This window comes from Nocardioides terrigena, assembly GCF_003047265.1.
In the GTDB taxonomy this organism is placed as follows: Bacteria; Actinomycetota; Actinomycetes; order Propionibacteriales; family Nocardioidaceae; genus Nocardioides; species Nocardioides terrigena.
Genome location: NZ_PZYY01000006.1, coordinates 113,499 through 168,280 on the forward strand (window position 1 = coordinate 113,499; position 54,782 = coordinate 168,280).

Here is a 54,782-nt window from a genome sequence, read left to right on the forward strand (position 1 = left end):
CGTGACGCCCCCGCCGCTGCGCCATGCCCTCGCCACCCTGGCGCGCTCGGTGGACCAGCTGCCGAGCGTGGCCGCACAGGTGGACGTGCTGCAGCAGGAGGTGCACGCCCAACGGCTCGGCCTCCAGGCGGTCCGGGCCGAGCTCGCCGCCCTGGACAGCCAGCTGGCCCTCCTGGAGCGCTCCCTGGCGCCGGTCGCGGCGTGGAACCACCAGACGACGCGCCTCCGCCTGTCCCTGGCCGACGCCCTCGAGCACCTGCCGGACGGCCACGACGACGACCGCGACCGGGACTACGACCAGCACTGAGCGGCCCCGGCCGGGACCGACACGATCGCGAGGAGACCGTCGATGAGCACCTACCGAGTCCTGTGGCGCGTGGTGGCCACCATCACCGTCCTGCTGGCCGCGGTGGCGACCGCGTTCACGATGGACCTCGGGGTGATCCTCGCCGTCGCGTTCGCACTGGCCGTCTTCGGCGCCCTCATCGCCCTCACCCTGCGGGACGACCTCGAGCACGTGCGGTACCCGGTCCTCAAGGGTGCGGCCCTGGCCGTCGTGCCGACCCTGGTCCCGGGACTCTCGCAGGTGGCGGGCCCGGCGGGCACCGCGACGGCCGTGGTCGTCGCGCTCGCCTCGCCCTGGGTGGTGTCGCGGGTCCTGCGCAGCGTGCAGCCCTGGTTGCTCCCGTCGCGCCTCGTGCAGGCCGGGATGGCCGACGAGGACGAGGCGCTGCGGCGCCAGTGGGCGGAGTCGACGCGTCAGCTGCGGCGGGCCGGGACCGTCGCGGACCGGCTCGTCGTCGTGCAGGTGCGCCAGCAGATCCTGGACGACATCACCGCGCGCAGCGGCTGTCCGCTCCCGTCCTTCGTCTGGGAGAGCTCCCACGGGCAGCCCGGCCAGACCCACCTGCCGCAGCGCCGCCGCCCGCCGGGGCCGTTCCCGATGTGGTGACCCGCGCGCCCTCCCGGGACCTTCGGCACTGGCGCGAGCACCCGCCGGCCGACCACCGTGGACCCATGTCGATCAACCTGCCCGCCGTCCTCGTCGCGTCGGCCTGCCTGGTCGCCCCGAGCCTCGTGAGCCCCGTGGGCGTTGCCGCTGCCGTCCCGCCGACGACCCCGACCCTGGTGGACGTCCGTGCGTCCCACCACCCCGGCTTCGACCGGATCGTCTTCGAGTTCGACGGCGACCTGCCCGCGAGCCACGGGGTGCGGTACGTCGACCGGCTGGTCGCCGACGGCTCCGGTCTGCCGGTCCGGGTGGCCGGTCGCGCGATCCTGCGAGTGGTCCTCGACCCCGCTCAGGCCCACGACGACGGGGGCCGCCCGACGGTGCCGCGGCGCACGGCGTACGCGCTGCCCAACGTGATGACGACCGTGCGGGCCGGAGACTTCGAGGCGGTGACGACGTACGGCATCGGGCTGGCGAAGCGGACGCCCTTCGAGGTGACCACGCTCGAGGACCCGAGCCGCCTGGTCATCGACGTGCGGGCCGGCTTCCGCACGGTGCAGCGTCGTGTCTTCCTCCTCGACCGGGACCGATTCGTCGACAACGTCGAGCCGTTCTTCGTCCCGGTGATGCGTCCGGTGCGGCCCGGCACCCCGGCGACGGACCTGATGGACCGGCTCTTCGCGGGGCCGCTGCCCGGCGAGCGGCGTGACGGTCTGCGGCTGGTGAGGTCCCGGGCGACCGGCATCACCGACGTGTCCGTCGCGGGCGGGATCGCGCGGGTGCGACTGACCGGTCGGTGCAGCAGCGGAGGATCCACGGTGACGGTCGCGGGCTCGATCATGCCGACGCTGCGCCGGCTCCCGTCGGTCGACTGGGTCAAGATCTACGACCCTGCGGGACGCACGGCCAGCCCGACCGGCCCGACGGACTCGATCCCGGCCTGCCTGGAGCCGTGAGGCCCCTCAGTCCTTGAGGTGGAGCGGTACGACGGCGACGGTGCAGCTCGCGTGCTCCAGGACGGTGGTCGCCACCGAGCCGAAGAGCATCTCGCCGGCTGCGCTGCCGTGGTGGGTGCCGAGCACGACGAGCTCCTTGTCCGCGGCCGCGTCCATGACGGCCAGGTCGACCAGGCCGGTGGCGAGCGCGCGGTGGACGACCACGTCGGGGTACTTCTCCGCCATGCCGGCCAGGATCTCGGCGAGCAGCAGCAGCTCGTCCTCGTCGGCGTGCACGCCCTCCTGGTCGCCGTGGGCGTGCACGGCCGCGTGCCGGACGTCCCAGTAGGCGTGCAGGACGGTGAGGGGCAGGCCGTGCGCCGAGGCGTGCTGGAAGGCGAACTCGAGCGGCGCCATGGAGCGCTCCGTGGCGTCGACGGCGACGAGGACGCCGGAGCGCTCGGCCCCGTCGGTCGGACGCATCACGACCAGCGGGCAGGTCACGTGGTGCGAGACCCCCACCGCCACCGAGCCGAGCAGGAGGGACCGCACCGGGCCGCGACCCCGGGAGCCCATGACGACCATCGACGCGCGCGTCGCGACGTCCAGCAGCACCTGGCGGGGGTCGCCGAAACCGAGCAGCACGTGCACCTCGAGCTCGGGCGCGCGGGCGGCGACGTCGGCCCGCACCTCGGCGAGCAGCTCCTTGGCCTGGGTCTCCAGCGCTTCGAGGCCGATCCCGGTGCCCATGCTGGGTGACATGCCCACCGGCGCGATCCAGACGGTGTCCATGGGGGACAGGGCGTGCACCAGCGTCAGCGGGCGCCGGGTGAGCCGGGCCTGGTGGACGGCGAAGTCCACCGCGAGGTCCGACGACGGGGAGCCGTCGACGGCGGCCACGATCGTGCCCAGGGGTGCTTCGGCGGTGTTCATCTCTGCATCTCCTCTGCCCGCGGCAGCGACGATCGCTGCCGGTACCTCCAGACTTGTCGACGGCGGTGGCTGCCGGGAGGGCATGTCGGTCCGGATGCCCGGGACGTTGGACCCCGGCCCGGGCCCGGTCTCAGCGAGCCGCGGAGCGCGACGCCGGGTCGCCGGTGAGGACGCGGACCGCGAGCGAGGTCGTGGCCTCGACACCGAGGAAGCCCACGACCCGGCTCACCCGGTCGATGTCGAGGGGGAGCAGACCGGGGGTGCCGGGCACGTCCGGGGTGAGCCCGAGGTCGAGGTCGTCACGGCCGGACATCATCCGCACGTTGAAGTCGTAGCGCTCGCGGGCGCCGGGTGCGGCGAGACGGCGTACGACGCCCGCACCGGTGCGGCGACCCCCGGTCTCGGCGGCCAGCGCGTCCAGCGCCGCGACGAGCGAGCGCCCGTCGTCGTGGTCGACGTCGGCCCAGACCGCATCCATCGAGCCCGCAGTGAGGAGCAGCGCGGCGGCGGCCTTCTCGCCGATGCCGGTCACGCCGGGCAGGTTGTCGCTGGCGTCGCCGCGCAGGGCGGCGTACTCGAGGTAGTTGGCGGCGGGCACGCCGTACATCGCGTGCAGGCGCGTCGGGTTGAGCAGCGGCGAGCCGTTGATGCCGCCGTTGATGAGGCGCAGCACCTGCGTGTGGTCGCTGATGTGGGCGAAGGCGTCCCGGTCGGAGGTGATGATGACGCAGTTCCAGTCGTGCCGCTCGGCCCACGTGGCGCCGGAGGCGTTGACGTCGTCGGCCTCGAGACCGGGCGGTGTGAGGGTGGCCAGGCCGAGGGCGTCGAGCAGGGCACCGGCGCGCTCGAGCTGCTCGACGAGCTCGGCGTCCTTCTCCGCCCGCCCCGCCTTGTAGTCGGGGTAGAAGTCGCGCCGCTCGGAGCCGGTGCGGTCGTCGAGGCCGAAGATCACTGCGTCCGGCGCGAACTGGTCGATGGACTCCAGGATCTGGCGCAGCATCCCGTGCAACGCCCACACCGGGCGGCCCGCCCGGTCCTTGATGCGCGTGTGGGCCCGCGCGTGGTGGTTGCGGTGCAGCAGCGACGGCGCGTCGACGACCAGCAGCAGCTTGCGGGCGCCGGGGTCGGTGGGCGCGGTGCGCTCGGTGGGCTCGGTGGGGGAGGGGCTCATGGGGGATCGGCGACCACCCTAGGCGGATGTCGAAGTCGGTGCGGCTCGCGCGTCTGCGTTGCAAGGAGAACGATGGGCGTGGCCCCACGCCGCAGGTACGTTCACGAGACGACCGGGAGGTCACCATGCAGTACCTCATCCTCGCTGCCGAGGACGACGCCGCCTTCGCGGCACGTGACGACATCGAGCGCAGCGCCGGCTACTGGGAGTCGTGGCAGGGCTACATCGCGGCGCTCACCGAGAGCGGCCTGCTGGCCGGAGCAGGTGGCCTGCAACCACCGTGGACGGCGTCGACGGTCAGGGTGCGCGACGGGCGTCGCACGGTCCAGGACGGGCCGTACGCCGAGACCAAGGAGCAGCTCGGTGGCTACTTCGTCATCGACGCCCCCGACCTCGACACGGCGCTGCACTGGGCGGAGCGCTGCCCGGCTGCGGCGTACGGCTCGGTCGAGGTGCGTCCGCTCCTACCACCCCCGGGTGCGTGACCGACACGACGGCAGCCGTCGTCGACGAGGTCGCCCGGACGTCGTACGGCCGCCTGGTCGCCTATCTCGCCTCCGTCACCGGGGACCTGGCCGCCGCGGAGGACGCCCTCGGCGACGCGCTGGTCGCGGCGCTGACCACCTGGCCGGAGCGAGGAGTGCCCGAGCGACCCGAGTCGTGGCTGCTCACGGCCGCGCGGCGCACGCTCATCGACGCGGGACGTCGGCGCGACGTCGCCCGCGCGGCCCTGCCGGCGCTCGCCCGGGCGATGGAGGAGAGGTCGGAGCAGCTCTCGGGCGGCGTCATCAGCGACGACCGGCTCCGGCTCATGTTCGCCTGCGCGCACCCGGCGATCGCGCCGGCGATGCGGAGCCCGCTGATCCTGCAGGCGGTGCTCGGCCTCGACGCGGCGCGGTTGGCACCGGCCTTCCTCGTGGCGCCGACGACGATGGGGCAGCGCCTGGTGCGCGCCAAGGCCAAGATCAGGGATGCCCGGGTCCCGTTCCGAGTGCCCGAGCGGCACGAGCTCCCCGAGCGGTTGGACGCGGTGCTGGACGCGGTCTACGCGGCGTACGGCACCGGCTGGGACGACGTCGACGGCCTCGACGAGGCCCGCCGTGGCCTGGTGCCGGAGGCGATCCGTCTGGCCCGGTTGCTCGCCGAGCTGCTGCCTGACGAGCCGGAGGCCCACGGGCTGCTCGCACTGGTGCTGCACTCGCACGCCAGGCACGATGCGCGGCGGGACGCGTCAGGTGACTACGTCCCGCTGGCCGAGCAGGACGTCTCGCTCTGGTCGCGCGAGCTGATCGCCGAGGCCGAGGCGCACCTGGCCCGGGCGATGACCGGTGGCCGCATCGGGCCCTACCAGCTGCAGGCGGCCATCCAGTCGCTGCACAACCGTCGCAGCGCCACCGGGAAGACGCACTGGCCGGCGATCGCGCAGCTGTACGACGGCCTGGTCCGGCTGGCGCCCACGACCGGTACGGCGGTCGCTCGGGCCGCGGCCCACCGGGAGGTGGAGGGCGCCGCGGCCGCGCTCCTGCTGCTCGACGAGCTCACGGGCGAGATCGGCGACGACGCTGTCGCCGGCTACCAGCCCTACTGGGTGCTGCGGGCGCTGTGCGAGCACGAGCTAGGCCGGACCACGGCGCCCGAGGCCGCCAGCCGCGCCGTCGCCCTCACGACCTCGCCCCGGGTGGCCGCGCACCTGCGCCGGACGCTCGGTCCGGGTCAGGGGACATGACTGCCGACGCGAGGACGAGCTGGACGGGTGGGACGTAGATCTCGACGCCGTCGGGTGCGGTGAGGATGACGTCGGCCTGGTTGTCGTCGAGTCGGCGGGTGCCGGTGTGGTCGACGAGGTAGCTGAGTCCGTGGGGGGTTTGCCAGAGGTGTCTGCCGGGTCCGATGGTGCGGCAGCGGTAGCGGCCGTGGGTCTTCCAGCGGTGGTGTCGTCGGCGGAGTGGGCCGCTGTTGTGGGGTCCGGTCTGGCCGGGTGGTCCGGTGGGGTCATAGGCGGTGCTGTGGTCGAAGTCGACGTCGCGGCGGGTCGCGGTGCGGGGGCTGTAGGGGAAGACGTCGCCGCCGGTCTGGGTCCAGACGTGGTCCTTGGTGGTTTCGGGGTGTTCGTAGGCGTCGGTGCGGCGTCGGTCGCGGAGGTCGAGGACGGGTTGGACGGTGACGTCGGCGTGGCCGAGGAGGTCGGCGAGCTGGGTGATGTCAACGGGTCCGAGGCCCTCGACGCGGGCGATGCCGGTGCGGGTGCGGAGGGCCTGGTCGGTGACGTGGACGTAGAGGACTCCGCGGCCGCGCAGGGAGGCGAGCGTGCGGGCGGACAGCGCGCAGATCCGGTCCACGGTGTGAGCCAGGTCCTCGGGTGCCCACGCGGGCCGGTCGTCCTCGGGGCTGCCTTCGTTGGTTTCCTCATCAGGGTCCGGGTCGGTGTGTTCGAGGAGGAGCTTGAGGAGGTCGACGGGTCGGGCGAGCCAACCGAGGGCCAGGGCGCGGAGCTCGTCGTGGTTGTGGTCGTGGCCGTGGGTGCGGACCAGGATGTCCGCGACGCGGTCGACCATGGCGTCGATCCAGGCGGCGTCGCCGGCGGTGACGCGGGCGATGAGGTGGCGGTAGCCGAACTCGTCGGCGCGGGAGAGGCGGACGTAGCGTTCGTGTCGGATGCGTTCGCGTTCGGCGGCGTGAGTCTCGGGGTCGGCCTCGATGATCTTGGCCCGCGCGATGGCGAACACCGTCGACGGGGCGTGGCCGGCGATCGCGCGGGCGACGGCGGTGTCGACGAGCCCGACGGTCTCGGCGAGCAGGGGGCGGGTCATGACCGCGACGCGGCGTGCGACCCACGGTTCGCAGTCGCCGGCCTGGACGATGGCCCAGGTGCGGGGGAGGCGGTGGATGAGGTCGAGGGTGTCGGCGATCAACGACCGCGTGGTCAGGGCGTGGGTCTCCTGGGCCATGGCGAGCTCGGCCAGGCAGTACTCCCGCACCTCCGGGGTGCCGTCACCACCGGGGTGGGTCATCGGGTCCTTGGCGTCCTGCGGCTGGCCGTGGAGGGCGGCCCACTGGGCGGCGAGGAGCATCTCGTCGACCTCCGCGAGGCGACGTACGCGGCGTCGGGCGGTCGCGACGTCCAGCAGGTCGCGGGCCGACAGCTCGTCGATCCCAGGGGGTGCCTGGGGATCGGTGGGGGCTGTCGGGGTGGCCATGCCCCCATTCTCTCTCGAACGCATGTTCGAGATCAAGAGGCGCGGAGTGATCTGTGGACGAGTCAATGGGCGTCGCGGTAGAGCGGCGCAGCATCCCCGTAGCCGACCCGTCGGACCGCACCCGGGATCGCGGCCGCGAGGGCCTGCGCCGTCTGCTCGTCGCACCCGACCGTGAACTCGATCTCCTCGTCGACCTCGCAGGCAACGCACCAGGCGTGGTCGTCGGGCCACACGAGGTGGGGCTCCTGGTTCACCCGCCCGGCGCCTTGCCACGCGAGGGCCGGCGCGTCCCTCATCGAGTCGACTGGCCCGGTGAAGAGCAGCATCGTCCTGTTCGGGACGGGCACCCGAGGTGCCGTGAGGGACGGGAGTCCGCTCGACCAGCCCTCCCAGATCGCCGCGTACGCCGTCGTCGGCGTGCCGGTGTGTCGAGCCAGCACCTCGAGCGCCAGCCGGAGACGGTCCTCATCGGGATCCTCGTCCCGAGCGTCTGCCGCGAGCGGCTCGGGGTTGAACGCGACGCGTACGTAGGCGTCGAAGCCCGGTGCGCCGTACCGGACGAGGTCCCACCACCTGACGCCTGCACGAAGTAGCCACTGAGCCGGTTCGGCACTTGTCGCCGGTCTCACCTCAGCCATCGGGGCAGTCTGGTCCACCACCCACGGTCACGGCATCCCCTTTCCGCTGCGGTACGCGCAACGAGCCGATGAGCGGACTTCGGGTGGACTCGGCACGGGCTCGCTGTTCACCTAGCGTGTGTGAATGCCCGACACCGCAACCCCGAATCTCCCCTCGCGCGACTTCGCGGCGACGTCAGCCTTCTACGGTCGGCTGGGCTTCGCGGAGACGTACCGGGACGAGGGCTGGATGATCCTAGGTCGCGGCGAGGCAGTGCTGGAGTTCTTTCCCTTCCCTGACCTCGACCCCGCCGAGAGCTCCTTCGGGTGCTGCCTGCGACTCGATGACGTCGACGCCTTCTACCGGGTGTGTCTCGACACAGGGCTGCCGGAGTCCACCAGGGGGTTCCCCCGACTCCATCCGCCCCGTCAGGAGGAGTCCGGGCTCCGCATCGGCGCCCTCCTGGACCCTGATGGCACCCTGCTGCGGCTCATCGGAAGGCCCTAGTCCGGTCTGCTCGCCACTCGGGTCGACCCTCCCGACTTTGGGGTACGCGCCCCGGCGCGCGGGACGGCGGTGCTCCGACGGGTCTACCGTGCCACGATGGCGACGACCGTGGCTCCGCCGCCGCCGCCGATGCTCCGGGTCGGTGGTGCCGAGTACCCCGTCCGGTTGCCGTCGCTGCGCGACCCGCGGCTCCACCTGGCCGCCACGATCACGTCGATCCAGGTGATGGGACAGGTCTTCCTCGCCTGGGAGCTCTCCATCGCCCAGATCCTGGTGAGTCTCGCGACCTGCGCGGTGATCGAGATGTCGCTGCTGTTCCACGAGCGGCGCGAGATCGTCTGGCCGGCCAGCGCCCTGCTCACCGGCAACGGCGTCGCCCTCGTCCTTCGCGTCAACGGGACCGAGCACGGCGACTGGTGGAGCATGCAGGGCTGGTACATCTTCGCCGCCACGGCCGGGCTCGCCCTGCTGTCCAAGCACCTCGTGCGGTTCCGGGGCCGGCCGGTGATCAACCCGTCCAACTTCGGCCTGGTGGTGTGCTTCCTGCTGCTCGGGACCGACGTGGTCAACCCGCTGGACTTCTGGTGGGGGCCGATGTCGTTGGAGATGCTTGCGGTCTACGCGATCCTGCTCGCCGGCGCGCTCACCGTGACCCGGAGGCTGGGGCTGTTGCCCATGTCGCTCGCCTTCTGGGCCGTCTTCGCCGCTTCCCTGGGTGTCGTCAGCGCCACGGGCCACTGCATCTCGGCGCGCTGGAGCGTGACCCCGGTCTGTGGTGCGGACTTCTGGTGGGTCGTGGTGACCTCACCCGAGGTCGTCATCTTCATGCTGTTCATGATCACCGACCCGATGACCACACCGCGGGGTGCGCGCCCGCGCGTCGTGTTCGGTGCGTCGGTGGGACTCGCGAGCGCCCTGCTCGTCGCGCCGATGCAGACGGAGTTCGGCGCCAAGGTGGCCGTCCTGTCCGGACTGGTGCTGGTGTGCATGGTCCGCCCGGTGCTGACCGTGGCGGCCGAGCGGGGCTTGCCCGTCCCGGCGCGGCTGTCCCCGGTGGTGCTGGGAGCCGTCGTCCCTGTCGCCGTCGTCGCGCTGGTGGTCGCCGGGCTGCCCGCACGGGAGCCGGCCGTCGGGGCCGTGATCGAGGCAGGGGTGCTGGAGGGGCGACCAGCGGTCGAGGTCCCGGACGGTGCCGTGCCCGCGGTGACGGTGTCCGACGACGTCAGGACGGTCGTGGGCGACGAAGCCGCCGCCCAGGCCGACCGGATGGCCCACGACCTCGTCGCGGACCTGATGATCGAGGCCGACGCAGCCAGCACCGAGGACCGCGGGCTGGCCGCCTCGGCCGTCGGTGGTCCGCGGCTCGAGTCCTTCCCCGACGAGGCGGCCACGGACGGCGTGGAGTTCGACGCCATGGAGGTGGTGCTGGTGCGCGACCCGGCCGATCCCCAGGCCGTGCCGCGCTTCGGCATCCACGGCCGGGGGCGCAGCGGCCCCGAGGTCCTGGACCACGTCTTCGTCCTGGAGGACGTCGACGGCACCTGGCTGCTCATGGAGCAGCAGGAGCCGGGCTCAGCCTGAGGTGGTGTAGCCGGACTCGACGATCCGCTCGGCCATCGGCAGGTAGTCGGCACGGTCGTGCGGCGCCCACGTGCCCAGCCCGTCGACGTACCGGTTGAACATGCAGAACGCCGCCGCGATGAGGACGGCGTCGTGGATCTCGACGTCGCTGGCGCCGGACTCCCGGGCCGCGGCCACGGTGGCCGGCGTGACCGCCGTCCCGCCGCGCTGCACCTCGGCCGCGAGAGCGAGGAGGGACCTGAGCTTGTCGCCGATCGGTGCCGACTCCGGGTCGTGGAGGACCCCGTCGACCACCGACCACCCGTCGGGCAGCTGGAGGGCGGCGAACGCCGAGTGGGAGCTCATGCAGAAGTGGCAGTCGTTCAACGAGGACACGTACGCCGCGATCAGCTCACGCTCGCCCCGCCCGAGGGAGCTGTCGCCTCGTAGCAGGACCTCCGCGAGCTGCCCGAGCGGCCGCGCGGTCTCGGGACGGAACTCGAAGAGGCCCCGGATGCCGGGCGACTGGGTGGGAAGGTCGATGTGTGCCACGGGAGTTCCCCCTTCGGATGGTTCGCCGACAGTAGCGCGTCAGCGACGCCGGGTGACGGTGACGAGTCGGTCGGTAGCGGGGTCGCTGACGACCTGCGGCCGCTCCTCGCCGGGCCACCAGACCCGGACCCGTGCGGCCGTCGCCGACCCCAGTCCGACGTGGGTCTCCGCGGGGTGCTGCGACTCGTAGGAGCCGGAGGTGTGGACCCACTGCGTCGTCACCGCGCCGGTGGAGGACGTGACCTCGACCCGCGCCCCGAGCCCCTGGGCGTTGCCCGGGGTCGCGGGGTCGCGCAGCCGGACGCCGATCCAGTGGCCACGGGGAGCGCTCACGTTGCGGTAGAGGTACGGCGCGGCGCCGGCGTTGGCGACGAGCAGGTCGAGGCGGCCGTCGCGGTCGTGGTCGAACACCACGAGGGCGTGCGAGACCTCCTCGTCACGGATCCCGACGCGGTCGGCCGCGTCCGTGAACACCTCGTCGGGGCCGCGGACGAAGAACCGGGTCGGGTCGCCCGTGAAGGCCGCGTAGTAGACCTCCGTCTGGTCCGAGGGGTCGACGGTCTCGCCACCGAGGCGACCGTTGGTGACGGCGACCTGGAGACGGCCGTCGTTGCCGAAGTCCGCGGCCGCGGCCCCCCAGCCCCATCCGCTGTTGCGCAGGCCCAGCTCGTCGGTCCCGTCCTCGAACTGCAGGCGACCGCGGTTGAGGTAGACCCGGTTGCCGGTGCATCCCGCGAAGTGCCCGGCGGCGGGGCAGGTGCCGTCCCGGGTCGGGTAGGCGATCGAGGTCACCAGCCAGTCCGGACGTCCGTCGCCGTCGAGGTCGCGGATCACCGAGCCCATGCCGTTCTCGTCCGTGCCGACCCCCGCTCGACGGGTCACGTCGACGAACCGGTCGCCGCGCCGGTTGCGGAACAGCCGCGACGTGCAGGCGTCGCCCGTGACCGCGAGGTCGAGCCACCCGTCTCCGTCGAGGTCGACCAGCTGCGGTGTGAACGCGAGCGAGATGCCGAGGTCGGCCAGGCCCCAGGGCCGGGTGACGTCGGTGAACCGTCCGCCGTCGTTGCGGAACAGGCGCGTGTCGCCGGTGAGCTGGACCAGGCCCGCCGCGAGGTCACGCCGGGTAGTGGCGGCCCGGTTGCACTGCCCGCTGTTGCGGTCCGACGCCTCGCCCCGCGCGACGTCGGCAGCGATCACGGCACCGGGGTTCCAGTCGGTGACCACCAGGTCCAGGTCCCCGTCACGATCCACGTCGCCGAAGTCGACGCCGCGGATGCTGCGGCCGACCGCTTCGTCGTCGGGGCGCCCCACCACCCCCCGCGCGGTCGACTCGTCGGTGAACCGTCCGGCGCCGTCGTTGACGAGGAGGCGCCCGAAGCGATTGCCCGGACCACCCAGGAACAGGTCGAGGTCACCGTCGGCGTCGATGTCCGCGAAGGCGGGAGCCGTCGCCGAGTCGAGCCCCGTCAGGCCTGCGTCGGCCGTGATGTCGGTGAACGAACCACCCTCGTTGAGGTGGAGACCGCTCGCACCGCCCGACGAGGTCAGCAGCAGGTCGAGGTCGCCGTCGTCGTCGAGGTCGACGACGGCCGCGCCGGCATCCACCTGCGCTGCCGTCGGCCCTGCGTCCCCCTCGCCCGCGCCGTCGCCCAGCCCCGCACGGGCGGCGACCTCGACGAAGCGGATGCCGTCGACCGCCTCGTCCGGCAGCGCGGGTCGCGGCGACTCGTAGGGCGACACCACCTCTCCGGCCGGGGACGCCGTGGTCGACGGTCGGGTTGCCGGGCCGGTCGAGGACGCCTGGGGCTCACCGTCGGAGAAGAGGCGGACCGCGGCCAGGACGGTCACGAGGACAAGGGCCAGCCCGAGCACCGCCGCCCGCGGTGGCGTCCTCGTCGCGGACTCTTCCACCTCGCGATGCTCGCACGTGGAGCGGGCGCGCGACCCCTCACGCAGGCGGCGTACGCCATCCGGGGGAGAGGCCCTCAGGATCCGCACCGGCGGCCCGGCGTCCTCCTACGGTGCGGCCATGCGAGGTCCGAGGCCGGTCACCCGCCGGAGGCCCGCGTCGCGGGGACGGTCCGGCCTGGTGGCGCTGGGCGTGGTGGTCGGGGTCGTCCTCACCTCGACGGTGGTGTCCTCGGTCGTGCGCCATCCCGCGTCGTCGGCGTCCGGTCCGACGTCCCTGCTCGACGGCTACCCGCAGCGCATCGGCTTCGACCGGCCGTCACCGCAGCTGCCCGAGCGGCCCGGACCCCTGGCCGCGACGCTCCGCGACAACGACTTCGGCAACATGCGCCCGCTCGGGGTGACCTCGCAGGGTGACGTCTACGAGCTGCCCTACGGCCCCAACGTGCTGTCGCCCGACGGGGCCCTCCTGCTGACGGGACCGGGGGACTGGGACGACAGCAGGATCGCGGTGCACGACCTCGTGACCGGGGACGTCCGGGTCTTCGACGACCTCGGGCAGACGATCCACAGCACCGAGCCCGGGGAGGTCAGCCTCAAGATCGACACGAACAGCGCCGTCCACTGGTCGCCCGACGGGCACACGGTCCTGGCGAGGTTCGGCGACGGCGGGCATGGTCTCCGGTTGCTGCCGCGCCTGCTGGACGTCTCCTCCGGCGAGCTCACCGCCGTGGGTGCCGGGGCGCCCGCCGGCTTCCTCGCCTCCGGGGAGGCCGTGACGGTCCGATGGGAGGACGAACCCTCCGACGGCACGGTCCTCGTGACCACGACCGACGTGGCCACGGGGGAGGCGAGCAGCCGGTCCCTCGACCTCGACGGACCGTGGGTCGGCGACCCGGACATGCGCCTGGAGGCCAGCGTCTCCCCGGACGGGACGCTCGCGCTGCTGGAGGGGACACGCGACGACGTGACGGTGCGGCTCCTCGCGCCGGACGGCACCGAGCTGGCCCCGCACAGCGTGCGCGACTGGGATGGCTGCCCGCCGGCCTGGCTCGACGACGACCCCGTGGTCCCGACCGCCACCCGGGGGTACGGGGGTTCCCTCGCGGCCGGTGCCGAGCTGGCCACGCAAGAGGGGTCGCGGTCCCTGATCGCCGTGCACCACCGGATGCAGTCGTCGTGCCTGCAGCTGGCGGCCGACGCGCTCCGGGCCGGTCCGGACCTGGCGCTGTTCGGCGCCTCGACCGCGCTGTGGACCTGGTACTGGTGGCAGCTGCTCGTCGTCGCCGCGCTGGGACTCCTCATGCTCGCTCTGCTGGTGCGGCGGGTCCGGCGCGGTCGCACCCGGTCCGGTGGTTAGCCCCCGCGGCCGAGCACATGGTGTCGCTCAGTCCATCGGCGACCCGTCGGTCCGGTGGACGAAGCAGACGCCGAAGTACCGGCCGGACTGGAACTGCTCCTTGGCGTCCCACGAGGCCACCGTCTCGAAGTCGGGTGACGACTGCTCGGGCGGGAGGCCCTCGCGGCACTGCCGCTCGGCGCGTCGGAGCTGGCCGGCCGAGGGGAAGGCGCTGAGCCCGGTGAGGGCGGCCACGCGACCGGTGGACTCGTAGGCATGTGGAGCAGCACAGTCGACCAGCGACTGGTCGGTCACGGTGGGCGGCCGGTCGAGGCAGGCCTGGAGCTGCTCGGCGTGGTCCTGGGCGGCGTTCTTGTGGGTGAAGTCGACGCGTTGCATGTCGGTGGAGGCGAAGTTGGTGGGGAACCCCGAGTCGCACCTGAGCCACGAGGCGCCGTCGGCCACCTGTTCCTTGCTGGGCAGGTAGAGCAGTGCGCTGAACGGGACCCAGTGCTCGGTGCGGATGTTGACGTAGGCACTGACCTGGTCGACGCACCAGTCGCCCCAGCGATCGGCGTTGCGCGGGGTGGGGCTGTCCAGCTCGAGCACGGAGACCGTCTGGGTGGTGTGCGGCTCGTCGCACGGCACCTCCTGGGAGAGGTCGTCGAAGTAGAAGTCGAAGGCGAAGGCCTCCTCCGGGGCCGTCCAGCAGGTGCCGGACACCGGGGCGTCGGAGACCACCCCGGACTCCTGGTCCTCCGGACCGGCGGGCTCCTCCGAGGGGCTGGCGGCGTCCTGGCTGCATCCGTAGAGGACCGCCAACGTGGTCAGGAGTGCGACCGTCCGGCCGCGGACGTTCTCGGGCATCGGCCCCACCTCGTTCGCTTCCATGATGGGCGCACTCGGAGGGGCGTGCTCGCTGGTCTGGACCGGTCTGCACGGATGTGGTGCCGTGTCAGGGTGGCGGCATGCACGTCGTACGGATCGGCTTCACCCCGCTGAAGGGCGCGAGGCATCGGACCCACCAGGCCGTCTCCCTGACGGAGGCCGGCCCGGTGGGGGACCGGGCGTTCTGCCTGGTCGACGCAGCAGCCGACCGCTGCCTGCGCACGGTCGAGAACCCGACCCTGCTCCTGACCTCCGCCTCGTGGGACGGCACGCTCCTGACCACGGAGCTGCCGTCGGGCACGGTGTCCGGCGCTCCGCGGCCGACGGGGGAGGTGCGCCAGGTCGACTACTGGGGTCGGACCGCCGCGCTGGAGGTCGTGGACGGGCCGTGGGCGGCGGCGTACTCGGACCACCTCGGCCGCGACGTCGTGCTCGCCCGCGCAGCACCCGGCGAGGTCGTCTACGGGGCGGCGGTCACGCTGGTGACGAGCGCGTCCCTCGACCGGCTGTCCGACGTGCTCGGCACCGCAGTGGACGCGGCACGGTTCCGGGCGACCTTCGAGCTGGACGTGGGCGACGAACCGGCCCGCGTCGAGGACGGATGGGTCGGCCGCCGGCTGTCGATCGGTACGGCGGAGGTGCGGGTGCGTGGGCTCGTCCCGCGCTGCGTCGTGGTCGACCTCGACCCCGCGAGCGGGGTCCGTGACCTGCGGGTCCTCCGGGCGCTGGCGACGCACCGCCGTGACGACGGCGAGGTGGCGTTCGGGGTCGACGCCGAGGTCACCCGGCCCGGTCGGGTCACTACCGGCGCGAGGGCAACCTGTAGGCCACTCCGTCCATCGGGAAGGTCGGCTCGATCCCCATTGCCCTGAGAACCGTGGGCATGATGTCGACGGAGCGGACCTCCGCCCGGAGGTCCTTCGCGGACAGGCCTGCGCCGGCGAAGACGATGGGGACCTGCTGCGCGGCACGCTGGATGCCACCGTGGTCACCCGCGACGGAGTAGGTCGTGTTGTCCGGCAGGGTCGCGATCAGGTCCGGACCGTAGTCCGCCGCCTGGGTGTCGACGAGCTCCTGGGCCTTCCTGCCGAACCAGGACCGCTCGCCGTTGGCGTCCATCCTGTCCCACCTGATCCGCGACACGCGGTCGTAGTGGTCACCGTCGCGGCGCCACACGGCGGTCACATCGGCCATGGTCCGCATCGCTGCGGCCGCCTCCTTCACCGCCGCGGGGGACTGGTCCTTGAGCCACACCCGCAGCATCGAGTCGCTGTAGGTGAGCCCGATGTTGTCGGTGTCGACCAGGGGCTGCAGCGCCGCCTGCGGCCTGTCGTAGACCTCGTCGTTCTCGGGGTCGCCGTAGTACCAGTTGAAGAAGCCGTAGTTGGGTTCGGCGACGAGCTCGCCGTGGAAGGTGTCCCCGGCGACCGACCCGTGGTCGGAGGTCAGCACGACGAGGGTGTTGTCGAGCTCGTCCTGCGCCTCGAGCTCGGCGAGGATCTTGGCAACCTGGCGGTCCGCCTCGGCCGTGGCCGCGGCCATGTGCGTCATCGGGTCGCCGTCGGCGCCCGTCGGGCCGGGGTCGGACGTGCCACCCCACATGTGCGCCGCCTTGTCGACGCCCGGGAGGCTCACGAAGATGCCGTTCCAGGACGGGTCGTTGCGCATGACCTCGACGGCGGCGTCCGCGGCCCACACGTCGCCGCCCTGGTGGGCCGGGTCCTTGCCGGTCACGTAGCGGTCGCTGTCGAGCGGGTAGAGGACGGCCGGCAGCTTGGCCGTGTCGTAGGCGTAGGCCGGGTAGCCGCTGTGCACCCAGAAGCGACTGCACGGCTCGCCGAGAATGTACGACGGGACGTTGACGCCGGTGGGCTTGCGCCACGATCCACCGGTCGTGCACTCGGGGCCACTGCCGAAGGTGATGATCGAGTCCGACCCGGCACCGCCGAAGGCGTACGCGGCGTACCCCTTGGGGCTGATGGTGAACGTCTTGGCGTCCGGGTCGGCGGCGCCGAGGTAGTCGGCGAGCTTGGGGTAGCCCGCCGCCTCCTGGAGGGTGAGGAGGTCCGTGGTCGCGTTGCTCGTGATGTAGAGCTGGTCGGGGTTGTCCGGCTCCGGGTCGCCCAGGAGGCCGTCGACGTCGCGGTAGCCCTCGTCGGTCCAACCCATGTGCTTGGGGAGCTGGCCCGAGGTGATCACGTTGTGGGTCACCACGGTGACCGATCCGGTGTGGCCGAGGTAGCCGCGCGGGGTGTCGACCCCGTCGCGCATCAACGTCTCGACGTTGCGCATGTCGTAGGTGTCGACGATCTCCCGGCTCAGCGAGTCGACCACGATGATGACGACCTTGGTGGGCCGCTCGGGTGGGCGCGGCCCGTGCTCCATGCCGCCCGGCCCGCTGGCCTGGGCACCGGCACCGGCAGCGGCCCCGACAGCGGCGACGACGAGCGCGGTGGTGATCGCGGCGATGGTGCGGGGACGACTCATGACGGTTCCCTCCCGGCGCGGCCTCGTTGCCGCGGCCCGTGCTCTCGAACCTAAGGACTGCCGCGGGGCCGCGGCAATCCCCTCCGGGTGGTACGTCGGGGATCTCGGGCAGTCATGGCGGCTGAGGCGCGTACGGTCGGGACGTGGATGCGGGTACGACGCGCCTGCGGGCCGACGTGGAGACGCGGCTCTGGCCGCTGCTCGAGGCCCTCGTCGGGACCCACGAGGTGGCGGGCCTGGCGGTGGCCGTGGTGCGCGAGGGCGAGGTCGTCGCACAGGGCTTCGGTGTGCGTGACGTCCGCACCGGTGGGCCCGTGACGCGCGAGACGATGTTCCACCTGGCGTCGGTGTCGAAGCCTTTCGTGGCGACCGCGGTGGTGTCGCTCGCGGTGCCCCGCGACGGCGTCGACCCGGTGCTCGACCTCGACGCCCCGGTCGTCGACCGGATCCCGGAGCTCACGCTGGCCGACGGCCGGGAGGCCGAGATCACGGCCCGCGGCCTGCTGAGCCACACGAGTGGCCTCCCGGACGTCTCGGACTACGGCTGGCACGACCCCCAGCTGGGCGACGACGCGCTCAGCGACTTCGCCCGCAGACTGTCGCCGTGGCAGCTGCGCGCGCAACCCGGCGTGGCGTACTCCTACTCCAACGCCGGCTTCGAGCTGCTCGGGCTGCTGCTGGCTCGGGCGACGGGTACGACGTTCGAGGAAGCCGTCCGGCGGGTGGTCCTGGACCCGCTCGGGATGCGGACCAGCACCTTCCTGCGTGCCGAGGTGCCCACACGTCTGGCCGCCTCGCCGCACGTCGGGCGCCCGCTGACGGTGCCCGGGGACGCCTACCCCTACAGCCGGCGGCACGCCCCGAGCTCGACCCTGCACTCCCACGTGGACGACATGGGTCGCTGGATGCTCGCGCTCCTCGAGCCGTCCCACCTGGACCCGGCCGTCCTCGAGCAGATGTGGCGGTCGGTGGTGCCGGTGGGTGATCCGCCGTGGGACGAGGCGGCGGGACTCGGCTGGGCCGTGGGCGCCCACCTCGGCCACCGGGCCGTCAGCCACAGCGGAGCGGACCCCGGCTTCGGGTCGAGGCTCGTGCTGCTCCCGGGTCGACGGACCGGGGTCGTGGTCCTGGCCAACTCCAACACCGTCCCCACCTGGGCCGTCGTCGAGGCGGCGCTCGACATCGCGCTCGACGATCCGGCGGGCGACGGGGTGTCCGCGCTGCGGTCGGAGGTGGCTCGCCTGGTCGGCCCCGCGGGTCGGGCCACGCACGAGCTCGACGACGACGATCTCGAGAAGGCCGTGTGGGGTGCGATCGAGCTGCACCGCACCGACCTGGCCTGGCCGCTGCTGCGGGGGTGGGCCGACGTGCGTCCGAAGTCGCCGGTGCTGCGGGAGATGACGGACTGGGCACACCGGGTCGACGAGGACCCCGCGCCCGGCTGACGCCGGTCAGGGCCGGGCGGCGAGCTGGCCGACCTCCGCCAGCGTGAGCGCCCGGCCGTAGATGCGGACCTCGTCGAGGCGCCCGTCCCAGAACGCCTCCAGCAGGCCCTTCGACGGGTTGTTCTTCGCCCCGACCGCCAGCGGCTCACCGCTGACGCAGGTGCGGCCCGTCACGCGCCGGGCTCCCGCAGCGCGTCCGTCGATGTAGATCCGCAGCCAGGCTCCGTCGTACGTCGTCGTCACGTGCTTCCAGCGGTTGACCGGGAGGGCCCGGGTGCTGTCGAAGTACTGCCAGTTGGCGTTGACGCACCCGCCGTAGAACCCGCCGACCCGTACGAGCCCGTTGGTCCGGACGTTCATCCAGTAGGCGCCGGCCTTCTCGAGGACCTCCCAGCGGCCGAGCGTGCGGTCGTTCTGGACGCCGGTGTAGCGGACCCATGCGGCCAGCGAGTAGGTGTTGACGTCGAGCACCGGCGACCGGGGGACGTCGACGTACTGGTGCTGCGTGCCGGTGAGCTGCAGCGCCCGTCCGTAGCCCGCGAGACCGGTGACGAGGCGAGCCGTGCCCGATCCGGCGACCACCCGGCCGTGCAGGGCGTTCGGGGAGGAGTCGGGGATCGTCCCCTGCGTCAGCGTCTCCATCGAGTAGTGCAGGACGAGGCCGTTGACGGGCACGACGCGTGCGGCGGGGTCGGTCCCGGCCATGGTTTCGGCGTGGGTCACGACGGGCGCCATCGCGAGCAGCGCCGTGGCGGCGAGGATCCAGCCCAGTCGTCGCATCAGAGCCCCTCTCCAGACGTCCGGCCGGAGGATCTCCAGGGCCTTCGACGCTACAGCGGATGCGACCTGCCGGCATCACCAAATCCGGCTCACGCGAGCCGCAGGAACTCCAGGTGCCCCTCGTAGTGGTCGAGGCAGTCGTGGATGACCTGCGTCGTCGTGTAGCCCATGACGTCGTAGTCCTGTCCGCCACCGACGGTGTGCACCTCCAGCCGGGCGTACTGGTCGCGGTCGCCGATCATCCGCCCGCCGTACGTCGGGACGGGTGACAGGTGGACCTGGACCCGGTAGACGAACGGGTCCTCGGTCTCGAGGGTGCGCAGCTCCACCCAGGCCAGCCCGCCGTCCTCGTCGTCCACGTCTCCGCCGGCCAGCTGGGTGACCTCGGCCGGGACCCCGCGGGCCTCCAGCTCGCGGGCGACGTCGGTGAGCGCAGGGTGGACCACGGAGTCGAGGTACGCCGTCGCGGCGTCGACGTCGACGAAGTTCACCGCGCGTGCCAGCCGGGCCTTCCACGACGAATCGGCATGGGCCTGGGCCCGAACGTCGGAGACGCCCACCGGCACGGCACGGGTCACCGCGCCGACGCGCCGGCCCTCGACCCGGAGCGCCTTGGTGAGACCGAGCATGACCAGCACGATGACGAAGGCGAACGGCAGGCCGAAGATCACCGTCGCGTACTGCAGCGCGAAGATCCCACCGACGGCCAGCACGGCGATCGTCAGCAGGCCGGTCGCCGACGCCCAGACGATCCGCAGCCACGGTGCCGCGTCGTCCTGTACGGAGCGCAGGTCGGACGACAGGTTGCCCATCACCAGGGCGCCCGAGTCGGCGGAGGTGACGTAGAAGAGGAGACCGACGAAGACCGCGATGGCGATGACGACGTTCGCCAGCGGGTAGTCCTGGAGCAGTGAGTAGAAGCCTGCCTCGGGGGAGGCCAGCGCCTCCTCGGCGAAGGCGTCGTCCCCGCCCCGGATCCGGTCGAGGGCGGCGTTGCCGAAGATCGAGATCCACATGACGATGTAGGTGAACGGGATGATCATCGTGCCGGCGACGAACTGCCGGATCGTCCGGCCGCGGGAGATGCGGGCCAGGAACAGGCCGACGAAGGACGCCCAGGCGATCCACCAGGCCCAGAAGAACAGCGTCCACAGCGACATCCACTCGGTCGCGCCCTCGAAGGCGAAGGTCTCCATGGTCTTCTGGGGGAAGGTCTGGACGTAGTCGCCGACGTTCATGACGACGGCGTTGAGGATGAACGTCGTACGGCCGGTCACCAGGATGAAGGCGGCGAGGCCGAGCGCCAGGATGACGTTGAGCTGCGACAGGAAGCGGATGCCCTTGTCGACGCCGGTCGTGGCCGACACGGCGGCCATCGCCACCGCGAGGACCACGAGGCCGATCTGGGCGCCCAGCCCGACCGGCACGCCGAACAGGATGTTGAGCCCCTGGTTGAGGAACACGACCCCGATGCCGAGGCTGGTGGCGACGCCGAAGATCGTGCCGAGCACGGCGGCCGTGTCCACGGCGTGGCCGAGTCCGCCGTCGACCCGCCGGCCGAAGATCGGGTAGAGCGCCGAGCGCACCGCGAGGGGCAGGTTCATCCGGTAGGTGAAGTAGCCCAGCGCCATCCCCATCAGGGCGTAGAGGCCCCAGCCCGACACCCCGTAGTGGAACAGGGTCCACACCGTCGCCTCGCGGGCGGCCGCCACGGTCTCGGGATCGCCCGTCGGGGGGACCATGTACTGGCTGACCGGCTCGGCGACGGCGTAGAACATCACGTCCGTGCCGATGCCGGCGGCGAAGAGCATGGAGGCCCAGGCGAACGTGGAGAACTGGGGCTTGGAGTGGTCGGGTCCGAGCTTGATCGAGCCGTAGCGGGAGACCGCGAGGTAGATCACGAAGACCAGGACCGCCGTGGTGAGCAGGACGTAGAACCACCCGAACCAGTCGACCACCCAGGCCACCGCCTCGCCGATCACGGTCTCGGCCTGCTCGGGGGCGAAGATCGCCCACGTCGCCATCACCAGGACGCCGATGACCGACGAGAAGAACACCGGTTTGCGGATCGGCGGTCCCTCGGTCAGGAAGGCCCACCGGCTGCGCGTCGCGGTCGATTCAGGTGTCCGGGTCATCGTCATGGCGGTCTCCTCGACAGTCGCTGGAGACATCATGGACCCGTCGGGGTGCTGGGGTCACTCCTGGAGCTGGCGATGTACGTGGCAGGTCGTCTCCCATGGCGTCGGGGGAGCAAGCAGGTAGCGCGGCTACCGCGGAGGACGCGGTTGGTGGGCGGCGGTCGTGGTGCGGCGCGCGTCGCGCCAGGCGATCCACGCCGTGCGCAGGCGCGGTGACTGCACGGCCCTGCCGTCGCGCCGAGCATGGAGGTGAGCCCGTAGCCACGCCGGCGCGTGGACCCGGTCGATGGCGGCGGTCTTGGTGATGAGGTCGCCCGTCGCGAGGGTGTGACGGCCACGGGCCATCGAGGTCAGGCTGAGGTCGGTGAACGACGGATCGAGCCACCACCACGGATGGCGTGCTGCTGTTGCCCAGTAACCGCTGAGCTCGGCCTGCGCCGCACGTCGTACCTCGTCGTCGCTCATGCGGGGCAGCACCTCCTGCGGCGGACGGCCGAGGACTGCGAACCCGTGCCTGACGAGCTCCGCCCGCACGATCCCCGACAGTGGGCGCTCGACCAGCTCGCCGTGGGTCCACGTGGGGTGACGGGCGGGGACGTCGGACAACGTCGAGGCGGCGACGTAGGTGCAGCCGAGGTTCGCCCCGGAGGCCGCGCCGGCGTCGAGGTCCCGGTGGAGGGTGACGATGGTCGAGCGGTGATGGCGGTCGAGGGGGCGGTCGGTCAGGGCGACGAGGTCGAGGTCGCTCACGCCGTCCCGGTGGTCGCCGGTGGCTGCGGATCCGGCCACGAACAGGTCGGTCACCCAACCGAGGGACCGCAGGGTCTCGCGGAGCTCCTCGACCGCCGGTGGTGTGCGCACGGTGTCGATCCTGCCGTCAGCCGGGCGGCCGCCGCTCCCGGACATGGGCAGGAGCGGGGAGTCCCGGGTCGAGGTCGGGCGCATCGACGGGAGCGTCGAGGATCGTGCGGAGCGGCACGGCGCCCGCCCACACACGCTGGTGCAGGTCCTCGTCCGGGTCCTCGGAGAAGCCCGTGCTGACCTTCACCGACCACTCGTCGAGCGGGACCCGCAGCACCGAGGTGGCGGCCAGCTCCTTCGGCAACGGGGCCCGGAGCTCGGCCCAGCGGCCGGGGAGCAGGTGCTCGGTGAGCACCTCGAGGGCGCGGAGCCGGTCGTCGGCGGGCACCTCGGTCGCCGTGCCCAGGACGGTGGCGCTGCGGTAGCGCATGCTCGACTCGAACGCCGACCGGGCGTAGACGAGCCCGTCGACGTGGGTGACGTTGACGCACACCGCCGCCCCCGAGGCCAGTGCTCGCATCAGCCGGCTCCCGGTCGAGCCGTGCAGCAGGAGGTGGTCGCCGTCGCGGGCACACGCCATCGGCAGCACGAACGGCTGGCCGTCGACCTGGATGCCGACGGCGGCATGCAGCGCTGCGTCCAGGATCGCGTGGAGCGCCGCGACGTCGTCGACCTGGAGCTCGGGCAGCCGGCGTACGTCGGTGCGCCGGGCTCGTCGGCCCGCTCGCGGTTGCTCGGACATGGCCCGATCATGCACCAGCCCCCGCAGGGCAGGATCGACCCCATGCAGACCATCACCGGCCAGATGGCCACCGACCGACCGGAGCGCTATGCCAAGCAGCTCGCCAGCCACTGGGCCAAGCGCGGGCCCGCCACCGAGGAGGACGGCGCGACCGTCCTGCGCTGGGAGGGCGGCCAGGTCATCTCGATGACTCCGCAGGACGGCACCCTCGCCGTCGAGGTCTCCGTCCCCGAGGGGGAGGACCTCGATCGCTTCGCCCAAGTGGTCAAGGTCCACCTCGAGCGCTTCGGGCAGCGCGACGAGCTGACTGTCGTCTGGGACGGGTGACGAGGCGCGACATACTGGCCGCGTGAGCCGCTCCGTGCTGGTCCTCAACGGGCCCAACCTCAACCTGCTCGGCCGTCGCGACCCCGAGGTCTACGGCACCGCCACCCTGGCCGACGTCGAGGCCATGTGCGTCGCCGAGGGCGAGCGCCTCGGCCTGCAGGTGGACTGCCGGCAGAGCAACCACGAGGGCCAGCTCATCGACTGGATCCACGAGGCCTTCGAGTCCGGCGCCGCCGTCGTCGGCAACTTCGGGGCCTACACCCACACCTCGATCGCGATCATGGACGCGCTCGTCGTGCTCACCGCGCCGGTGGTCGAGGTGCACATCTCCGACATCCACGCCCGCGAGGAGTTCCGGCACCTGTCGTACGTCGGCAAGGTCGCCGACGCCGCCGTCATCGGCAAGGGCGTCGACGGGTACGTCGAGGCGTTGCGCGAGGTCGTCGAGCTCTGGGAGTCCTGACTCCTGCGCGACCCGCTCAGCCGGGCATCTGCGCGGCGAGCCGCACGGGCGCGTTGGGCGCGCCGTACCCGTCGTACGCACCGCGGCGCTCCACCACCTCGAAGAACACCTGGCCGACGGTCGCGGTGTAGAAGTGCAGGAACTCGCCTCCCGCGTCGCGGTCGTAGAGCAGGCCGAGCGAGCGCAGGGTCGAGAGGAACTCGGGGTCCAGGTCGAAGCGGGCGTCGAGGTCGTCGTAGTAGTTGTCGGGCACGGGCAGGAACCGCAGGCCGCGGGAGCGCGCCCGCTCGGCCAGCGCGACGATGTCGTCGCACGCGAAGGCGACGTGCTGGGGGAGCCCGGTGACGAGCCCGGCCGGCAGCAGGTTGAGGGCGAGCCGCACGCTGCCGTCGGTCGACCGCATCACCTTGCTGCGCACCAGACCGACCGGGCCGGCCACGTCCAGCGGCGCCTGGGGCGCCAGGCCGAGCACGCTGCTGTAGAAGAGCACGGCCTCGTCGTAGTGCTGCCACGGCTGCACGAGGTTGACGTGGTCGACGTGGGTCACCAGCTCCGGCCCGCTCGCGGTCCCGCCGAGCCGGAACTCCTCGGTCCAGGTGGCGTCGGGCCCGTCCGGGACGCGGCCGAGGAACACCTCGGTCCCGTCGGGGGAGGAGAAGGCCGCGAGCCGCTCCTCGCCGGCGTAGGTCCTCCGGTGCACGGTCGGTGCGAGCAGGCGCTCGGCACGCGCGGCAGACGTGGCGGGGTCGGCCACCTCGACACCCACGGCCGCGATGGCGGGGGAGAGGTCGCGGGCCTGCTGCTCGTTGAGCACGACCCGCGCGCCGCCCTGGGTCCACAGTCCGACGGCCTTGCTGCGGTGCCGGCCGCGGAACGTGAAGCCCAGCTGCTCGAGCACCACCTCGACGTCGCCGGTGTCCTCGGCCCTGACCTCGACGAAGTCCAGCCCGGACGGCTCCGCCACCTCGGGCAGGCGTGCGAGCCCGGACCCGGCCTCGCTCCCGAGGCGACCCGCCGCCTGGTCCTCCAGCCAGCGCAGCGAGCGCAGCGCCTGCCGCGCGGTGCGGTCGGGATCGGTCTGCCGGAAGGTGTCGTTGAAGACCTCGAGCGACAGGGGACCGTCGTAGCCGGTGCGGAGCACGTGCGCGAGGAACGCCGCCAGGTCGAAGCCGCCCTCGCCCGGGAAGAGCCGGTGGTGCCGGCTCCACGACAGCACGTCCATGCTCAGCAGGGGCGCGTCGGCGAGCTGGAGGAAGAACACCTTCTCGCCGGGGATCTGCTCGATCTCCTTCGGGTCGTGGCCGCGCGAGAGGATGTGGAAGCTGTCGAGGCAGACGCCGACCTGTGGGTGGTCGGCCAGCTCGACGATCCGCCAGGCGCGGCGGTAGTCGTCCACGAAGCGGCCCCACGCGAGTGCCTCGAACGCCAGCCGCACGTCGTACGCCGCGGCGAGGTCGCCGAGCTCCCGCAGCTGGGCCGCCGACGTGGCGTCGTCGTCCACGGTGGCCGTGCCGACGTTGCTGCAGACGAGCATCGTGTCCATGCCCAGGCGCTGCATGAGGGAGAACTTGGCCTCGGCCCGCCGCAGGTTGGCGGCGAACGTCGCGGCGTCCACGCCCTCCGCGTCGCGGAACGGCTGGAAGAGGTCGAGGGTGAGGCCGAGGCGGTCGGCGAGCGCCCGGATCTCCTCGGGGGACTGGGGTGCGGCGACGAGGTCGGGCTCGAAGACCTCGATCCCGTCGAAGCCGGCGTCGGCGCAGGCCTGCATCTTCTGGGTCAGGGTGCCGCTGAGGCACACCGTGGCGATCGAGGTCCGCATGATGCTCCAGTCGTAGATTGAACTAAACGGTACATACATTGAGGTCCGGTGACCAGCCCTCCGGAGTGCCCACTACGCTCTGCGGCATGGCCGAAGCAGCGCAGCCCGAACGCCTCCGTGACGCCGAGCGCACCCGCGCCGACCTGCTGCGGGTGGCGACCGAGGTCTTCGCCGAGCAGGGGCTGTCCGGGGCCCGCGTGGACGAGATCGCGGAGCGGACGCGCACGACGAAGCGGATGATCTACTACTACTTCGGCGGCAAGGACCAGCTCTACCGTGCCGTGCTCGAGGAGGCCTACCGCGGGATCCGGGAGGCCGAGCAGTCCATCCACGCCGGGGACCTGCCGCCGGTCGAGGCCGTACGCCGCATCGCCGAGCTGACCTTCGACCACCACCACGCGCACCCGGCCTTCATCCGCCTGGTGTCGATCGAGAACATCCACCAGGGCGCGCACCTGCGCCAGGTCGAGTCGATGCGCGACCTCAGCCGGCCGGTCGCCTCGCTGCTCGACGACACCCTGGCGCGCGGTCGCGAGTCGGGGGAGTTCCGCGAGGACGTCGATGCGATCGACGTGCACATGCTGATCAGCTCCTACTGCGTCTTCCAGGTCGCCAACAACGCAACCTTCGGCTACCTCTTCGGCCGTGACATGACCGCGAAGAAGGTCAAGGAGCGGCACCGGCGGATCCTCGGCGACGTGGTCGTCGCCTGGCTCACGCAGCGCTGATCACCCGCCCGCACTGATCAGCCGGCGCTGGCCGCTCCGAGCTCGACCAACAGCACGCCGCCCGCGATGAGGCCGATCCCGACACCCATGAGCGGGGTCAGCGGCTCGTCGAAGAGCAGGCGGGACGCCACGGCGGTGAGCGCGACCCCGGCCGCCGCCCAGATGCCGTAGGCGACGCCGAGCCCGAGGCCCTCGGACAGGGTGGCGGTGAGTGCCGCGAACGCGCCGAGGTAGCCGACGGCGACGACGGCGTACCAGGCCCGGCGGCCCGTGGTCGCCATGCGCAGCGCGAGGGTGCCGGCCACCTCGAGACCGATCGCGACCGCCAGGAAGAGCCACGCCATCAGGCCGCTCCGTGCGTGGTCGTGCGGGAGTGGGAGCCGAGCTCGACGAGCAGGACGCCACCCATGATGAGAGCGATCCCGGCGGCCATGAGGCCGGTGAACGGCTCGTCGTAGAGGACCGCCGACAGGACGGACGTGAGTGCGACGCCGAGCGCGGCCCACACGCCGTACGCCACCCCGATGGGCATGCCCCGGCGCAGGACGGCGGTGAGGAAGGCGAACGCGGCCACGAAGCCGGCGGCCACGACGACGTACAGCGTGGGCTCGTCCAGCGCCCCCTTGAGGGACAGGGAGCCGGTGACCTCGCAGAGGATGGCCGCGAGGAGGAGGTACCACTTCGTCATGCGTCGCCTCCCGCGAGGAGCCGGCGGGCGGTCGCGAGCAGGGCGGCGCGGTCCTCGGCCGGGACGGGCAGGATGTCGGTCGCGTCGGCCAGCCAGCAGCCGTCGGCAAGCAGCCGGACCGCCTGCAGGCGGGCGCGCTCGTCGGCGGGAAGCTCGGTCGGGACGTCGAGCCAGGGCCGGAACCGCTCGGCCCACCGGGCGGCCATGACCTCCCGGAGGCCCGGGTCGCTGAGCGCCACCAGGTCGGCGGCGTCGTGCGCGTGGGTGACCGACCACTCGAGGTAGGCGTCGATGCGCTCGCGGGGCGACGGGTCCGACCCGTCCCCCGGCAGCAGCGCCACGAAGGTGCGCTCGTGGTCGTCGACGAGGTGGTCGACCAGCGCCACGACCAGCGCCTCCTTGGTGGGGAAGTGGTACATCAGGCCGGGCTTGCTCAGGCCGGCGGCCCGGGCCGCCGAGTCCAGCGAGAGTCGCGCGCCGGTGCGGAGCAGGTCGAGGGCGGCGTCGAGGGCTGCCGCGCGCTGCGAGGGGCGGTGGGCTGGCTTCACGCTGCTTACTTTACCGACCGGTTGGGTAACTAACAATCGACGTCACGGAAACCCTTGACGCCTCGCGCGGCGGTGTGATGTCCTTCACGTACGTACTGGATAGTTCATTAGGAGTCAGCGATGGAACAGCACCCCTACCTCGTGGGCCTGGTCGGCGCCGGCGTGGGCCCGTCGCTCACCCCGGCCCTGCACATGCGCGAGGCGGCGGCCCACGACCTGGCCTACGTCTACCGCACCATCGACATCACCGCGCTGGGCCTGGAGCCGGCCGACATCGGCCGGATCCTCACCCACGCGCGGCTGCTCGGATTCGACGCGCTCAACGTCACCCACCCGTGCAAGCAGCTCGTCATCGAGCACCTCGACCGCCTCGACCCGACGGCCGCGCGCCTCGGCGCCGTCAACACCGTGGTCTTCACCGACGACGGTGCGGTCGGATACAACACCGACACCACCGGCTTCGCCACCGCGGTCCGCACCGGGCTGCCGGGCGAGTCGGTCCGCGAGGTCGTCCAGCTCGGTGCCGGGGGAGCGGGGGTGGCCGTCGCCGATGCGCTGCTGACCCTCGGCACCGACCACCTCGTCGTCGTCGACCTCGACGAGGACCGCAGTGCGGCGCTGGCCCGCACCCTGGGTGAGCGCTTCTCCGAGGCGCGGGTCGAGAGCGCCCACCCCGACAAGCTCCCCGCGCTGCTGCCCCACGCCGAGGGCCTCGTGCACTGCACGCCCACCGGTATGGCCGACCACCCCGGCCTCCCGCTCGACCCCGCCCTGCTGCACGACGGGCTGTGGGTCGCGGACATCGTCTACCGGCCGCTCGACACGGCGCTGCTCCGCGCAGCCCGTGCCGCCGGGTGCGCCGTGCTCGACGGAGGACACATGGCGACCCACCAGGCCGTCGACGCCTTCCGGCTCATCACCGGGATCGACCCCGATCCCGACCGGATGCTCGCCCACCTGCGCGAGCTCGCCACCGACCGCGGCTGACCCGCACTCCCACACACACCTCACCGAACGGCCGCCCGGCCGCTCGACCGCTGGCGCCTGCCTGCGCGAGACTGACGACGAAGGAGGATCCCCGATGGAGGGACCGAGCACGACCGACACGAGCACCGACCCCGGTGCCACCGGCAAGACTCCGCGCAAGGCCGCCGTAGCCAGCTTCATGGGCAGCGCGGTGGAGTACTACGACTTCTTCATCTTCGGCTCCGCCGCGGCGCTGATCTTCCCGCACGTCTTCTTCCCCGACGACGACGCCTCGGCGCTGGTGATGTCGTTCGCCACGTTCGGCTTCGCGTACGTCGCGCGGCCCTTCGGTGCGGTCATCCTCGGCCACTTCGGTGACCGGGTCGGCCGACAGAAGGTCCTGATGTTCACCCTCGTGCTGATGGGCTTCTCGACGTTCCTGATCGGCTGCCTCCCGTCGTACGACCGGATCGGCTGGGCAGCCCCCGCGCTGCTGGTCTTCTGCCGGTTGCTCCAGGGCCTGTCCGCGGCCGGCGAGCAGGCGGGCGCGAGCTCGCTGACCCTCGAGCACGCCCCCGACGACCGACGCTCCTTCTTCACCTCGTGGACGCTCACCGGGACCCAGGGCGGCCAGATCCTCGCCGCCCTGGTGTTCATCCCGGTGGTGGCCCTGCCCGACGACATCAAGTACACGTGGGGCTGGCGCATCCCGTTCTGGTTCAGCGCGTTGGTCGTCCTCGTCGCCTACTTCATCCGGCGCAGCCTCCAGGAGCCCCCGTCGTTCGCGGAGGCCAAGGCCAACGACCAGATCTCCAAGCTCCCCGTCCTGGACCTGCTGCGCGACCACTGGCGCGACGTGCTGCGCGTGATCTGCTGCGCCTTCATCGCCGCCGTCTCGACCGTCTTCGGCAACCTCGCCATCGCGTACGGCGTGGAGGTCGGCGTCAACGAGTCGATCACCCTGTGGCTGGTGGTCGCGGCCAACGTGGTGGCGCTCTTCACCCAGCCGATGTTCGGCCGGCTGGCCGACCGGATCGGGCGCAAGCCGGTCTTCATCTACGGCGCACTGTCGAGCGCGGCGATGATGCCCTTCTACCTGCTGTCGATGAGCCGCGACAACGAGCTGCTCACCTTCGGCCTCGCGGTGCTGACCTTCTCCTTCGGGTACGCCGCCGCCAACGCGACGTGGCCGTCGTTCTACGGCGAGATGTTCAACACCCGGGTGCGCTTCTCCGGGGTGGCGATCGGCACCCAGCTCGGCTTCCTGATGGCGGGCTTCGCGCCCACGATCGTGACCGCTCTCGGCGGCGTCCAGGAGGGCGGCTGGGTCGTGATCTCCGCCTTCACCGCGGTCATCGCCGTCATCGCGGCGATCTCCGCCTCCACCGCCCGGGAGACCCGCGACGTGCCCACGGAGGTGCTGGGGCTCAAGCGGCCCGCGGGCTCTGAGGACGCGCGGATCCCGGCCGGGGTGCGCTGACCGACACGCACGACTGCCCGGCCGCTGGGGAGACCCGGCGGCCGGGCACTGCTGCGTCGTACGCCGTCGTACACACGCGGACACAAGTGCCCGACCGCTAGCCCGGCCGAGCGTGCGTGCGGCCGGCCGCCCGGGTTGTGTCCGCGTGTCTACGCGAGCACCGGTGCGTCGTACGCCTCAGGCCTCGTCGGCCAGCGCCTGCTGCGCGATGCGGAAGGCGGTGTTGGCGTCCGGGACGCCGCAGTAGATGGCGGTCTGCATGATGACCTCCTTGATCTCGTCCACCGTCAGCCCGTTGGTGCGGGCGGCCCGCACGTGCATCGCGAGCTCCTCGTGGTGGCCGCGGGCGATCAGGGCGGTGAGCGTGATCAGCGAGCGGCTGCGCCGGTCGAGGCCGGGGCGGGTCCAGATGCCGCCCCAGGCGTACTCGGTGATGAACTCCTGGAACTCCCGGGTCAGGTCGGTGGCGCCGGCCGTGGCCCGGTCGACGTGCGCGTCGCCGAGGACCTCGCGGCGCACGACCATGCCCGCGTCGCGGACCTCGCGGACGGTGAGTTCGTCGCGGGGGTCGGCCGGCTCCTCGCCGAGGAAGTGCCGGCGCAGCAGGGCGGCGACCTGGTCCGGCGACTCCGCGGGCGCCAGGTGCGCCACACCGTCGAGCTCGGCGTAGGTCCCGTCCTGCACGGCGTCCGCGATCGCGCGGAGCAGGTCGGGCGGGGTGGCCACGTCGTGGGAGCCGGCGATCGCCAGCACGGGTACGCCGATGTCGGCGAGCCGGTCGCGCACGTCGAAGGTGGCGAGGGCCGAGCACACCTGGGAATAACCCTCGTCGTCGGCCTCCTGCAGTGCGTGCAGCAGCGCGGAGCCCACCTCGGGGTGGCGCTCGAGGAAGCCGGGACCGAACCAGCGCTCCGCCGACCCGGACACCATCACCGGGGTGCCGGACATGCTGACCTGGGCGATCCGGCCCGTCCACATCGCCTCGTCGCCGATCTTCGCGCCGGTGCAGAGCAGGGCGGCCGCGGCAACCCGCCCGGGGCGGTCGGCCAGGAGCTGGAGGCCCACCGCACCGCCGACCGAGTCGCCGGCGTAGAAGAACCGGCCCCCGGTGTCGCCGCGCTCGGCCAGCACGTCGTCGACCACGCGCAGCACGCCCTCGGCCAGCTCGGCCGTGGTGAAGGGCTCGTCGGGCACAGCCCGGTTGTGGCCGTGGCCCGGGAGGTCCCAGGCGAGCACGTCGAAGGCGTCGGTGAGCCCGGCCGCACAGTCCGACCAGAGCGTCGTCGCGGACGTGCCGAGCGACGGGCCGAGGACGAGGAGCGGGAGCTCGGTGCGGTGCCGGGCGCCGGTGAGGCGCACGGCGGTGATGCTGGGGATCACGGGATCTCCTGGGGGGTCGTCGGATCGGGGTCGGCCAGCACCGCTGCGGCGCGGGCCAGGGGGGCCTCGACGAACGCGTCGGTCGCGCCGAGGTAGTCGCCGCGCGGTGCGCGTCCGGCCAGGTCGGCCAGGCTGCGCTGCTCGGCGTGGACGTCGTCGTGGGCCGCGTCCAGGGTGCGGCCCATCCGGTCGGCGTGGACGACCAGGCCGCCCAGCAGGTCGGTGGCCTGGTCGCCGGCGACCACGGCGCGGCGCAGCAGGGTCCGCAGCGTCGCCCACTCGGCATGCCAGGGCCCGGAGGATCGTTCGTCGGTGGCCTCGGCCGCCGCGAGGTGCAGGGTCGCGGCGAGCTGGGGGGTGGTGAGCGCGGCGCGCCGCACCAGCGTGGACAGGACCGGGTTGGACTTGTGCGGCATCGTCGACGACCCACCGCCGGCGCCCTCGGAGAGCTCGCCGACCTCGGGCCGGCCGAGGGCGAGGACGTCGCCGGCGACCCGGCCCCACGCGTCGGTGCACCGCACGGCCGCGTCGCCGAGCCGGGTCACGGTGGCGCGCGACGTGTGCCACGGCGTGGACGGCGCGAGCCCGAGGCGCTCGGCGAGCTCGACCGACAGCTGGTGGGCGACCTCGACGGGGTCGGGCAGCCCGGCGGCCAGCTCCACGGTCGCGGCCATGGTGCCGGCGGCCCCGCCGACCTGGACGGGCAGGACCAGCGCGGCCACGTCGTCGTACGCGTCGAGGACGCCGGTCAGCCAACCGGCGGCCTTGAGGCCGAAGGTGGTGGGAACGGCGTGCTGGGTGAGGGTGCGGGCGACCATCGGCGTTGTCCGGTGCTCCTCGACGAGGCGCGCGAGCAGGTCGACCTGCTCGCGCAGCGACATCAGGAGGGTGGCGACCGCATCCCGGGAGCAGGCCATCAGCGCGCTGTCGACGACGTCCTGGCTGGTGAGCCCGCGGTGCAGCCAGGCGGCGGCGTCGGGCGCGGACTCGCGGAGCTCGTCACGCAGCGCGGCGACCAGCAGCATCGCCGGGTTGCCGCCTCCCTCGGCGTCGCGGGAGAGGCGGCCGGTCAGGTCCGGCGTCACGAGGGCGTGGAGGTCGGGAGCGGCTGCGGACTCCGGTGCGACGCCGGAGCCGACCAGCGCGGAGAGCCAGCCGGCCTCCACGTCGACCATCGCCGCCAGGAACGCCGCGTCCGTGAGGAGGTCGCCGGCGCGCTCGTCGCCCGGCCAGAAGAGGTCCGCCATGGACGTCAGTGTCGCGGATGGCGGAGGAACACGGTCTCGCCCTCCCCCTGGAGGCGGATGTCGAAGCGGTAGCCCTGCTCGTCGGCGACCGCGACCAGCGTGTGCCGGCGGTCCTCCGCCACCGATGCCAGAAGCGTGTCCCCGTCGAGGTCTCCGGGCAGGTAGGCCCGGGTGAAGAGCCGGTTGAGCAGGCCGCGCGCGAAGACGGTCACCGCGACGAAGGGCGCCTGCCCCGGGCCCGTCGCCCCGGGAGTGACGGTCGAGAAGGAGTAGTGGCCCGTCGCGTCGGTCGCGGCCCGGCCCCATCCGGTGAAGGTGAAGCCGTCGCGGCGCAGGGAGCCGGGCTCCTGCGCGATCGCTCCCGACGGGTCGGCCTGCCAGATCTCGAGGAGCGCGTCCGGCACCGGGTCGCCGGCGCCGTCGCGCACCACGCCGTGGAGGCGGACCGCGTCGGCGCGCCCGGGCGGCACCAGCTCGCTGTCGCCGGGGTAGGGGAGGGCGTAGTGGAAGAACGGTCCGACCGTCTGCCCCGCCGTGGGGGTCAGGTCACCGGGTGCGCGGCTCATGCGTGCTCCTCCTCGGGCTCCATCAGGGTGCGGTGGGCGCCGGTGAGCACGATGTCCCAGCGGTAGCCCGTGGCCCACTCGTGCTGGGTGATGTCGTGGTCGTACGTCGCGACGAGCCGCTCGCGCGCCCGGGGGTCGACGATCGACTGGTAGATCGGGTCGAGGGCGAAGAGCGGGTCGCCGGGGAAGTACATCTGGGTGACCATCCGCTGGGTGAACTCGGTGCCGAACATCGAGAAGTGGATGTGCGCCGGCCGCCAGGCGTTGCGGTGGTTCTTCCACGGGTAGGGGCCGGGCTTGATCGTGGTGAAGCGGTAGGTGCCGTCGTCGTCGGTGAGGCAGCGCCCGACGCCGGTGAAGTTCGGGTCGATCGCCGCCGGGTGCTGGTCGCGCTTGTGGATGTAGCGACCGCCCGCGTTGGCCTGCCAGATCTCGACGAGCTGGCGTCGTACGGGCCGGCCGTCGCCGTCGAGGACGCGACCGGTGACGACCGTCCGCTCGCCGATCGGCTCACCGCCGTGCTGGATCGTCAGGTCGGCCTCGAGCGTGCCCACGTCCCGGTGGCCGAAGGCCGGCGCCCACAGCTCGACGCCCTCGGGGTCGGCGTGGTGCAGGTCCTTGGTGGGGTGGCGCAGGAGGCTGCTGCGGTAGGGCGGGTAGTCCAGCCGTGGCTGGGTCTCCTCGGCACCCCCGGCGCTCACGGCGCTCTCGTACGCCGCGCCGATGGCGGCGATCTCGCCGTCCATCTCGGCCTGGGTGACCATCTGTGTGTCGCTCACGGGCAGCACGCTAGGGCCCGCGCGTGACCACTCGCACCGTCTCCCTTCCACTGAGTGGAAGCGACGTGCGAGCATGGGCGGATGGCCGGCAACGTCTCCACCCCGGGCGCCACCGTGACCAGCCGGGTGCTGGCGCTGATCGGCGCCTTCGACGAGCAGCACCGCAGCCTGTCGCTGTCCGAGCTCGCCGAGCGCGCGGAGCTGCCGCTGCCGACGGCGCACCGCCTGGTGGGGGAGCTCGTGCAGTGGGGAGCACTCAGCCGCCGGCCCTCCGGCGAGTACGTCGTGGGGCGCCGGTTGTGGGACGTCGGGCTGCTCGCCCCGGTGCAGACGGGGCTGCGGCAGCTGGCGTCGCCGTACCTCCACGACCTGTACGGCGCGACGCTGGCCACGGTGCACCTCGCGGTCCGCGACGGGGCGGAGGTGCTCTACCTCGACCGGCTGGCCGGCAACGCGTCGGTGCCCGTGGTGAGCGCGATCGGCTCACGGCTGCCGATGCACGCGACCGGGGTCGGCAAGGTGCTGCTGGCCCACGCGCCCGCGGAGGTGCAGACCGTGGTGCTCTCCGACCTGCGCCGCATCACGCCGTACACGATCACCCAGCCGGGGACGCTGCGTCGCCAGCTGGGCCGCGTGCGGCGCGAGGGCTACGCCACGACGGTCGAGGAGATGAGTCTGGGTGCGTGCTCGGTGGCCGTGCCCGTCCGAGTGGACGAGGCGGTGGTCGCCGCGCTGGGGATCGTGGTGCCCAGCCTGCGCAACGACCGGCCGCGGCACGTCGCGGCCCTCCAGGTGGCGGCGCAGGGCATCGGGCGGGCGCTGGCGGCGAGCCGCGCGGACTGAGTCGAGTGTCGGTCAGGCCGCCTGGAACGACCGCTTGGCCAGCCCGATCGCGTATCCGTCGATCGTGGTCGTCGGGGGCGCGGTGGGGTCCTCCGACGCTCCCAGGGTCACGAAGAGCGGCGTGAAGTGCTCGACCGTGGGGTGGGCGTAGGGCATGCCGGGCGCCTTGCCGCGGAAGTCGGACAGCAGGTCGACGTCGCCTCGCTGGAGCGCGTCGGCCGCCCAGAGGTCGAAGTCCGCGGACCAGCCGGGCACGGCCTCGGGCCGTGACCAGTCGAGGTAGGGCAGGCCGTGGGTCATGTAGCCGGAGCCGATGACGAGCACCCCGGACTCGCGCAACGACCGGAGCCGGCGGCCGAGGTCGAGCAGTCGTGCCGGGTCGTGGGTGGGCATGCTCAGCTGCAGCACCGGGACGTCGGCGTCGGGGTACATGATCTTCAGCGGCACCCAGGCCCCGTGGTCGAGCCCGCGGGTGCGGTGCTCGTGCAGGGGCTCGGTGTCGGGCATGAGGGCGGCGACCCGGGTGGCGAGGTCGGTGGCCTCCGGGGTGTCGTATCGCATCCGGAAGTACATCGGGTCGAAGCCGCCGAAGTCGTAGACGAGCTCGGCCGGCCGGCTGGTGCTGAGCATCGTGGGCGCGGCCTCCCAGTGCGCGGAGACGATGAGGATCGCCCGTGGCTTGGGGAGGTTGCGGGCCCACCGGCCGAGCTGGGTCATCCAGTCGGTCATCTCGAAGAGCATCGGCGCGCCGTGGCTCAGGTAGAGGCTCGGCAGCGGGCCGTCGGCCGGCGTCCAGGCCCGGTGAGGCGCGGCCTTCTCGGCGGCGGCGGTCCTGCGCAGGTGCGCCGCGAAGGGGTGCCGTGGGTCGATGAGGGCATCGGCCGCCGCGGTGGTGCTGGTGCCGCTGACGCTGACGTGTGCCACGAGGTGCCTCCGAGGTAATTGGTTGTTGCTTCAACCAATACGGTACACCGGTACGGTTGTGGAAACAACCTTCGAGGAGCTTCCTGTGGACGTGCGCTGGCTGGACGACGACGAGCGGACGGCGTGGGTGCGCCTTGCGGCGGTGCTCGAGCTGCTGCCGGGAGTCCTGGACTCCCAGCTGCGGCGCGACGCCCAGCTGACGCACTTCGAGTACTTCGTGCTGGCCATGCTGTCGGAGGCGCCCGACAACACCCTGCGGATGACCCACCTGGCCGGTCAGACCAACGCCACCCTGCCGCGGCTCTCCCACGTGGTGAAGCGGCTCGAGGAGCGGGGCCTGGTGGAGCGGCTCCCGTGCCCCGAGGACGCCCGCGCCACCAATGCGCGGCTCACTCCCGGGGGATGGGACAAGGTCCGTGAGACCGCGCCGGGCCACGTGGCGACCGTGCGGGCGAGCGTGATCGACGCCCTGACCCCCGAGCAGGTCGACCAGCTCGCGGCCATCGGCGAGGCGATCCTCGACCGGGTCGATCCCGAGCGACGGGTGGCCTCCGGTCTGCGCGGGTGACCACGACCGTCAGGGTCCGGTTCCGCTGAGCGGAAGGATGGCGTGGTCGCGAGGGCCCCGGGCGCCGAGACTGCGGGCATGACTCGCACCCTGACCAGGACCCCCGTCGCCATCGTGGGCGGAGGGCCCGCCGGCCTGATGCTCAGCCACCTGCTGGCCCTCGCCGGCATCGAGTCCGTCGTCGTCGAGATCCGCACCCGCCGCGAGATCGAGGAGACCCACCGCGCCGGGATCCTTGAGCAGGACAGCGTCCGGCTGCTCGTCGACTCCGGGGCGTCGGACCGGGTGCTCACCGAGGGCGACGAGCACGAGGGCATCGACCTGGCCTTCGGGGGAGCGCGGCACCGCATCGACTTCCGGGCGCTGGTCGGCGCCTCCTGCCACCTCTACCCGCAGACCGAGGTGTTCAAGGACCTGGCCGACCTCCAGCTGCGCGAGGGGCGCGACGTCCGCTTCGGCGTCAGCGACGTGTCCGTCGTCGACGTCGAGTCGGCCCGACCGGGGGTGCTGTTCACCGACGCCGACGGTGCCGAGCACGAGCTGCGCTGCGACTTCCTCGTCGGGGCCGACGGGTCGCGGAGCACCTGCCGTCGGGCGGTGCCCGAGCCCGAGCGCCGGCAGTACTTCCGCGAGTACCCGTTCGCCTGGTTCGGCATCCTCTGCGAGGCCCCGGCCAGTGCGCCGGAGCTGATCTACAACCACTCGGAGACCGGTTTCGCCCTCATCAGCCAGCGCACACCCACGCTGCAGCGGATGTACTTCCAGTGCCCCCCGGACGCCGACGCCGACGAGTGGTCCGACGCCCGGATCTGGGAGGAGCTCCAGTCGCGCCTCGGCGCCAACGGGCACACCCTCCACCAGGGCCCCATCACCTCCCGGGCGGTGCTGCCGTTCCGCAGCTTCGTCCAGGAGCCCATGCGGCACGGCCGGATGGTCCTGGCCGGCGACGCGGCGCACACGGTCCCGCCCACCGGCGCCAAGGGCCTCAACCTGGCGCTCGCCGACGTCCGGGTCCTGGCCGAGGAGCTCGAGCGCGCCGTCCGGGCCGACGACCCTGCCCTGCTCGACGACTACTCGACCCGGGCGCTCGGCCGGGTGTGGAAGGCCCAGCACTTCTCGTACTGGATGACCACGATGCTGCACAGCCTCCCGGACGCCACGCCCTTCGACGTACGCCGCCAGGAGGGCGAGCTGGCCTCGCTCGTCGCCTCGACGGCCGGGTCGACGTACCTCGCGGAGGGCTACACCGGCTGGCCGACCGGCTGACTTCCGCTCCCCGGAAGCCCCGGCTTGCGCGGCGCCGGGTGGTCGGGTGCACTCGGGACGTGCTCCCGAAGCTGACGCCCCTCGCCAACCACCTCGGCACCGACGTGTCCGGCAGCATCCCGCAGGGGGAGCAGGTCGGTGTCCTCGACCTCACCGAGGCCCATCGGCGCATCTGGGAGCTGGCCGAGCCGCACCTGAAGGTCCGGTCGAACGACGCCCACACCCTCTACTCGTACGGGATCGCCCGGGCGCTGGTGGACCTCCATCCCGACGCGGACCCGGAGGTCGTGCTGCCGGCTGTCCTGCTGCACGACACGGGGTGGTCGAAGGTGCCCGGGGACGAGGTCCTGCAGGCGATCGCCCCCGGTGGCGGCCGCCCCGACCTGGTCCTGCGGCACGAGAAGGAGGGCGCCCTCATCGCCGCCGACGTGCTGGCCGAGGTCGGCGCGGACCCCGCACGCACGGCCCGCATCATCGAGATCGTGGACGGCCACGACTCGCGCCGCGAGGCCCTGCACCTCGACGACGCCCTGATGAAGGACGCCGACAAGCTCTGGCGACTCACCCCGCACGGGGTCGACACCGTGATGGACTGGTTCGGCCTGACCCGCGACGAGGCGCACCGCCTGATTGCCAGCCGCGTGCACGACCACCTGCTGACCGACGCCGGTCGCACCATGGCCCGGGTGCTGGCCGCGGTGGCGTCCGTCGACGTCATGCCGCAGCGGATCGCCCTGGGCTGAGCGCCCGTCGGGCGTACGCTCCCCGCGTGGGCGCGACTCGAGGTGACGGCCGGACGGTCACGTCCAAGGTGCTCGCCCTGCTGGCGGCGTACGAGGGTGGCGACGGGGCCCTCAGCCTGACCGACCTCGCCGCCCGGGCGGACATCTCCCTGCCCACCGCGCACCGCCTGGTGGGCGAGCTCGTCTCGTGGGGTGCCCTGGAGAAGGACGCGCAGGGCCGCTACGCGGTGGGGCTGAGGCTGTGGGAGGTCGGCCAGAACGCCGGGCGCCAGCTCCGCGACACGGCGCGTCCCCACCTCCAGGACCTCTACTCCCTGACCCAGGAGACGACCCACATCGCGATCCGCGAGGGTCACGAGGCGCTCTACATCGACCGCCTCTACAGCACCAAGCGCGTGCCTCGGGCCTCCCGGGTCGGGGGCCGCCTGCCCCTGCACGCCACTGCCGTCGGCAAGGTGCTGCTCGCCTTCGACGAGGACTGGGTGCGGGAGGCCTACCTGCACCGGCCGCTCGAGCAGTCCACGACCCGGACGCACGTCAACCCGGTGCGGCTGGCCGAGGAGCTGCAGCTCGTCCGCGAGCAGGGCCACGCGGTGACCCTCGAGGAGATGCGTCCCGGCTCGTGCTCCATCGCCGTGCCGGTACGGCTCCCCGGCGGGGGCATCGCGGGGCTCGGACTCGTGCTGCTCTCGACCCAGTCGGCCAACCTGCGCAAGCACCTCCCGGCCCTCCTCGGGGTGGCCGGGCGCATCGAGGAGGCCGCCGCCCGACCGGGCGGGGGAGGACTGGTGCTGAGGCCGCGCCGGTCCTGAGGGTCGACTTCCGTCTGACGGAAGTCGCGCGTTGTGGGTGCCTGTGACGGGGGCCACTATGGCGTGGTGCCGGAGATCCGGTGCGTGACGCAGATCCAGGAGGCGCGATGTCGTCCACCGACACCCGACCGACCGGCGGCGGATGCCCGGTCCACCACGGCTACCAGCCCTTCGAGCAGGCCGACCCGTTCCCGGCGTACGCCCGGCTGCGCGCCGACGAGCCGGTCATGTACGACGAGCGCGTGGGCTACTGGGTCGTCAGCCGCTACGACGACGTCAAGGCCGTCTTCGAGGACTGGGAGACCTTCAGCAGCGAGAACGCGCAGGCCCCGGTCCGCGAGCGCGGCGCCGAGGCCCGACGGATCATGGAGGAGGGCGGGTTCACCGCCTACTCGGGCCTCTCCGCCCGGGTCCCTCCCGACCACACCCGCATCCGCAAGATCGTCCAGAAGGCCTTCACCCCGCGCCGCTACAAGGTGCTCGAGCCCTCGATCCGCGCCCACGTCGTCCGGATGGTCGAGGACCTGCTGGCCCACGAGGACCGCCGCGGCGACCTCGTCCGGGACCTGGCCTACGACGTCCCGACCGTCACGATCCTGACCCTCATCGGCGCCGACACCACGAAGGTCGAGCAGTTCAAGACCTGGTCGGACTCGCGGGCGGCCATGACGTGGGGAGACCTCACCGACGAGCAGCAGGTGCCGCACGCCCACCACCTGGTGGCCTACTGGCAGGAGTGCCAGCGGCTCGTCACGTCGGCGCACGAGACCCACCCCGACAGCCTGGTCGGCGACCTCGTCCGGGCCCAGGACGCGGGCGAGGAGATCACCGACCACGAGATCGCCTCGATCTGCTACTCGATGCTCTTCGCCGGGCACGAGACGACCACCACCCTGATCTCCAACACGTTGCGGGTCCTGCTCGACCACCCCGACCAGTGGGACCTCGTCCGGGACGAGCCCTCGAAGGTCGCACCGGCCATCGACGAGGTGCTCCGCTACAGCCCATCGATCGTGGCCTGGCGTCGCAAGGCCCTGCGCGACGCGGTCGTGGGCGGTGTCGACATCCCGCAGGGCGCCGAGCTGCTGCTCGTGATGGGGTCGGCCAACCGCGACGAGTCCCACTTCGCCGACGCCGAGGACTTCGACGTCACCCGCGCCAACGCCCGGGACCACCTGGCCTTCGGCTACGGCATCCACTACTGCCTCGGCAACATGCTCGCCAAGCTCCAGACCCGCATCGTGGTCGAGGAGGTGGCGCGGCTCGCCCCCGGGCTGCAGCTGGCCGACGAGCCCATCGAGTTCGGGGACAACCTGTCCTTCCGCGCACCCGTCGCGGTGCCCGTCACCTGGGAGGTGTCATGACGACCGACGCTCCGTACGTCCGCTTCTTCGACGAGGGCGGCGACCCCACCGTCGAGCTGCTCGGCGGCAAGTGCGCCAGCCTGGTCTCGATGACCGGCGCCGGGATGCCGGTGCCCCCGGGATTCGCGATCACCACGGCGGCGTACGACGCGTTCGTCGACGCGACCGGCATCCGCGACGAGATCTCGCACAAGCTGGCCACCCTCGACGCCGACCACGTGTCCTCGGTGGACGCGGCCTCCGCGACGATCCGCGACCACCTCACGTCGCGGCCGATGCCGGAGCCGGTGCGCGCCGCGATCGTGGCCGCCTACCAGTCCCTCCAGGACCGGTTCTCCTCGCCGGTTCCCGTCGCCGTGCGCTCGTCGGCCACCGCCGAGGACCTGCCCGGTGCGAGCTTCGCCGGCCAGCAGGACACCTACCTGTGGGTCACGGGGCTCGACAGCGTGCTGCACCACGTCCGCGAGTGCTGGGCCTCGCTCTACACGAGCCGCGCGATCATCTACCGGCTCAGGAACGACATCCCCGACCTGGGGCTCTCGATGGCCGTCGCCGTGCAGAAGATGGTCAACTCCTCGGTCTCCGGGGTCGCCATCACCATGAACCCCACCACCGGTGACCGGTCCAAGATCACCATCGACGCGTCGTACGGCGTGGGGGAGATGGTCGTCAGCGGACAGGTGACGCCCGACAACATCCTGCTCGACAAGGTGATGTTGTCGATCGTCTCGGAGACCATCGGCGACAAGCACGCCGAGCTGGTGCCCGACGCGACCGCGGGCGACCTGGTCGAGGTGCCCGTCGACCCGGAACGCCGCACGCGGCGCTGCCTGACCGACGACGAGGTCGTCGCCGTCGCGACCATGGCCAAGCGGGCCGAGAAGCACTACGGCTGCCCCCAGGACATCGAGTGGGCCTACGACTCCGACCTGCCGCCGGGGGAGGGGTTGCTGCTGCTGCAGTCGCGCCCCGAGACCGTCCACAGCGCCCCCGCCGCCACGACGACTCCCAGCACTCCCAGCACGTTAGGCCCGGCCACGGGCCTCCTCTCGGGCATCACTGCATCCCTCACGAACAGGAACCCCTCATGACCGCCGCCCCGACCCAGCCCGTGACCGCCCCGATGAAGTCCTTCCCGAAGCCCTCGCAGCTGACGGTGCCCGAGGGCGCCGAGGGGTGGGAGAAGCTCTACCCCTACAACCTGGTCTTCCAGAACCTCAGCGGCGCCGAGGACGAGAAGTTCTGGTTCTGCGACAGCCAGCACTGGCCGGCGGTCTTCAAGCCGTTCGAGACGATCGGCGGCGAGTTCGCGGTCAAGTGCCTGGGGCAGTACAACACCCGGCACCTGCTGATCCCCCCGGCCAACGGCATCGAGTTCAAGATCCACCTGGGCTACCTCTACATGTCGCCGGTGGGCGTGCCGCCGGAGCAGGTCGCGGCCCGGGTGCCGGAGTTCGAGCGTCGTGCCGGCCACTACTTCCAGAACTGGGACTCGCTCCTGGAGCAGTGGAAGATCAAGGTGCGCGCCACCATCGACGAGATGGAGGCGCTGAGCTTCTCCTCGCTGCCCGACATGGTGCCCTTCGAGGACATCGTCACGGGCAAGGCCAAGGACGGCTCCGAGGTCCTGATGGAGAACTACGACCGGCTGATCCAGCTCTGCTACCAGAACTGGCAGTACCACTTCGAGTTCCTCAACCTGGGCTACCTCGCCTACCTGGACTTCTTCGGCTTCTGCAAGGAGGTCTTCCCCGGCATCCCGGACCTGGCGATCGCCAAGATGGTCCAGGGCGTCGACATGGAGCTGTTCCGTCCCGACGACGAGCTCAAGAAGCTGGCCAAGCTGGCCGTCGAGCACGGCCTCGAGGCCGCCTTCTCCGACACCGACGACGTCGAGGGCACCCTGGCCCGCATCGCCGCCGCGGACGGCGGGACCGCGTGGGTGGCGCAGTACGAGGCCGCGCAGGACCCGTGGTTCAACTTCACCGTCGGCAACGGCTTCTACGGCCACGACAAGTACTGGCTGGAGCACCAGGAGATCCCGCTCGGCTACATCAAGGACTACATCCGTCGTCTGGGCGAGGGTCACGAGATCATGCGTCCGGTCGACCAGCTCATCGCCGAGAAGGACCGGGTGGTGGAGGAGTACCGCGACCTCCTCGACGAGGAGCAGCGTGCCGCGTTCGACGCCAAGCGTGGCCTCGCGGCCACGGCGTACCCCTACGTCGAGAACCACAACTTCTACATCGAGCACTGGACGATGGGCGTCTTCTGGCGCAAGGTCCGCGAGCTCGGCCAGGTGTTCGTGGACGCCGGCTTCTGGGGCGACCGCCACGACATGCTCTACCTCACCCGTGGCGAGGTCCGCGACGCGATCTTCGACCTGGTGACCGGCTGGGCGGTCGGTGCTGACGCGACCGGTCCGCACTACTGGCCCGCGGAGATCGAGCGCCGCCGCGGCATCATCGACGCGCTGTCGACGGCGCGGCCCCAGCCGGCGCTCAACACGCCGCCGGCCGAGATCACCGAGCCCTTCACGATGATGCTCTACGGCATCACCACCGAGCAGGTGCAGCAGTGGCTGGCCGACGGCGAGGAGGGCCACGACGGGTCGATCACCGGGATGGCCGCGTCGCCGGGCGTGGTGGAGGGCATCGCCCGGGTGGTGCACTCGGCCGACCAGCTCGGCGAGGTGCAGGAGGGCGACATCCTCGTCGCCACCATCACCGCGCCGTCGTGGGGACCGATCTTCGGCAAGATCAAGGCCACGGTCACCGACATCGGCGGGATGATGAGCCACGCCGCGATCGTCTGCCGGGAGTACGGCCTGCCCGCCGTGACCGGCACGGGCAACGGCTCCACGACCATCCGGACCGGCCAGCGCGTCCGGGTCGACGGCAACACCGGCCGTGTCGAGATCCTGGACTGACATGACCTCGTCCCAGCTGGAGGGCTCCGGCCGCACCGTCCTCGTGACCGGTGCCGCCGGGGGCCTGGGCCGCAGCTTCGCGCTCGGCTTCGCCTCCCGGGGCTACCGGGTGGCGGTCGCGGACATCGCGGCCGCCGGCGTCGAGGAGACGCGCGCCCTGCTCGAGGAGGCCGGAGCCGAGGCCGCCTGGTCAGGGGTGGTCGACGTGACGTCGCCGGAGTCGACCACCGCGTTGGCCGCCGAGGTGGCGGAGCTCGGCGGCGGCCGCATCGACGTGCTGGTCAACAACGCCGCGATCTACGGGACGGTCACGCGCGGCCCCCTCGAGGAGATCGACCCCGCCGAGTGGGACCGGGTGATGGGCGTCAACCTCAAGGGACCGTGGTTGATGGTCCGGGCCACCAGCCCGTTCCTCGGGGAGGGCAGCCGGGTCGTCAACCTCTCGTCCGCCACGATCTACAGCGGCTCGACGCACTGGCTGCACTACGTCGCCTCCAAGGGCGGGGTGGTCGCACTGACCCGGGCGATGGCCAAGGAGCTCGGTCCGCGCGGGATCAACGTCAACGTGATCGCGCCCGGCTTCACCCTCACCGAGGCCAGCCGTGGCCTGATCGAGGGTGCCGAGTCGTACGGCGTGGACCGCGGCGCCCTGCGCCGCTCCAGCCAGCCGGAGGACATCGTCGGCGCCGCCCTGTTCCTGGCCGGACCCGACTCCGGCTTCGTCACCGGCCAGACCATCGTCGTCGACGGTGGCCGGCAGTTCATCTGAGGAGGAAGCATGCCCACGATCACCTACACCGACGACTCCGGGGAGTCCCGGGTCGTCGCCGCCAACGTCGGCGACTCCGTGATGGAGACCGCCGTCCGCAACGGCGTGCCCGGCATCGTCGCCGAGTGTGGCGGGTCGCTGTCCTGTGCCACCTGCCACGTCTTCGTCGACGAGGCCGAGCTCGCCCAGCTCCCCGCCATGGAGGAGATGGAGGACGAGATGTTGTGGGGCGCCGCCGTGGACCGCCGTGACACCTCTCGCCTGTGCTGCCAGATCAAGGTCAGCGACGACATGGACCTCCACGTGACGACCCCCGAGACGCAGGTGTGAGATGTCGGACGCGGCAGGACTGCTGATCCTCGGGTCGTCGCAGGCCGGGGTGCAGCTCGCGGTCTCGCTGCGCGCACTGGGCTACGACGAGCCCATCACGTTGCTGGGGGAGGAGAACCATCGCCCCTACCAGCGACCCGCCCTCTCCAAGGAGTACCTCCAGGGCGCCATCACCAAGGAGTCGCTCATCTACCGCACCCAGGAGTACTGGGACGAGCACCGCATCGACGTGGTCAAGAACGAGCGCATCATCCGCATCGACAAGCGCTCCGACGGCAGCGGCGTCGCGCACTCGATGTCGGGGCGGGAGTTCGCCTTCGACCGGCTCGCGCTGACCGTCGGCGCCCGGGCACGGCGCCTGCTGCTGGAGGGTGTGGACCTGCCCGGCGTCCTCTATCTGCGCAACGCCGACGACGCGCTCGAGCTCAAGGCCCGGGCCCCGGTCGTCAAGGACGTCGTGGTCATCGGCGGCGGCTTCATCGGCATCGAGGCGGCTGCGAGCCTGGCCCGGATGGGGCGCACCGTCACCCTGCTCGAGGCCGGCCCGCGGCTCGTCGGACGCGCGGTCGGCGAGGAGACCTCGGCGTACCTCCTGGAGCACCACCGCGCGCGGGGGATCTCCGTCGTGCTCGACGCCGACGTACGCCGCATCGTCGCGGGCGGCGACCGGGTCGCGGGCGTGGAGCTCGCCGACGGCACCACGATCCGGGCCGACCTCGTGCTCATCGGGGTGGGGGTCGTGCCCAACACCGAGCTGGCCGAGTCGATCGGCCTCGCCTGCGACAACGGGATCACGGTGGACCGGTGGGCCATCGCCTCCGACGGCGTCACCGTCGCGGTCGGCGACGTGGCCAACCTGCCCAACCCCGTCCCGGGGGCCCCGGAGGGCGACCGGGTCCGCTTCGAGAGCGTCAACAACGCCGTGGAGCAGGCCAAGGTGGCCGCCTACGCGATCACCGGACGGCCCGAGGACTACCAGGGCATCCCGTGGTTCTGGTCCAACCAGGGCGACCTGAAGCTCCAGATCGCCGGCCTGTCCACGGGACACACCCGCACGGTCGTCCGGCGTGACGACGAGCGCGGCAAGTTCTCGGTCCTCTACTACCGCGGCGACGCGATCATCGCGGCGGACTGCGTCAACGCGCCCCTCGACTTCATGGCCGTCAAGGCCGCTCTCGCCGCCCGGGCGAGCATCCCGGCCGAGCAGGCCGCCGACCCGTCGGTCCAGCTCAAGGCGATCACCGTCACCTCGTCAGGAGAACACTCATGACCCACCCCCTGCCGCCCGTCCCGGTGCCCGCCTCCGGGCCCGTCGACGTGTCCCCGATCTCGATGACCCCGTCGGCGGACACCGACCTCGACCCGATCTGGAAGTCCGTGGTGCCCGAGTCACGGACCCGGTCCAACGACATCCACCTGCCGATCTCGCTGGCCTACGCGGAGCGGCTCTGCGCCGCCCACCCCGACGCGGACGCCCTGCTGGTGCGGGTGGCGATCCTGCTGCACGACACCGGCTGGGGACGCGTCGACGAGGACCGGATCATCTCGGAGGGCTTCTCGGGCGACTGGCGCCGGGCGGAGATCCGCTTCGAGCACGAGCGGCAGGGCTGCCTGATCGCCCGCGAGGTCCTGCCGCCGCTCGGCTTCGACCCGGCGTTCGTCGAGGACGTCGTCGCGATCATCGACGGCCACGACACCCGCAAGGAGGCGAAGTCCCTCGAGGACGCGCTGGTGCGCGACGCCGACCGGCTGTGGCGCTTCGACCACGCAGGCATCGCGCTGGCGTCCGGCTGGTTCGGCATGGACCCGGCGACCTACTGCGACCGGCTGGCCGCCGAGATCGTGCCCGAGCTCCTCACCGAGGCCGCCGTCGCCATGGCGACGGCCGACCTCGAGCGCTCCAACGCCCTGCTGAAGACGACGGTGCTGCGGTGACCCACCACCGGCCCGGTCACGACCTGCCCTGGACGAGGGTCGACGACCTGTACGTCGACGGGCGGTGGGTCCCGTCGACGGGCACGGCGAGGCTGCCCGTCATCGATCCCGCGACCGAGGAGGAGTGGGGCTCGGTGCCGGACGCGACCCCCTCGGACGTCGACGCCGCCATGGAGGCGGCCGACCGGGCGTTCCGGGAGGGGCCGTGGCCGCGGCTCACCCCGACCCAGCGCGCCGAGCACCTGCTGCGGATGGCCGACGAGCTGGAGAAGCGGGCCGAGCCGCTCGGGTGGACCAACACCCGTGAGAACGGCTCCCCGGTGGCGGAGACGTCCGGCGCCGCCGCCAACGCCGCGGGCATCCTGCGGCACGTCGCCTCGCTCGCCCCCGGGCTCGAGCGCGAGGACGTGCGCGCGTTCCCCGCCGGGGGTGCCGAGTCCGTCGTACGCCGCGAGCCGGTCGGGCCCTGCGTGCTCATCGCTCCGTGGAACTTCCCGATCAACCTGATGGTCGTCAAGCTGGCACCCGCACTGCTCGCCGGCTGCACCGCGGTGCTCAAGCCGGCCGAGTCGACGCCGCTGTCGATCCGGTTCGTGGTCGAGGCCGCCGAGGCTGCGGGGGTGCCCGCGGGGGTCGTCAACCTGGTGACCGGTGGCGGGGCGGTCGGCGAGGCGCTCGTGCGACACCCGCTGACCGCCAAGATCGCCTTCACCGGCTCGACCGCCGTGGGCCGGCGGATCGGAGCCGCCGCGGGCGAGCTGCTGCGGCCGGTGACGCTCGAGCTCGGCGGCAAGTCCTCGGCCGTCGTCCTGCCCGACGCCGACCTCGACGCGATGGCCGCCGTGCTCATCCGGTCCTCGATGCGCAACAGCGGCCAGACCTGCTACATCTCCACCCGCATCCTGGCCCCGGCCGAGCGGTACGACGAGGTGGTCGAGATGGTCACCCGGACGGTGGCCGCAGCCCGGCTCGGTGACCCCTTCGACGACGACACCGTCGTGGGACCGCTGGCGACCGCCGCCCAGCGCGACGTCGTCACCGGATTCCTGGAGTCGGCGCGCGAGGAGGGTGCCCGGGTCACGACGGGCGGCCGGGCCGTGCCGGGGACGGGCTACTTCGTGGAGCCGACCGTGCTGGCGGACGTCACGCCCGACATGAGGGTGGCCCGGGAGGAGATCTTCGGACCGGTGGTGACGGTGCTGCGCTACGAGGGCGTCGACGAGGCCGTCGCGATCGCCAACGACACGCCCTTCGGCCTCGGCGGTCTGGTCTTCTCCACGGACCCCGACGCTGCGCAGGCGGTGGCCGAGCGGATGGACACCGGGTCGGTCGGTCTCAACTTCTTCGCGTCCAACCACGCGGCACCCTTCGGAGGCCGCCACGACTCGGGCCTCGGAGTCGAGTACGGACCCGAGGGTCTCGCGGCCTACCTGACCTACAAGACCATCCACCGCCGGACCGGTTGACGCGGCGACGCCCCATAGACCCTCGACGTCGGACAGGATGGGTGCGTGGACGTCAACGAGATGCTGCTGCCCGGCGTGGGGGTGCGCTACGACTTCACGATGCCTGACGGGGACCGCGTCGGCATCGTGGCGCGGCGCAACGGCGACTTCGAGCTGGTGGTCTACGACCGTCGTGATCCTGACCGGGTCCGGCACTCGATCCGGCTCGACGAGGAGGCGGCCGAGGCCCTCGCCCAGATCCTGGGGGCACCCCGGATCACCCAACGCTTCGCCGACCTGTCCAAGGAGATCCCGGGACTGGAGTCGGCGCGGATCGAGGTGCCGCCGGCCAGCGCGTGCGTCGGTCGTCCGCTCGGCGACACCCGGGCCCGGACCCGCACCGGCGCGTCGATCGTCGCCGTGGTGAGCGGGGAGCAGGTCGCAGCCGCCCCCGGTCCCGACCACGTGCTCCGCGCCGGTGACGTGCTGGTCGCGATCGGCACGGGCGACGGCCTCGCACAGCTGGCCGAGATCATCGAGCGGGGCTGAGGTTGGAGCCCACCGTCCGGCTCCTCCTGGAGCTCGGGCTGCTGCTCGGTGCACTGTCGGTGCTGGGTGGTCTCGCCCGGCGCATCGGCTTCTCACCGGTGCCGCTCTACCTGCTCGGTGGCCTGGCCCTGGGCGAGGGGGGCCTGCTGCCGCTGCCGGGTGCCGAGCCGTTCATCGAGGGGGCGGCGAGCATCGGGGTGGTGCTGCTGCTGCTCACCCTGGGCCTGGAGTTCTCGGTCACCGAGTTCTCCCACACCCTGCGCCGCCACGTGCCGTCCGGCCTGTTCGACCTGGTGCTCAACGCGACCCCCGGGGCGGTGGCCGGCTGGCTCCTCGGCCTCGACCTCACGGGGGTGGTGGCGCTGGCGGGCGCGACCTACGTGTCCTCGTCCGGGATCATCTCGAGGCTGCTCGTCGACCTGGGCCGGCTGGGCAACCGCGAGACACCCGCGGTCCTGTCGGTCCTGGTGCTCGAGGACTTCGCGATGGCCGCCTACCTGCCGCTGCTGGCGGTGCTGGCATCAGGAGGGACCTGGTGGCAGGCGCTGGCCGGCGTCGCGCTCGCGGTCGCGGCCCTGACGGTCGCCTTCACGGCGTCCTACCGGTGGGGGCACCGTGTGGGACGGGTGCTGAGCCACCCCGACCCCGAGCAGCTGCTGCTCCGGGTGCTCGCCCTCACCCTCGTGGTGGCAGGCCTCGCCGAGCTGGTGCACGTCAGCGCGGCTGTCGGTGCCTTTCTCGTGGGTCTCACCCTGACGGGGGAGACGGCCGTGCGGGCGGGGGAGGTGATGGCTCCGCTCCGTGACTTCTTCGCAGCAGTCTTCTTCGTCGCCATCGGGCTGGCCATCGACCCCGGCGACCTGCTCCCGGCCCTGCCGGTCGCGCTGGCGCTGGCCGCGGTCACCATCGTCACCAAGTTCGTCACCGGCGCCTACGCTGCCGGTCGCGATGGCGCGCAGGCGCCCGGCCGGGCCCGCGCCGGAGCCGTCCTGGTGATCCGTGGGGAGTTCTCACTGATCATCATCGGGCTTGCCGGGGTCGCGCAGGGACGGCTCGGCGGGGTGGTGGCGGCGTACGTGATCGTTCTTGCCGTCGTCGGACCGGTGCTGGCGCGGTACGCCGACCGGGTGCCGGGCTGGACCCTGTCACGCGCCGGGCGGTAGCGCGAGCAGGTCCACGTGGTGCACCGTCACCGCGGCCGTGCCGCGGGCCAGCTCCGTCCGTCTCCGGGCGGCGTAGGCCGCCGCCTCCTCACCGATCTCCGGTGACTGCTCGATCGCTGCCCCCACCCAGCCGTCGAGCCACGCCACCGCGAGGTCCGCCTGCTCGGGTCCGAAGTGCCAGGGGCTGGGCCGGGTGTGGACCTCGAGCCCCCGCCGCCGGAAGGCGTCCACCGCCGTCCCTGCGGCATCGGGACCGAGCAGCGGGGCGTCGCCGAGGACTCGCCGCTGGTGGGCGTTGAACGACTCCGTCAGCCGCCGGTCGAGGGGGTCGGGCGGGTCGATCTCGACGGTGCCCACGACGCTGAGGGTGATGAGCACGGGACACCGCGCACCGGCGCACAGTGCGACGAACCGGTCCAGCTCCTCACCGGTGAACATGTCGAGGAGCGCCGAGGCGGTGAGCAGGGACGCACCGAGGAGGTCGTCGGCGGCCAGGCGGGTGATGTCGTCGTGGCGCGTCTCCACCTGCGGGACGGGCGGGTGGGCCGCGGCGTGCGCGAGCAGCTCGGCGTCGCGGTCGTGCAGCACCCAGCGCTGCGGACCGGCCAGCCGCGGTGCGAGCCAGCGGGCCATCGAGCCGGTGCCGCAGCCGAGGTCGTGGACGAACAGCCCGTCCGTGGGCAGGTGCGTGCGCAGGAGGTCGACCAGCCCGGTCGAGCGGGCCGCCGCGTCGGCGGGCTCCCGCAGCGCGAGCCAGTCGGGGGCGGCACGGACGGGCTCGGTCGTCATGCCACCTCCCGCTGTCCGGTGAACCGAACGCTAGCAACGTCCGTTTCCACCGGCGAGGGCTCGGGAGGGAGGTCTCGTGATCGGTGTCCGCGCCGGCCTGCTCGCTGCCGTCACCGGCCTCGTCGTCCTGCTCGGTGGACTCGCGCTCTTCCCCGGGATCGGGGTCGCCGGCCCGGCGGTGGGGCTCGCGTGCGCGGCGGTGCTGGGCACCGCTGCGGACCGCAGCGCCCGCCGGGCCGGAGTCCCGTCGTGGGGCCCGGCCGACGTGGTGACCCTCGTGCGGGCCACGCTGGCGTGCGGCGTCGCCGCCCTGGTCACCGAGGTCCTGGTCGCCGATGCCCTCGTGGCGCGGTCGTCCGTGCCGGTACTGGTGGCGCTCGCCGTCGTCGCGCTGGCCCTCGACGCCGTGGACGGACGGGTGGCGAGGCGCACCGGGACCGTGTCGCCGCTCGGCGCCCGCCTCGACGGAGAGGCCGACGCCTTCCTCATGCTCGTGCTCAGCGTGCAGGTCGCGGCGGAGGTCGGCGCGTGGGTGCTGGCGATCGGGGTGGTGCGCTACGCCTTCGCGGTGGCCGGCTGGGTGCTGCCGTGGATGCGCGCCGACCTGCCGCCGCGCTACTGGCGCAAGGTCGTCACCGCCGTCGCCGGGATCGCCCTGGTCTGGGCGGTCGCCGACCTGCCCGGCACGTACGCCGCCCTCGGCCTCGCCGCCCTCCTGCTCGCCGAGTCCTTCGGGCGGGACGTCGGCTGGCTGTGGCACCGGCGCGCCGACCACGCCGTCGCCGCGGTGGCGTCCGGTGCCGGGCTGGCGTCACCGTGAGGCAGGTCGAGCGGACGGCGTACGACGCGGCGTTGCGGACGGCCCGGGTGGCGGCCTACCCGCCGGGGGAGTTCGTCGGGCAGGAGAGCTTCATGACCCGCACCGGGATCCTCGACCTGGCCCGCGCGGCCGCGGTCGGTCCCGGGGTCTCGGTGCTGGACCTGTGCTGCGGCGTGGCCGGCCCCGGTCGCCTGGTCGCGGCCGAGCTGGGGTGCGACTACCGCGGTGTCGACCGCAGCCCGGACGCGATCGAGGTCGCCCGGGCGCGCGCCACCGGCCTGGGCTGCCGCTTCGACGTCGCCGAGGTCCCGCCGGTCCCGGGCACGGACGTGGACGTGGTGCTGCTCCTGGAGACGATGCTCGCCTTCGAGGACAAGGTGCCGCTGGTCAGCGCGGTCGCCGGGGCGCTCGCGCCCGGGGGACGGTTCGCCTTCACCGTGGAGGAGGGGCTGCCGCTGACGCAGGAGGAGCGCGAGGCGATGCCCGCCGCCGACACCGTGTGGCCGGTCCCGCTGGCCGAGCTCCTCGGCCAGCTCGGCGACGCGGGGCTGGACCTGCGCTGGATGCAGGACCAGACCCGCTCGCACCAGCGGGTCGCCGCCGGGCTGGTGGCACAGCTCGGGGCCGGGCGCTCGGCGATCGCCGGCGAGGTCGGTGACCGGACCGCCGACGACCTCCTCGCGGCGCACCGGCTCTGGAGCGACTGGCTGGGCTCGGGCCGGGTCCGCAAGCTGGCGGTCGTGGCGGAGAAGCACGCCGGGGGATGAACTCCGCGGTGCGCCCCGTCGTACCTCCTCGTGAGAAACCCCTCGTGAGAACCCTCGTGAGGGTCCCTCGTGGCAGGAGCGTGTGATGGTCATCCGTGAGATCGCGGCCGCGGCCGTGCTGGTGTCGGCGGGGGTCCACCTCGTCCTGTGGTTCGACGGGATGCGGGACGCCGACGTCGTCGGTCCCGCCTTCCTGCTCAACGCGGTCGGCGGCGCGGTGATCGCCGTGCTGCTGGTCGTCTGGCGGCACTGGGTGCCCCCGCTGCTGGCCGTCGGCTTCGGCCTCTCCACGCTCGGTGCCTTCGTCATCTCGGCGACCGTGGGCCTCTTCGGGGTCGAGGAGAGCTGGTCGGGCTGGGCGGTGTGGACGGCCGCCGTGGCCGAGGTGGTGGCGATCGTGACGGGCGCCATGCTCCTGCGCGACGACAACCCGTTGCGCTCACGCGCGCAGTCGCAGGACCACGCGGCCGGACGTGGTGCGCACCTCCACTGACCTGATGTCGTCCCGGTCCGAGGACGTCCCGGCCGTGAGCCGCATCGTCATGCCCCCGACCGAGCGCCAGCTGCCCACCTGCTCGGTGTGCCCGTCGCGGGTCCGCACGACGATCGTGTAGTCCACCGTGGGCGGCAGCTCGTACTCCACCGACTCCGGCTCGTAGGTGCAGGTCAGGAGCAGCCGGGTGCCCCAGGTGACCTGCTCGAGCCCGACGGTCGCCTCCACCGGGACGTCGCCCACCGGGCTCATGGGCTCGTCCGGCACCGGGGCCTCGGTGGCGGTCGGGGACGGCGCGACCGACGACGGCTCCCGGCCGTCGTCCCCGCCGGACAGCAGCGCCGGGACGCCGAACGCCACCGCGGCGAAGGCGGCGGCCAGCCCGGCCGCGACGAGGGTGCGCCGCCGCCCGCTGCGGCGTACGGAGCGGGTCAGGGCGGGCAGCAGCGTGTCCGGCAGCGGCTCGTCGGCCGGCGGGTGCTCGAGCAGGCCGGCGTCGACCCGGTCCAGGAGCCCGGGGAGGCCGGCGACCTCGCGCACGGCGCGGGTGCAGCTCTCGCAGCCGGGCAGGTGCCGCTCCAGCGCCAGGCGGTCGCCGGGGCTCAGGGCGCCCAGGACGTACGCCGCGCCGTCGTGTGCGAACGGGCAGGTCACGCGCTCACCCCCATCTCCTCGAGCGCCAGCCTCAGCGCCCGCAGCGCGTAGTGCGTGCGGGACTTGACGGTGCCCTCGGGGACACCGAGGCGCTGGGAGGCCTCGGCCACGGAGCGCCCCCGGTAGTAGCACTCGAGCAGGACGGAGCGGTGGTCGGCGGAGAGGTGGGTGAGCGCCTCGGCCACCACCCAGGAGAGCAGGAGCTGGTCGCTGGCGTCGTCGGTCGTGCGGATCTCGGGCACGTCGGCGACGGGGGTCTCGGGATGGGACCGGCGGCTGCGCCAGTCGTCGATGACGATGTTGCGGGCGACGGTGAACAACCAGGCACGCACGGAGGGCGGCGGGCCGGCGAGCACGTCACGGTGCCGCCAGGCGCGCAGCAGCGTCTCCTGGGTGACGTCCTCGGCGTGCGCCCGGTCGTTGCCGACCAGGCGCAGGCAGTAGCGCCAGAGCACGTCCGCGTGCTCCTCGTGCAGCCGTCGCATCAGCGCGACCTCGTCCTCGGGCATGCATGCCTCCTCCCGGGGATACGCCCGCGGGGCGGCACCGGTTCAACGCGCCCCGGCAGGCAGGACTCCAGTGTGGCCGTCCGGGCCGTACGCCGCGAGGAACTCGTCCCGGAACGCGTCCATCCGCCACACCGGGGCATCCGCGTCCGGCCGGAGCCCCTCGCCCCAGCCCCAGCCGTCGACGGCCGCCAGCACGGCGGGGTCGCGGGCGAGCACCGCGACCGGCACGTCGAACCCGGCGTCCGGTCCCGAGACGATGGTGGCCGGCTGGTGGTCCCCGAGCATCACGACGACCGTGTCCTCGTCGCCGTGGGTCAGCACGAACGACACGAGCGCCTCGAGCGAGTACGCGACCGCCCCGGCGTACGCCGCCCGCACCCGGTCCGGGTCGGGCCAGATGTCGGCCTCCGACTCCAGCGTGCGGGGCATGCCCTTGAAGACCGAGCCGTCGCCGACCTCGGACGGGGGCACCATCCGCGGGACCTTCGACCACGGGGCGTGGCTGGTGATCAGGTCGATCTCGGCCATCACCGGTCGTCGGTCGGCGGGCGCCAGCTCGAGGCGGTGGAAGGCGTCGAGGGTGTACTGGTCGGGCATGTTCGGGTAGCCGAACCGCGGACCGCGGTAGCCGACGTTGCGCGAGTCGTAGAGGTGGTCGAAGCCGTAGAAGGCGCCCTGCGGCCAGTCCCGGGTGTTGGCCGGGACCGAGGCCACCGTCCGCCAGCCCGCCCGCGCGAAGAGGCGGGTCAGCGTCAGGCGCGAGCTCGTCACCAGCAGGTCGTAGCGCTGCTGGCTGTCGACCCACAGCCCGGTCTGGAGGGTCGCGTGCGCCAGCCAGCTCCCCGCACCGAAGGTCGGGGAGGTGAGGAACGCGCTGCGAGCCGCGAAGTCGGCCCGCTCGAGCCGCCGGGTGCCCGCGTCGAGCACGTCCACCACCTCCGGTGAGATGTCGGGGTCCTCCAGCGCGACCCGGCCCAGGCTCTCGACGAACACGACGAGCACGTCCTTGCCGCGCAGCCCGGTGAGCAGGTCGGCGGCCGGCACGTCGCGCGCCGGGTCGGCCTCGGCGGCTCGCCCGAACTCGCGCCGGTCCCGGAGGACCGACGGGACCCGGCTCACCTGGTCGTAGACGTAGGCGGAGGCCCGGTGGGAGGCCACCGGTCCCG

Annotated in this window: 58 protein-coding genes (2 of these 58 cut by a window edge); 33 read left to right on the forward strand and 25 right to left on the reverse strand. The window is 72.6% G+C overall.

Annotated elements, in window-relative coordinates; all coding sequences use genetic code 11:
* The 3 genes from DAE25_RS14270 to DAE25_RS14280 all read left to right on the forward strand — a co-directional run.
* Positions 1-307, forward strand: the 3' portion of a protein-coding gene (locus tag DAE25_RS14270) for a hypothetical protein (protein ID WP_107766833.1). Its footprint begins 104 nt before the window's first position; the window shows 307 of its 411 coding nt (coding positions 105-411); its start codon lies off the left edge, out of view; it ends in the stop codon at positions 305-307.
* Between the two features lie 42 nt (positions 308-349).
* Entirely contained in the window at positions 350-952 is a 603-nt protein-coding gene (locus DAE25_RS14275; RefSeq protein WP_107766834.1) for a hypothetical protein, read from the forward strand.
* Positions 953-1,017: 65 nt separating this feature from the next.
* Positions 1,018-1,908, forward strand: a complete 891-nt coding sequence (locus tag DAE25_RS14280; protein WP_107766835.1) for a GerMN domain-containing protein — start codon at positions 1,018-1,020, stop codon at positions 1,906-1,908.
* A 6-nt stretch (positions 1,909-1,914) separates the two neighbouring features.
* Here the strand turns inward: DAE25_RS14280 and DAE25_RS14285 are convergent, their stop codons facing one another.
* Both DAE25_RS14285 and DAE25_RS14290 read right to left on the reverse strand, forming a co-directional pair.
* Entirely contained in the window at positions 1,915-2,820 is a 906-nt protein-coding gene (locus DAE25_RS14285; protein WP_159083737.1) for a universal stress protein, read from the reverse strand.
* A 130-nt stretch (positions 2,821-2,950) separates the two neighbouring features.
* Positions 2,951-3,991: a 5'-3' exonuclease gene (locus tag DAE25_RS14290; protein ID WP_107766837.1), complete on the reverse strand. Its 1,041-nt coding sequence runs from the start codon at positions 3,989-3,991 to the stop codon at positions 2,951-2,953.
* 125 nt (positions 3,992-4,116) lie between these two features.
* Between DAE25_RS14290 and DAE25_RS14295 the strand changes: the two genes are divergently transcribed.
* Together DAE25_RS14295 and DAE25_RS14300 are read left to right on the forward strand one after the other, a co-directional pair.
* A complete protein-coding gene (locus DAE25_RS14295; RefSeq protein WP_107766838.1) occupies positions 4,117-4,476 on the forward strand; it encodes a YciI family protein in 360 nt (119 codons plus the stop codon).
* Positions 4,473-5,717, forward strand: coding sequence for an RNA polymerase sigma factor (locus DAE25_RS14300; protein ID WP_107766839.1), 1,245 nt, complete (start codon positions 4,473-4,475; stop codon positions 5,715-5,717). The genes DAE25_RS14295 and DAE25_RS14300 overlap by 4 nt, the downstream gene beginning before the upstream one ends.
* On the opposite strand, the gene DAE25_RS14305 is transcribed toward DAE25_RS14300, so the two are convergent.
* On the reverse strand, positions 5,653-7,188 hold the full coding sequence (locus tag DAE25_RS14305; RefSeq protein WP_107766840.1) for a hypothetical protein: 1,536 nt from the start codon (positions 7,186-7,188) through the stop codon (positions 5,653-5,655). The two genes, DAE25_RS14300 and DAE25_RS14305, sit on opposite strands and share 65 nt — an antisense overlap.
* Before the next feature lie 62 nt (positions 7,189-7,250).
* Positions 7,251-7,826 carry a hypothetical protein gene (locus DAE25_RS14310; protein ID WP_159083738.1) on the reverse strand — a complete coding sequence of 192 codons (576 nt, stop codon included), beginning with the start codon at positions 7,824-7,826 and terminating at the stop codon, positions 7,251-7,253.
* A 124-nt stretch (positions 7,827-7,950) separates the two neighbouring features.
* Here DAE25_RS14310 and DAE25_RS14315 point away from each other — a divergent pair, with 124 nt between their 5' ends.
* Positions 7,951-8,313: a bleomycin resistance protein gene (locus DAE25_RS14315; RefSeq protein ID WP_107766842.1), complete on the forward strand. Its 363-nt coding sequence runs from the start codon at positions 7,951-7,953 to the stop codon at positions 8,311-8,313.
* 96 nt (positions 8,314-8,409) lie between these two features.
* The gene (locus tag DAE25_RS23570; RefSeq protein ID WP_199907599.1) at positions 8,410-9,894 is read left to right on the forward strand and encodes an RnfABCDGE type electron transport complex subunit D; all 1,485 of its coding nucleotides are present in this window, start codon (positions 8,410-8,412) and stop codon (positions 9,892-9,894) included.
* On the opposite strand, the gene DAE25_RS14325 is transcribed toward DAE25_RS23570, so the two are convergent.
* Positions 9,886-10,425, reverse strand: coding sequence for a carboxymuconolactone decarboxylase family protein (locus tag DAE25_RS14325; protein ID WP_107766844.1), 540 nt, complete (start codon positions 10,423-10,425; stop codon positions 9,886-9,888). The genes DAE25_RS23570 and DAE25_RS14325 overlap by 9 nt on opposite strands.
* Before the next feature lie 39 nt (positions 10,426-10,464).
* Positions 10,465-12,336, reverse strand: coding sequence for a CRTAC1 family protein (locus DAE25_RS14330; RefSeq protein ID WP_159083739.1), 1,872 nt, complete (start codon positions 12,334-12,336; stop codon positions 10,465-10,467).
* 118 nt (positions 12,337-12,454) lie between these two features.
* On the opposite strand from DAE25_RS14330, the gene DAE25_RS14335 reads away from it, so the two are divergent.
* On the forward strand, positions 12,455-13,693 hold the full coding sequence (locus tag DAE25_RS14335) for a hypothetical protein (protein ID WP_159083740.1): 1,239 nt from the start codon (positions 12,455-12,457) through the stop codon (positions 13,691-13,693).
* A 27-nt stretch (positions 13,694-13,720) separates the two neighbouring features.
* Here DAE25_RS14335 and DAE25_RS14340 read toward each other — a convergent pair whose 3' ends face one another.
* Positions 13,721-14,539: a septum formation family protein gene (locus tag DAE25_RS14340; RefSeq protein ID WP_159083741.1), complete on the reverse strand. Its 819-nt coding sequence runs from the start codon at positions 14,537-14,539 to the stop codon at positions 13,721-13,723.
* A 101-nt stretch (positions 14,540-14,640) separates the two neighbouring features.
* Between DAE25_RS14340 and DAE25_RS14345 the strand changes: the two genes are divergently transcribed.
* Positions 14,641-15,432, forward strand: a complete 792-nt coding sequence (locus DAE25_RS14345; RefSeq protein ID WP_107766848.1) for an MOSC domain-containing protein — start codon at positions 14,641-14,643, stop codon at positions 15,430-15,432.
* On the opposite strand, the gene DAE25_RS14350 is transcribed toward DAE25_RS14345, so the two are convergent.
* On the reverse strand, positions 15,362-17,047 hold the full coding sequence (locus tag DAE25_RS14350) for an alkaline phosphatase family protein (protein ID WP_107766849.1): 1,686 nt from the start codon (positions 17,045-17,047) through the stop codon (positions 15,362-15,364). The two genes, DAE25_RS14345 and DAE25_RS14350, sit on opposite strands and share 71 nt — an antisense overlap.
* Before the next feature lie 143 nt (positions 17,048-17,190).
* Between DAE25_RS14350 and DAE25_RS14355 the strand changes: the two genes are divergently transcribed.
* A complete protein-coding gene (locus DAE25_RS14355) occupies positions 17,191-18,492 on the forward strand; it encodes a serine hydrolase domain-containing protein (RefSeq protein ID WP_107766850.1) in 1,302 nt (433 codons plus the stop codon).
* A gap of 6 nt (positions 18,493-18,498) precedes the next feature.
* On the opposite strand, the gene DAE25_RS14360 is transcribed toward DAE25_RS14355, so the two are convergent.
* The 4 genes from DAE25_RS14360 to DAE25_RS14375 all read right to left on the reverse strand — a co-directional run bounded on the left by DAE25_RS14360 (position 18,499) and on the right by DAE25_RS14375 (position 22,953).
* Entirely contained in the window at positions 18,499-19,272 is a 774-nt protein-coding gene (locus DAE25_RS14360; protein WP_107766851.1) for a LamG domain-containing protein, read from the reverse strand.
* An 89-nt stretch (positions 19,273-19,361) separates the two neighbouring features.
* Entirely contained in the window at positions 19,362-21,413 is a 2,052-nt protein-coding gene (betT, locus tag DAE25_RS14365; protein WP_107766852.1) for a choline BCCT transporter BetT, read from the reverse strand.
* Positions 21,414-21,539: 126 nt separating this feature from the next.
* Positions 21,540-22,271: a nucleotidyltransferase domain-containing protein gene (locus DAE25_RS14370; RefSeq protein ID WP_199907600.1), complete on the reverse strand. Its 732-nt coding sequence runs from the start codon at positions 22,269-22,271 to the stop codon at positions 21,540-21,542.
* 16 nt (positions 22,272-22,287) lie between these two features.
* Positions 22,288-22,953, reverse strand: a complete 666-nt coding sequence (locus DAE25_RS14375) for a pyridoxamine 5'-phosphate oxidase family protein (RefSeq protein ID WP_107766853.1) — start codon at positions 22,951-22,953, stop codon at positions 22,288-22,290.
* A 42-nt stretch (positions 22,954-22,995) separates the two neighbouring features.
* Here DAE25_RS14375 and DAE25_RS14380 point away from each other — a divergent pair, with 42 nt between their 5' ends.
* Positions 22,996-23,280: a DUF2218 domain-containing protein gene (locus DAE25_RS14380; protein WP_107767072.1), complete on the forward strand. Its 285-nt coding sequence runs from the start codon at positions 22,996-22,998 to the stop codon at positions 23,278-23,280.
* A 22-nt stretch (positions 23,281-23,302) separates the two neighbouring features.
* Positions 23,303-23,743, forward strand: coding sequence for a type II 3-dehydroquinate dehydratase (gene aroQ / locus DAE25_RS14385; RefSeq protein ID WP_107766854.1), 441 nt, complete (start codon positions 23,303-23,305; stop codon positions 23,741-23,743).
* Positions 23,744-23,759: 16 nt separating this feature from the next.
* On the opposite strand, the gene DAE25_RS14390 is transcribed toward aroQ, so the two are convergent.
* On the reverse strand, positions 23,760-25,562 hold the full coding sequence (locus DAE25_RS14390; protein WP_107766855.1) for a bifunctional sugar phosphate isomerase/epimerase/4-hydroxyphenylpyruvate dioxygenase family protein: 1,803 nt from the start codon (positions 25,560-25,562) through the stop codon (positions 23,760-23,762).
* An 86-nt stretch (positions 25,563-25,648) separates the two neighbouring features.
* Here DAE25_RS14390 and DAE25_RS14395 point away from each other — a divergent pair, with 86 nt between their 5' ends.
* Entirely contained in the window at positions 25,649-26,290 is a 642-nt protein-coding gene (locus tag DAE25_RS14395) for a TetR/AcrR family transcriptional regulator (RefSeq protein WP_107766856.1), read from the forward strand.
* A 17-nt stretch (positions 26,291-26,307) separates the two neighbouring features.
* Here DAE25_RS14395 and DAE25_RS14400 read toward each other — a convergent pair whose 3' ends face one another.
* The 3 genes from DAE25_RS14400 to DAE25_RS14410 are packed head-to-tail and all read right to left on the reverse strand — an operon-like array spanning position 26,308 to position 27,526.
* Positions 26,308-26,634, reverse strand: a complete 327-nt coding sequence (locus DAE25_RS14400) for a DMT family transporter (protein WP_107766857.1) — start codon at positions 26,632-26,634, stop codon at positions 26,308-26,310.
* On the reverse strand, positions 26,634-26,978 hold the full coding sequence (locus DAE25_RS14405; protein ID WP_107766858.1) for a DMT family transporter: 345 nt from the start codon (positions 26,976-26,978) through the stop codon (positions 26,634-26,636). Before DAE25_RS14405 ends, DAE25_RS14400 begins: the two co-directional genes overlap by 1 nt.
* On the reverse strand, positions 26,975-27,526 hold the full coding sequence (locus DAE25_RS14410; RefSeq protein WP_107766859.1) for a TetR/AcrR family transcriptional regulator: 552 nt from the start codon (positions 27,524-27,526) through the stop codon (positions 26,975-26,977). The genes DAE25_RS14405 and DAE25_RS14410 overlap by 4 nt, the downstream gene beginning before the upstream one ends.
* A 120-nt stretch (positions 27,527-27,646) precedes the next feature.
* Between DAE25_RS14410 and DAE25_RS14415 the strand changes: the two genes are divergently transcribed.
* Together DAE25_RS14415 and DAE25_RS14420 are read left to right on the forward strand one after the other, a co-directional pair.
* Complete coding sequence (locus tag DAE25_RS14415) at positions 27,647-28,513, forward strand: shikimate dehydrogenase (protein WP_107766860.1); 867 nt, start codon at positions 27,647-27,649, stop codon at positions 28,511-28,513.
* 94 nt (positions 28,514-28,607) lie between these two features.
* Positions 28,608-29,972 (forward strand): MFS transporter, encoded by a 1,365-nt coding sequence (locus DAE25_RS14420; RefSeq protein ID WP_107766861.1) that lies wholly within the window; start codon positions 28,608-28,610, stop codon positions 29,970-29,972.
* 177 nt (positions 29,973-30,149) lie between these two features.
* Here DAE25_RS14420 and pcaDC read toward each other — a convergent pair whose 3' ends face one another.
* The 4 genes from pcaDC to pcaH are packed head-to-tail and all read right to left on the reverse strand — an operon-like array spanning position 30,150 to position 33,944.
* A complete protein-coding gene (gene pcaDC, locus DAE25_RS24380) occupies positions 30,150-31,352 on the reverse strand; it encodes a bifunctional 3-oxoadipate enol-lactonase/4-carboxymuconolactone decarboxylase PcaDC (protein WP_107766862.1) in 1,203 nt (400 codons plus the stop codon).
* Positions 31,349-32,599, reverse strand: a complete 1,251-nt coding sequence (locus tag DAE25_RS14430; RefSeq protein ID WP_107766863.1) for a lyase family protein — start codon at positions 32,597-32,599, stop codon at positions 31,349-31,351. The genes pcaDC and DAE25_RS14430 overlap by 4 nt, the downstream gene beginning before the upstream one ends.
* A 5-nt stretch (positions 32,600-32,604) precedes the next feature.
* Positions 32,605-33,165 carry a protocatechuate 3,4-dioxygenase subunit alpha gene (pcaG, locus tag DAE25_RS14435; RefSeq protein ID WP_107766864.1) on the reverse strand — a complete coding sequence of 187 codons (561 nt, stop codon included), beginning with the start codon at positions 33,163-33,165 and terminating at the stop codon, positions 32,605-32,607.
* Positions 33,162-33,944, reverse strand: coding sequence for a protocatechuate 3,4-dioxygenase subunit beta (gene pcaH, locus DAE25_RS14440; protein ID WP_234411054.1), 783 nt, complete (start codon positions 33,942-33,944; stop codon positions 33,162-33,164). Before pcaH ends, pcaG begins: the two co-directional genes overlap by 4 nt.
* Positions 33,945-34,025: 81 nt before the next feature.
* On the opposite strand from pcaH, the gene DAE25_RS14445 reads away from it, so the two are divergent.
* On the forward strand, positions 34,026-34,787 hold the full coding sequence (locus DAE25_RS14445; protein ID WP_107766865.1) for an IclR family transcriptional regulator: 762 nt from the start codon (positions 34,026-34,028) through the stop codon (positions 34,785-34,787).
* A gap of 12 nt (positions 34,788-34,799) precedes the next feature.
* On the opposite strand, the gene DAE25_RS14450 is transcribed toward DAE25_RS14445, so the two are convergent.
* A complete protein-coding gene (locus DAE25_RS14450; protein ID WP_107766866.1) occupies positions 34,800-35,711 on the reverse strand; it encodes a dioxygenase family protein in 912 nt (303 codons plus the stop codon).
* Between the two features lie 85 nt (positions 35,712-35,796).
* Between DAE25_RS14450 and DAE25_RS14455 the strand changes: the two genes are divergently transcribed.
* The 14 genes from DAE25_RS14455 to DAE25_RS14520 all read left to right on the forward strand — a co-directional run bounded on the left by DAE25_RS14455 (position 35,797) and on the right by DAE25_RS14520 (position 49,584).
* Positions 35,797-36,279 carry a MarR family winged helix-turn-helix transcriptional regulator gene (locus DAE25_RS14455; protein ID WP_234411055.1) on the forward strand — a complete coding sequence of 161 codons (483 nt, stop codon included), beginning with the start codon at positions 35,797-35,799 and terminating at the stop codon, positions 36,277-36,279.
* A 78-nt stretch (positions 36,280-36,357) separates the two neighbouring features.
* The gene (locus DAE25_RS14460) at positions 36,358-37,545 is read left to right on the forward strand and encodes a 4-hydroxybenzoate 3-monooxygenase (RefSeq protein ID WP_107767075.1); all 1,188 of its coding nucleotides are present in this window, start codon (positions 36,358-36,360) and stop codon (positions 37,543-37,545) included.
* A 59-nt stretch (positions 37,546-37,604) separates the two neighbouring features.
* Entirely contained in the window at positions 37,605-38,288 is a 684-nt protein-coding gene (locus tag DAE25_RS14465) for an HD domain-containing protein (RefSeq protein ID WP_107766867.1), read from the forward strand.
* Between the two features lie 26 nt (positions 38,289-38,314).
* Positions 38,315-39,100 (forward strand): IclR family transcriptional regulator, encoded by a 786-nt coding sequence (locus DAE25_RS14470; protein WP_234411056.1) that lies wholly within the window; start codon positions 38,315-38,317, stop codon positions 39,098-39,100.
* A gap of 107 nt (positions 39,101-39,207) precedes the next feature.
* Positions 39,208-40,464 (forward strand): cytochrome P450, encoded by a 1,257-nt coding sequence (locus DAE25_RS14475; protein ID WP_107766868.1) that lies wholly within the window; start codon positions 39,208-39,210, stop codon positions 40,462-40,464.
* Positions 40,461-41,555, forward strand: a complete 1,095-nt coding sequence (locus DAE25_RS14480) for a PEP/pyruvate-binding domain-containing protein (protein ID WP_107766869.1) — start codon at positions 40,461-40,463, stop codon at positions 41,553-41,555. The genes DAE25_RS14475 and DAE25_RS14480 overlap by 4 nt, the downstream gene beginning before the upstream one ends.
* A complete protein-coding gene (locus DAE25_RS14485; RefSeq protein ID WP_199907601.1) occupies positions 41,552-43,393 on the forward strand; it encodes a PEP-utilizing enzyme in 1,842 nt (613 codons plus the stop codon). The genes DAE25_RS14480 and DAE25_RS14485 overlap by 4 nt, the downstream gene beginning before the upstream one ends.
* A gap of 1 nt (position 43,394) precedes the next feature.
* Entirely contained in the window at positions 43,395-44,162 is a 768-nt protein-coding gene (locus DAE25_RS14490) for an SDR family NAD(P)-dependent oxidoreductase (protein ID WP_107766870.1), read from the forward strand.
* Positions 44,163-44,171: 9 nt separating this feature from the next.
* A complete protein-coding gene (locus DAE25_RS14495; RefSeq protein WP_107766871.1) occupies positions 44,172-44,492 on the forward strand; it encodes a 2Fe-2S iron-sulfur cluster-binding protein in 321 nt (106 codons plus the stop codon).
* 1 nt (position 44,493) lies between these two features.
* On the forward strand, positions 44,494-45,762 hold the full coding sequence (locus DAE25_RS14500) for an NAD(P)/FAD-dependent oxidoreductase (protein WP_107766872.1): 1,269 nt from the start codon (positions 44,494-44,496) through the stop codon (positions 45,760-45,762).
* Positions 45,759-46,427, forward strand: coding sequence for an HD domain-containing protein (locus DAE25_RS14505; RefSeq protein WP_107766873.1), 669 nt, complete (start codon positions 45,759-45,761; stop codon positions 46,425-46,427). Before DAE25_RS14500 ends, DAE25_RS14505 begins: the two co-directional genes overlap by 4 nt.
* A complete protein-coding gene (locus DAE25_RS14510) occupies positions 46,424-47,893 on the forward strand; it encodes an aldehyde dehydrogenase (protein ID WP_107766874.1) in 1,470 nt (489 codons plus the stop codon). The genes DAE25_RS14505 and DAE25_RS14510 overlap by 4 nt, the downstream gene beginning before the upstream one ends.
* Positions 47,894-47,938: 45 nt before the next feature.
* Positions 47,939-48,421 carry a cation:proton antiporter regulatory subunit gene (locus DAE25_RS14515; RefSeq protein ID WP_107766875.1) on the forward strand — a complete coding sequence of 161 codons (483 nt, stop codon included), beginning with the start codon at positions 47,939-47,941 and terminating at the stop codon, positions 48,419-48,421.
* Between the two features lie 2 nt (positions 48,422-48,423).
* The gene (locus tag DAE25_RS14520; RefSeq protein ID WP_107766876.1) at positions 48,424-49,584 is read left to right on the forward strand and encodes a cation:proton antiporter; all 1,161 of its coding nucleotides are present in this window, start codon (positions 48,424-48,426) and stop codon (positions 49,582-49,584) included.
* On the opposite strand, the gene DAE25_RS14525 is transcribed toward DAE25_RS14520, so the two are convergent.
* Complete coding sequence (locus DAE25_RS14525) at positions 49,567-50,373, reverse strand: methyltransferase domain-containing protein (protein WP_107766877.1); 807 nt, start codon at positions 50,371-50,373, stop codon at positions 49,567-49,569. The genes DAE25_RS14520 and DAE25_RS14525 overlap by 18 nt on opposite strands.
* Before the next feature lie 76 nt (positions 50,374-50,449).
* Between DAE25_RS14525 and DAE25_RS14530 the strand changes: the two genes are divergently transcribed.
* The 3 genes from DAE25_RS14530 (at position 50,450) to DAE25_RS14540 (ending at position 52,453) form a co-directional block, all read left to right on the forward strand.
* Positions 50,450-51,193: a CDP-alcohol phosphatidyltransferase family protein gene (locus DAE25_RS14530; RefSeq protein ID WP_107766878.1), complete on the forward strand. Its 744-nt coding sequence runs from the start codon at positions 50,450-50,452 to the stop codon at positions 51,191-51,193.
* The gene (locus DAE25_RS14535) at positions 51,190-51,960 is read left to right on the forward strand and encodes a class I SAM-dependent methyltransferase (RefSeq protein WP_199907602.1); all 771 of its coding nucleotides are present in this window, start codon (positions 51,190-51,192) and stop codon (positions 51,958-51,960) included. The genes DAE25_RS14530 and DAE25_RS14535 overlap by 4 nt, the downstream gene beginning before the upstream one ends.
* 85 nt (positions 51,961-52,045) lie before the next feature.
* Positions 52,046-52,453: a hypothetical protein gene (locus DAE25_RS14540; RefSeq protein WP_107766879.1), complete on the forward strand. Its 408-nt coding sequence runs from the start codon at positions 52,046-52,048 to the stop codon at positions 52,451-52,453.
* Here DAE25_RS14540 and DAE25_RS14545 read toward each other — a convergent pair.
* The 3 genes in view from DAE25_RS14545 to DAE25_RS14555 are tightly spaced (at most 42 nt apart) and all read right to left on the reverse strand, a layout consistent with a single transcriptional unit that may run on beyond the window.
* The gene (locus DAE25_RS14545; protein ID WP_107766880.1) at positions 52,400-53,107 is read right to left on the reverse strand and encodes an anti-sigma factor family protein; all 708 of its coding nucleotides are present in this window, start codon (positions 53,105-53,107) and stop codon (positions 52,400-52,402) included. The genes DAE25_RS14540 and DAE25_RS14545 overlap by 54 nt on opposite strands.
* Entirely contained in the window at positions 53,104-53,616 is a 513-nt protein-coding gene (locus DAE25_RS14550; protein WP_107766881.1) for a sigma-70 family RNA polymerase sigma factor, read from the reverse strand. Before DAE25_RS14550 ends, DAE25_RS14545 begins: the two co-directional genes overlap by 4 nt.
* A 42-nt stretch (positions 53,617-53,658) precedes the next feature.
* Positions 53,659-54,782: the 3' portion of a sulfatase-like hydrolase/transferase gene (locus DAE25_RS14555; RefSeq protein WP_159083742.1), read on the reverse strand. 559 nt of this gene lie beyond the right edge of the window; 1,124 of the gene's 1,683 nt are visible here — the last part of the coding sequence; the start codon falls outside the window, past its right edge; its stop codon occupies positions 53,659-53,661.

Excerpts from the sequence above, each read along its gene's own strand:
- DAE25_RS14315 (WP_107766842.1), top strand. The coding sequence starts at position 7,951 with ATGCCCGACACCGCAACCCCGAATCTCCCCTCGCGCGACTTCGCGGCG.
- DAE25_RS23570 (WP_199907599.1), top strand. The coding sequence starts at position 8,410 with ATGGCGACGACCGTGGCTCCGCCGCCGCCGCCGATGCTCCGGGTCGGT.
- DAE25_RS14335 (WP_159083740.1), top strand. The coding sequence starts at position 12,455 with ATGCGAGGTCCGAGGCCGGTCACCCGCCGGAGGCCCGCGTCGCGGGGA.
- DAE25_RS14380 (WP_107767072.1), top strand. The coding sequence starts at position 22,996 with ATGCAGACCATCACCGGCCAGATGGCCACCGACCGACCGGAGCGCTAT.
- DAE25_RS14400 (WP_107766857.1), bottom strand. The coding sequence starts at position 26,634 with ATGGCGTGGCTCTTCCTGGCGGTCGCGATCGGTCTCGAGGTGGCCGGC.
- DAE25_RS14305 (WP_107766840.1), bottom strand. The coding sequence starts at position 7,188 with ATGGCCACCCCGACAGCCCCCACCGATCCCCAGGCACCCCCTGGGATC.
- DAE25_RS14415 (WP_107766860.1), top strand. The coding sequence starts at position 27,647 with ATGGAACAGCACCCCTACCTCGTGGGCCTGGTCGGCGCCGGCGTGGGC.
- DAE25_RS14405 (WP_107766858.1), bottom strand. The coding sequence starts at position 26,978 with ATGACGAAGTGGTACCTCCTCCTCGCGGCCATCCTCTGCGAGGTCACC.
- DAE25_RS14350 (WP_107766849.1), bottom strand. The coding sequence starts at position 17,047 with ATGAGTCGTCCCCGCACCATCGCCGCGATCACCACCGCGCTCGTCGTC.
- betT (WP_107766852.1), bottom strand. The coding sequence starts at position 21,413 with ATGACGATGACCCGGACACCTGAATCGACCGCGACGCGCAGCCGGTGG.
- DAE25_RS14295 (WP_107766838.1), top strand. The coding sequence starts at position 4,117 with ATGCAGTACCTCATCCTCGCTGCCGAGGACGACGCCGCCTTCGCGGCA.
- DAE25_RS14375 (WP_107766853.1), bottom strand. The coding sequence starts at position 22,953 with ATGTCCGAGCAACCGCGAGCGGGCCGACGAGCCCGGCGCACCGACGTA.
- pcaG (WP_107766864.1), bottom strand. The coding sequence starts at position 33,165 with ATGAGCCGCGCACCCGGTGACCTGACCCCCACGGCGGGGCAGACGGTC.
- DAE25_RS14360 (WP_107766851.1), bottom strand. The coding sequence starts at position 19,272 with ATGCGACGACTGGGCTGGATCCTCGCCGCCACGGCGCTGCTCGCGATG.
- DAE25_RS14395 (WP_107766856.1), top strand. The coding sequence starts at position 25,649 with ATGGCCGAAGCAGCGCAGCCCGAACGCCTCCGTGACGCCGAGCGCACC.
- DAE25_RS14280 (WP_107766835.1), top strand. The coding sequence starts at position 1,018 with ATGTCGATCAACCTGCCCGCCGTCCTCGTCGCGTCGGCCTGCCTGGTC.
- DAE25_RS14505 (WP_107766873.1), top strand. The coding sequence starts at position 45,759 with ATGACCCACCCCCTGCCGCCCGTCCCGGTGCCCGCCTCCGGGCCCGTC.
- DAE25_RS14550 (WP_107766881.1), bottom strand. The coding sequence starts at position 53,616 with ATGCCCGAGGACGAGGTCGCGCTGATGCGACGGCTGCACGAGGAGCAC.
- DAE25_RS14420 (WP_107766861.1), top strand. The coding sequence starts at position 28,608 with ATGGAGGGACCGAGCACGACCGACACGAGCACCGACCCCGGTGCCACC.
- DAE25_RS14480 (WP_107766869.1), top strand. The coding sequence starts at position 40,461 with ATGACGACCGACGCTCCGTACGTCCGCTTCTTCGACGAGGGCGGCGAC.
- DAE25_RS14445 (WP_107766865.1), top strand. The coding sequence starts at position 34,026 with ATGGCCGGCAACGTCTCCACCCCGGGCGCCACCGTGACCAGCCGGGTG.
- DAE25_RS14525 (WP_107766877.1), bottom strand. The coding sequence starts at position 50,373 with ATGACGACCGAGCCCGTCCGTGCCGCCCCCGACTGGCTCGCGCTGCGG.
- DAE25_RS14345 (WP_107766848.1), top strand. The coding sequence starts at position 14,641 with ATGCACGTCGTACGGATCGGCTTCACCCCGCTGAAGGGCGCGAGGCAT.
- DAE25_RS14285 (WP_159083737.1), bottom strand. The coding sequence starts at position 2,820 with ATGAACACCGCCGAAGCACCCCTGGGCACGATCGTGGCCGCCGTCGAC.
- DAE25_RS14540 (WP_107766879.1), top strand. The coding sequence starts at position 52,046 with ATGGTCATCCGTGAGATCGCGGCCGCGGCCGTGCTGGTGTCGGCGGGG.
- DAE25_RS14390 (WP_107766855.1), bottom strand. The coding sequence starts at position 25,562 with ATGCGGACCTCGATCGCCACGGTGTGCCTCAGCGGCACCCTGACCCAG.
- DAE25_RS14310 (WP_159083738.1), bottom strand. The coding sequence starts at position 7,826 with ATGGCTGAGGTGAGACCGGCGACAAGTGCCGAACCGGCTCAGTGGCTA.
- DAE25_RS14430 (WP_107766863.1), bottom strand. The coding sequence starts at position 32,599 with ATGGCGGACCTCTTCTGGCCGGGCGACGAGCGCGCCGGCGACCTCCTC.
- DAE25_RS14495 (WP_107766871.1), top strand. The coding sequence starts at position 44,172 with ATGCCCACGATCACCTACACCGACGACTCCGGGGAGTCCCGGGTCGTC.
- DAE25_RS14485 (WP_199907601.1), top strand. The coding sequence starts at position 41,552 with ATGACCGCCGCCCCGACCCAGCCCGTGACCGCCCCGATGAAGTCCTTC.
- DAE25_RS14340 (WP_159083741.1), bottom strand. The coding sequence starts at position 14,539 with ATGCCCGAGAACGTCCGCGGCCGGACGGTCGCACTCCTGACCACGTTG.
- DAE25_RS14500 (WP_107766872.1), top strand. The coding sequence starts at position 44,494 with ATGTCGGACGCGGCAGGACTGCTGATCCTCGGGTCGTCGCAGGCCGGG.
- DAE25_RS14475 (WP_107766868.1), top strand. The coding sequence starts at position 39,208 with ATGTCGTCCACCGACACCCGACCGACCGGCGGCGGATGCCCGGTCCAC.
- DAE25_RS14490 (WP_107766870.1), top strand. The coding sequence starts at position 43,395 with ATGACCTCGTCCCAGCTGGAGGGCTCCGGCCGCACCGTCCTCGTGACC.
- DAE25_RS14460 (WP_107767075.1), top strand. The coding sequence starts at position 36,358 with ATGACTCGCACCCTGACCAGGACCCCCGTCGCCATCGTGGGCGGAGGG.
- DAE25_RS14290 (WP_107766837.1), bottom strand. The coding sequence starts at position 3,991 with ATGAGCCCCTCCCCCACCGAGCCCACCGAGCGCACCGCGCCCACCGAC.
- DAE25_RS14275 (WP_107766834.1), top strand. The coding sequence starts at position 350 with ATGAGCACCTACCGAGTCCTGTGGCGCGTGGTGGCCACCATCACCGTC.